The 57,671-nt window shown below is 36.4% G+C and carries 49 protein-coding genes and 1 tRNA gene (2 of these 50 running past the window's edge); 42 read left to right on the forward strand and 8 right to left on the reverse strand.

The features are described 5' to 3' along the window. From SPI61_RS05065 to SPI61_RS05100, 8 genes are all read left to right on the forward strand, one after another. A protein-coding gene (locus tag SPI61_RS05065) for an S-layer homology domain-containing protein (protein ID WP_321137032.1) crosses the window boundary here: on the forward strand, positions 1–759 show its 3' portion. The gene continues 612 nt to the left of window position 1, outside the view; only the last 759 of its 1,371 coding nucleotides appear in the window; the start codon falls outside the window, past its left edge; it ends in the stop codon at positions 757–759. Positions 760–882: 123 nt separating this feature from the next. After that, entirely contained in the window at positions 883–1,848 is a 966-nt protein-coding gene (locus SPI61_RS05070; RefSeq protein ID WP_321137033.1) for a BMP family lipoprotein, read from the forward strand. A gap of 172 nt (positions 1,849–2,020) precedes the next feature. Beyond that, positions 2,021–3,031 carry a type I glyceraldehyde-3-phosphate dehydrogenase gene (gene gap / locus SPI61_RS05075; RefSeq protein ID WP_321137034.1) on the forward strand — a complete coding sequence of 337 codons (1,011 nt, stop codon included), beginning with the start codon at positions 2,021–2,023 and terminating at the stop codon, positions 3,029–3,031. A gap of 1 nt (position 3,032) precedes the next feature. Next, complete coding sequence (locus SPI61_RS05080; protein ID WP_321137035.1) at positions 3,033–4,217, forward strand: phosphoglycerate kinase; 1,185 nt, start codon at positions 3,033–3,035, stop codon at positions 4,215–4,217. Positions 4,218–4,227: 10 nt separating this feature from the next. Beyond that, positions 4,228–4,980 (forward strand): triose-phosphate isomerase, encoded by a 753-nt coding sequence (gene tpiA, locus SPI61_RS05085; protein ID WP_321137036.1) that lies wholly within the window; start codon positions 4,228–4,230, stop codon positions 4,978–4,980. Next, complete coding sequence (gene eno / locus SPI61_RS05090; RefSeq protein ID WP_321137037.1) at positions 4,981–6,270, forward strand: phosphopyruvate hydratase; 1,290 nt, start codon at positions 4,981–4,983, stop codon at positions 6,268–6,270. 94 nt (positions 6,271–6,364) lie between these two features. Continuing rightward, positions 6,365–7,384: a C40 family peptidase gene (locus SPI61_RS05095; RefSeq protein ID WP_321137038.1), complete on the forward strand. Its 1,020-nt coding sequence runs from the start codon at positions 6,365–6,367 to the stop codon at positions 7,382–7,384. Positions 7,385–7,431: 47 nt separating this feature from the next. Further along, positions 7,432–8,283, forward strand: coding sequence for a bifunctional 5,10-methylenetetrahydrofolate dehydrogenase/5,10-methenyltetrahydrofolate cyclohydrolase (locus SPI61_RS05100; RefSeq protein ID WP_321137039.1), 852 nt, complete (start codon positions 7,432–7,434; stop codon positions 8,281–8,283). A gap of 155 nt (positions 8,284–8,438) precedes the next feature. Here SPI61_RS05100 and SPI61_RS05105 read toward each other — a convergent pair whose 3' ends face one another. After that, positions 8,439–9,068 (reverse strand): TetR/AcrR family transcriptional regulator, encoded by a 630-nt coding sequence (locus tag SPI61_RS05105; protein WP_321137040.1) that lies wholly within the window; start codon positions 9,066–9,068, stop codon positions 8,439–8,441. 220 nt (positions 9,069–9,288) lie between these two features. On the opposite strand from SPI61_RS05105, the gene SPI61_RS05110 reads away from it, so the two are divergent. From SPI61_RS05110 to SPI61_RS05175, 14 genes are all read left to right on the forward strand, one after another. After that, complete coding sequence (locus SPI61_RS05110) at positions 9,289–10,656, forward strand: radical SAM protein (RefSeq protein WP_321137041.1); 1,368 nt, start codon at positions 9,289–9,291, stop codon at positions 10,654–10,656. A gap of 128 nt (positions 10,657–10,784) precedes the next feature. Continuing rightward, a complete protein-coding gene (locus tag SPI61_RS05115; protein ID WP_321137042.1) occupies positions 10,785–11,981 on the forward strand; it encodes a copper amine oxidase N-terminal domain-containing protein in 1,197 nt (398 codons plus the stop codon). Between the two features lie 295 nt (positions 11,982–12,276). Further along, on the forward strand, positions 12,277–12,750 hold the full coding sequence (locus SPI61_RS05120; protein WP_321137043.1) for a CtsR family transcriptional regulator: 474 nt from the start codon (positions 12,277–12,279) through the stop codon (positions 12,748–12,750). Then, positions 12,740–13,150, forward strand: coding sequence for a hypothetical protein (locus SPI61_RS05125; RefSeq protein ID WP_321137044.1), 411 nt, complete (start codon positions 12,740–12,742; stop codon positions 13,148–13,150). Before SPI61_RS05120 ends, SPI61_RS05125 begins: the two co-directional genes overlap by 11 nt. Continuing rightward, the gene (locus tag SPI61_RS05130; protein WP_321137045.1) at positions 13,131–14,084 is read left to right on the forward strand and encodes a hypothetical protein; all 954 of its coding nucleotides are present in this window, start codon (positions 13,131–13,133) and stop codon (positions 14,082–14,084) included. Before SPI61_RS05125 ends, SPI61_RS05130 begins: the two co-directional genes overlap by 20 nt. After that, on the forward strand, positions 14,077–16,464 hold the full coding sequence (locus tag SPI61_RS05135) for an ATP-dependent Clp protease ATP-binding subunit (RefSeq protein WP_321137046.1): 2,388 nt from the start codon (positions 14,077–14,079) through the stop codon (positions 16,462–16,464). Before SPI61_RS05130 ends, SPI61_RS05135 begins: the two co-directional genes overlap by 8 nt. A gap of 1 nt (position 16,465) precedes the next feature. Next, positions 16,466–17,836, forward strand: a complete 1,371-nt coding sequence (locus SPI61_RS05140) for a DNA repair protein RadA (protein WP_321137047.1) — start codon at positions 16,466–16,468, stop codon at positions 17,834–17,836. A 102-nt stretch (positions 17,837–17,938) separates the two neighbouring features. Next, complete coding sequence (locus tag SPI61_RS05145) at positions 17,939–18,517, forward strand: ComEA family DNA-binding protein (protein WP_321137048.1); 579 nt, start codon at positions 17,939–17,941, stop codon at positions 18,515–18,517. Further along, entirely contained in the window at positions 18,510–19,547 is a 1,038-nt protein-coding gene (selD, locus tag SPI61_RS05150) for a selenide, water dikinase SelD (protein WP_321137049.1), read from the forward strand. The genes SPI61_RS05145 and selD overlap by 8 nt, the downstream gene beginning before the upstream one ends. 7 nt (positions 19,548–19,554) lie before the next feature. Then, complete coding sequence (selA, locus tag SPI61_RS05155; RefSeq protein ID WP_321137050.1) at positions 19,555–20,934, forward strand: L-seryl-tRNA(Sec) selenium transferase; 1,380 nt, start codon at positions 19,555–19,557, stop codon at positions 20,932–20,934. Next, entirely contained in the window at positions 20,934–22,817 is a 1,884-nt protein-coding gene (gene selB / locus SPI61_RS05160) for a selenocysteine-specific translation elongation factor (RefSeq protein ID WP_321137051.1), read from the forward strand. Before selA ends, selB begins: the two co-directional genes overlap by 1 nt. A gap of 2 nt (positions 22,818–22,819) precedes the next feature. Then, the gene (locus SPI61_RS05165) at positions 22,820–23,509 is read left to right on the forward strand and encodes a response regulator transcription factor (RefSeq protein WP_321137052.1); all 690 of its coding nucleotides are present in this window, start codon (positions 22,820–22,822) and stop codon (positions 23,507–23,509) included. An 82-nt stretch (positions 23,510–23,591) separates the two neighbouring features. Continuing rightward, positions 23,592–23,688, forward strand: a tRNA-Sec gene (locus SPI61_RS05170). A gap of 51 nt (positions 23,689–23,739) precedes the next feature. Beyond that, entirely contained in the window at positions 23,740–25,359 is a 1,620-nt protein-coding gene (locus tag SPI61_RS05175) for a phospho-sugar mutase (RefSeq protein ID WP_321137053.1), read from the forward strand. A gap of 51 nt (positions 25,360–25,410) precedes the next feature. Here the strand turns inward: SPI61_RS05175 and sdaAA are convergent, their stop codons facing one another. Genes sdaAA through SPI61_RS05190 form a run of 3 tightly spaced genes read right to left on the reverse strand, consistent with a single transcriptional unit; the run spans position 25,411 to position 28,809 of the window. Continuing rightward, positions 25,411–26,295, reverse strand: a complete 885-nt coding sequence (sdaAA, locus tag SPI61_RS05180) for an L-serine ammonia-lyase, iron-sulfur-dependent, subunit alpha (RefSeq protein ID WP_321137054.1) — start codon at positions 26,293–26,295, stop codon at positions 25,411–25,413. 1 nt (position 26,296) lies between these two features. After that, a complete protein-coding gene (gene sdaAB / locus SPI61_RS05185; RefSeq protein ID WP_321137055.1) occupies positions 26,297–26,968 on the reverse strand; it encodes an L-serine ammonia-lyase, iron-sulfur-dependent subunit beta in 672 nt (223 codons plus the stop codon). Positions 26,969–26,970: 2 nt separating this feature from the next. Then, on the reverse strand, positions 26,971–28,809 hold the full coding sequence (locus SPI61_RS05190; RefSeq protein ID WP_321137056.1) for a hypothetical protein: 1,839 nt from the start codon (positions 28,807–28,809) through the stop codon (positions 26,971–26,973). Positions 28,810–28,903: 94 nt separating this feature from the next. On the opposite strand from SPI61_RS05190, the gene SPI61_RS05195 reads away from it, so the two are divergent. The 10 genes from SPI61_RS05195 (at position 28,904) to SPI61_RS05240 (ending at position 41,787) form a co-directional block, all read left to right on the forward strand. Continuing rightward, entirely contained in the window at positions 28,904–29,749 is an 846-nt protein-coding gene (locus tag SPI61_RS05195) for a hypothetical protein (RefSeq protein ID WP_321137057.1), read from the forward strand. Next, positions 29,746–30,783 carry a metallophosphoesterase family protein gene (locus tag SPI61_RS05200; protein ID WP_321137058.1) on the forward strand — a complete coding sequence of 346 codons (1,038 nt, stop codon included), beginning with the start codon at positions 29,746–29,748 and terminating at the stop codon, positions 30,781–30,783. The genes SPI61_RS05195 and SPI61_RS05200 overlap by 4 nt, the downstream gene beginning before the upstream one ends. After that, positions 30,780–32,375: an ATP-binding protein gene (locus SPI61_RS05205; protein ID WP_321137059.1), complete on the forward strand. Its 1,596-nt coding sequence runs from the start codon at positions 30,780–30,782 to the stop codon at positions 32,373–32,375. Before SPI61_RS05200 ends, SPI61_RS05205 begins: the two co-directional genes overlap by 4 nt. Beyond that, positions 32,372–33,055 carry a metallophosphoesterase gene (locus SPI61_RS05210; RefSeq protein ID WP_321137060.1) on the forward strand — a complete coding sequence of 228 codons (684 nt, stop codon included), beginning with the start codon at positions 32,372–32,374 and terminating at the stop codon, positions 33,053–33,055. Before SPI61_RS05205 ends, SPI61_RS05210 begins: the two co-directional genes overlap by 4 nt. A gap of 5 nt (positions 33,056–33,060) precedes the next feature. Further along, positions 33,061–33,789, forward strand: coding sequence for a glucosamine-6-phosphate deaminase (nagB, locus tag SPI61_RS05215; protein WP_321137061.1), 729 nt, complete (start codon positions 33,061–33,063; stop codon positions 33,787–33,789). A gap of 5 nt (positions 33,790–33,794) precedes the next feature. Then, the gene (locus tag SPI61_RS05220; RefSeq protein WP_321137062.1) at positions 33,795–34,310 is read left to right on the forward strand and encodes a class IV adenylate cyclase; all 516 of its coding nucleotides are present in this window, start codon (positions 33,795–33,797) and stop codon (positions 34,308–34,310) included. Positions 34,311–34,420: 110 nt separating this feature from the next. Then, on the forward strand, positions 34,421–34,951 hold the full coding sequence (locus SPI61_RS05225) for a hypothetical protein (protein ID WP_321137063.1): 531 nt from the start codon (positions 34,421–34,423) through the stop codon (positions 34,949–34,951). Positions 34,952–34,967: 16 nt separating this feature from the next. After that, a complete protein-coding gene (locus SPI61_RS05230; protein ID WP_321137064.1) occupies positions 34,968–35,831 on the forward strand; it encodes a neutral zinc metallopeptidase in 864 nt (287 codons plus the stop codon). A 35-nt stretch (positions 35,832–35,866) separates the two neighbouring features. Then, on the forward strand, positions 35,867–36,856 hold the full coding sequence (gene trpS / locus SPI61_RS05235) for a tryptophan--tRNA ligase (protein WP_321137065.1): 990 nt from the start codon (positions 35,867–35,869) through the stop codon (positions 36,854–36,856). Further along, positions 36,856–41,787 carry a phosphoribosylformylglycinamidine synthase gene (locus tag SPI61_RS05240; protein WP_321137066.1) on the forward strand — a complete coding sequence of 1,644 codons (4,932 nt, stop codon included), beginning with the start codon at positions 36,856–36,858 and terminating at the stop codon, positions 41,785–41,787. The genes trpS and SPI61_RS05240 overlap by 1 nt, the downstream gene beginning before the upstream one ends. Positions 41,788–41,833: 46 nt before the next feature. On the opposite strand, the gene SPI61_RS05245 is transcribed toward SPI61_RS05240, so the two are convergent. From SPI61_RS05245 to SPI61_RS05260, 4 genes are all read right to left on the reverse strand, one after another. After that, the gene (locus SPI61_RS05245) at positions 41,834–43,543 is read right to left on the reverse strand and encodes a hypothetical protein (protein WP_321137067.1); all 1,710 of its coding nucleotides are present in this window, start codon (positions 43,541–43,543) and stop codon (positions 41,834–41,836) included. Beyond that, entirely contained in the window at positions 43,533–44,258 is a 726-nt protein-coding gene (locus SPI61_RS05250; protein WP_321137068.1) for an ABC transporter ATP-binding protein, read from the reverse strand. The genes SPI61_RS05245 and SPI61_RS05250 overlap by 11 nt, the downstream gene beginning before the upstream one ends. Positions 44,259–44,335: 77 nt before the next feature. Continuing rightward, positions 44,336–46,972 carry a pyruvate, phosphate dikinase gene (ppdK, locus tag SPI61_RS05255; RefSeq protein WP_321137069.1) on the reverse strand — a complete coding sequence of 879 codons (2,637 nt, stop codon included), beginning with the start codon at positions 46,970–46,972 and terminating at the stop codon, positions 44,336–44,338. 9 nt (positions 46,973–46,981) lie between these two features. Beyond that, on the reverse strand, positions 46,982–47,419 hold the full coding sequence (locus SPI61_RS05260) for a kinase/pyrophosphorylase (protein WP_321137070.1): 438 nt from the start codon (positions 47,417–47,419) through the stop codon (positions 46,982–46,984). A gap of 156 nt (positions 47,420–47,575) precedes the next feature. On the opposite strand from SPI61_RS05260, the gene lepB reads away from it, so the two are divergent. The 10 genes from lepB to mtaB all read left to right on the forward strand — a co-directional run. Continuing rightward, the gene (gene lepB / locus SPI61_RS05265) at positions 47,576–48,238 is read left to right on the forward strand and encodes a signal peptidase I (RefSeq protein WP_321137071.1); all 663 of its coding nucleotides are present in this window, start codon (positions 47,576–47,578) and stop codon (positions 48,236–48,238) included. 6 nt (positions 48,239–48,244) lie between these two features. Next, on the forward strand, positions 48,245–50,047 hold the full coding sequence (lepA, locus tag SPI61_RS05270; RefSeq protein WP_321137072.1) for a translation elongation factor 4: 1,803 nt from the start codon (positions 48,245–48,247) through the stop codon (positions 50,045–50,047). After that, positions 50,047–51,177: a radical SAM family heme chaperone HemW gene (gene hemW, locus SPI61_RS05275; protein WP_321137073.1), complete on the forward strand. Its 1,131-nt coding sequence runs from the start codon at positions 50,047–50,049 to the stop codon at positions 51,175–51,177. The genes lepA and hemW overlap by 1 nt, the downstream gene beginning before the upstream one ends. Before the next feature lie 197 nt (positions 51,178–51,374). Next, the gene (gene hrcA / locus SPI61_RS05280; RefSeq protein WP_321137074.1) at positions 51,375–52,394 is read left to right on the forward strand and encodes a heat-inducible transcriptional repressor HrcA; all 1,020 of its coding nucleotides are present in this window, start codon (positions 51,375–51,377) and stop codon (positions 52,392–52,394) included. Continuing rightward, positions 52,395–52,928, forward strand: coding sequence for a nucleotide exchange factor GrpE (gene grpE / locus SPI61_RS05285; protein WP_321137075.1), 534 nt, complete (start codon positions 52,395–52,397; stop codon positions 52,926–52,928). Between the two features lie 25 nt (positions 52,929–52,953). After that, entirely contained in the window at positions 52,954–54,783 is a 1,830-nt protein-coding gene (gene dnaK, locus SPI61_RS05290; RefSeq protein ID WP_321137076.1) for a molecular chaperone DnaK, read from the forward strand. Between the two features lie 83 nt (positions 54,784–54,866). Next, positions 54,867–56,015, forward strand: a complete 1,149-nt coding sequence (locus tag SPI61_RS05295) for a J domain-containing protein (protein WP_321137077.1) — start codon at positions 54,867–54,869, stop codon at positions 56,013–56,015. Then, positions 56,012–56,887, forward strand: coding sequence for a 50S ribosomal protein L11 methyltransferase (prmA, locus tag SPI61_RS05300; RefSeq protein WP_321137078.1), 876 nt, complete (start codon positions 56,012–56,014; stop codon positions 56,885–56,887). The genes SPI61_RS05295 and prmA overlap by 4 nt, the downstream gene beginning before the upstream one ends. Beyond that, positions 56,880–57,605: a 16S rRNA (uracil(1498)-N(3))-methyltransferase gene (locus SPI61_RS05305; protein ID WP_321137079.1), complete on the forward strand. Its 726-nt coding sequence runs from the start codon at positions 56,880–56,882 to the stop codon at positions 57,603–57,605. Before prmA ends, SPI61_RS05305 begins: the two co-directional genes overlap by 8 nt. Continuing rightward, on the forward strand, positions 57,595–57,671 hold the 5' end (the start) of the coding sequence (mtaB, locus tag SPI61_RS05310) for a tRNA (N(6)-L-threonylcarbamoyladenosine(37)-C(2))-methylthiotransferase MtaB (RefSeq protein WP_321137080.1). 1,216 nt of this gene lie beyond the right edge of the window; only the first 77 of its 1,293 coding nucleotides appear in the window; its start codon is at positions 57,595–57,597; its stop codon lies off the right edge, out of view. Before SPI61_RS05305 ends, mtaB begins: the two co-directional genes overlap by 11 nt.

Consider the following 57,671-nt stretch of genomic DNA (forward strand, 5'->3'; position numbering starts at 1 on the left):
ACAAGCCTCGGAAAAACTGAAAATGCTTCCAATGAAAACAATTTAACTGTTGATTTGATTGAGGATAATCATAATAACGAAGTTATTACGAACGGGAATGAATCGATAGAGTCTAAGGCTACGGAAGATATATCGAACAATAATATTACAGATGGCAATCAAACAAATAGTAATAATTTTGTTTATCCTAAAAATTTTACCGAGCTCTTTAATAGCGGCAAAGTTATAGATTTTGATGAGCTAAGAGATGAATTTATGTATTTGTTGAATAAAGAGAGAGAATCGAACGGCGTGGAGCCGCTTACGCTTGGAGAACACCTTAGAAGGGGAGTTGAGACCAGGGCGAGGGAACTTGCTGAAAACGGTTATCATAGAACGGGTAAAAATTACGACCAACCACATAAGAGACTTGACGGGGTAAGAGGATTTAGAACAGCGTTTGATTATTTGCCGTCTTATGATAGGTGTAATGCTTGCTCGCTTGGAGAAAACGTTCTTGTTTACACATATATGCCGGGTAATGAAAGATATTTACCGAATGACCCGAAATACGTCACAGATGTAAAAGCAATTGCAGAGTACATGTTCGATATTTGGAAGGATAGCCCCGGACATTACAAAAATATGATGAGTTCGGATTATAAGACTACATGGATTGATGTTAAGATAAGTGACTTGATTTATCATTATGGGTCAAAACAGTTGGATTATCCGATACATGCAATTCTTGCAGTTCAAGTTTTCGATTCGGAAAGATAAAACAAAAGAAAAAAATAATATGAAATTTCAGAAGACCTGTTTAAAAATAGGTCTCTTTTTGTTTGAAAATATTTGCGGTTTACTATATAATTAGTTTTAGATTATTTTTTCAGGAGAATTTTTATGAAGCAGAAAAATATATTTATATTTATTTTAATTTCACTATTTATTTTCGGTTGTAAAAAGCCACCGGAAGTAGAAGAATCGGAGAATGTTACGCCGATAAAGGTCGGGGTTTTGGATCACGGTTATTATGCTGATAAAGGCTTTGTGGACAGGGTTGTTTCGAGTTTAAATAACAATTTTAATATCGATGCTAAGAAGCTCACAATAGACGAAACGCAGCATTTCAATTTGGAGGATTCGGAGCTTATTTTTGGTATCGGGACTGTTATGAATGAATTTTTTCCGGCGATTTGCGACAAGTATCCGGATAGGACTTTTGTGCTTCTCGATTCTGTTTCAAATGAAAAGCGTGAAAATTTGAAGGAAATTGCAATTAAGCGTGAAGACGCGGCATTTCTTGCCGGTATTATAGCTTCTAAGATTTCTGAAAACAGGAAAGTTTTATTTGTAGGTGGAGAGAAGATTCCTTTAGTTGAGAGCGTCGAGTATGGATTAAAGAGCGGAGTAAATTATCTTGAATCTGAAAATCCTGTTGAGTATAATGTGGATTATTTAAATTCTTTTCATGATGTCGATGCTATGAGTGAGCTTTTAAATCGCTTTAAGAACAGTGGAGCGGATGTTATTTTGAGCGTTTCGGGAGATGCGGATATAAAAGCAGAAGATGCAAGTTATAAATTGATAAAGTTTGATGATTATATGTCGAGTGTATCGGTAAGACCTGATATTTCAATAACTGTGGATTATGCACGTGCGATAAAAAAATTTTTAGAAAATGAAGCTATGGAGTTTTCAGAGTATTCATTAGATGATGATGTAGTTTTTATTGATTCAAAGAATTATTTGAATGAGGAAGATTTGAAAACGATTGAAAATATAAAAGAGGATATAATTAGCAAAAAAATTGTGGTTCCATACGATTCGGAATCATATAAGCTTTATATAAACAAAAAATTAAAATAAATTTGTTAAAAAGAGAGATAAATTAGAACCTAGGTAAATAATTTATCTTTTTTTATTTTTATGCGAACATTAGAAAATTTAATCAATATATGGTATAATATATGTGTGAGAGCACATTTCAGTTTGTGCAAATGATTTCCATGTGGAAATGAATTTTTAAGGAGGAACTTAAATGAAAGTTGGTATTAATGGCTTTGGCCGTATCGGACGCGATGTAGCGAGAATTCTTTTGGAAGGTAGACATCCTGGTTTGGAATTGGTACACATAAATGCAAGCGGCAATCTTGACGATTTGGCTCATTTATTCAAATATGATTCACTTTATGGAAAATTACCTCATGAAATAAAAGCAACGGAAACCGGATTTGTTATTGACGGAAAAAGCATTAATTTCACTCAAGAACGTGACCCTGAGAAGATTGACTGGTCAAAAGACGGAGTTGAAATAGTAATTGACGCAACGGGCGCTTTCAAGGATATGGAAGGTCTTGGAAAGCATCTCCGCGGAACAGTTAAGAAGGTTATTTTGACAGCTCCGGGCAAAAATTTGGACAATACAATTGTTATGGGTGTAAACGATGACACTTATGACAAAAACACACAAAATATAATTTCTAATGCAAGCTGTACAACAAACTGTTTGGCACCGGTTGCAAAGGTTATCGAAGATGTATTCGGTATCGAAAGAGGTCTTATGACAACTGTTCACGCTTACACAGGTGACCAAATGCTTTTGGACAGCAGACATAAAAAAGATAGAAGAAGAGCAAGAGCTGCGGCAATGTCTATGATTCCTACAACTACAGGGGCTGCAAAGGCTGTTGCACTTGTTATTCCGTCACTCGAAGGAAAATTGACAGGTTATGCACTTCGTGTTCCTACACCGACTGTTTCAGTAGTTGACGTTGTTTTGGAACTTAAGAAACCTGCAACGGTTGAAGAGGTTAACAATGCTCTTAAAGAAGCTGCAAACGGCAAGATGAAGGGAATTTTGGGATATACAGAAGAAGAATTGGTTTCAATCGACTTTACAGGAGATGAAAATTCTTCCATTGTTGACTCAAAACTTACACTTCAAATGGGAGACAATATGTTTAAAATAGTCTCATGGTATGATAACGAATGGGGCTATTCAATGCGTGTTGCCGATTTGGCTCAAATGGTTGCGGAAGCGGAAAAATAAAATGAAAAAGATAGTAACGGATTTAAAGGTTGAAGGACGACGGGTTCTAGTAAGAGTCGACTTCAATGTTCCGATGAAAAACGGAGAAATCACAGACGATTTTCGTATACAATCTTCTCTCAAAACTATAAAGTATTTGATTGATCAAAAAGCACGCGTTATTCTTATGAGTCATTTGGGAAGACCGAAGGGCGAATACAAAAAGGAATTTTCGCTTGCACCTGTAAAGACAAGACTTGAGGAACTTTTGGGACAAGATGTTGTCTTCATTGAAGCAACAACTCCGGCAAATGATTTGACAATTGCCGCAAGTGAAAACTTGAAAAACGGGCAAGTTATGCTTCTTGAAAACACAAGATTTTCACCGGGCGAAGAAAAGAATGACCCTGAATTTGCAAAGCTATTAGCAAAACATGCGGATTATTTTGTAAATGATGCTTTCGGTACAGCCCACAGAGCCCATGCTTCAAACGTTGGAGTTTCTGAGCTTCTACCTTCTGCAGCGGGTTTTCTCGTGGCAAAGGAAATTGAGTATATCAAGGATAATCTTGACAATCCGCAAAGACCGTTTGTTGCAATTCTTGGTGGGGCAAAGGTTTCGGACAAAATTGGAGTTATTGAAAATCTTTTAAATAAAGTAAATGCAATTTTGATTGGCGGAGCCATGGCAAATACATTTTTAAAAGCAAATGGATATGACATGGGAAAATCTTTGGTTGAGGACGATAAGCTCGAGCTTGCAAAGTCGCTAATTGAGAAGGCTAAAGAGGCGAGAGTTGACTTGGTGCTTCCTGTCGATGTTGTGGTTTCCGAAAGTTTGGACAAGCCAAAGGGTGTTAAGACAGTTTTGCTTGAAGATTTGCCGAAAGACACTATGGCTCTTGACATTGGAAAAATGACAATAAATCTTTTTGCAGATAAGATAAAGAAAGCTAAACTTGTCATTTGGAACGGTCCTATGGGCGTTTTTGAAAATGAAAAGTTCAGCAAAGGAACTTTTGAAATTGCAAAGGCTGTTGCAGAATCGGATGCAATTTCAATTATCGGCGGTGGAGACAGTGCTCTTGCTGTAAAATTGTCGGGATATGAAGACAAGGTCTCACACGTTTCGACAGGCGGCGGAGCAAGTCTTGAAATGATGGAAGGAAAAGAACTTCCGGGAATTGCCGCAATAAGTGATAAATAAAGGTGATAATTTGAGACGTAAAATTTTAGCTGCGAATTGGAAGATGAATATGAGAAGGGATGAAGCAAAATCCCTTCTTTCGTCTATAAAGAAAATGGAGATTAAAGAGGGAAGAGAAGAGATCGTTTTTGTTCCTTCGGTATATCTTGAAATGTGCGAAAATGCTTTAAAAGATACAAAGGCTCACTATGGGGCTCAAAATGTCTATTCGAAGGAAAAAGGGGCGTTTACGGGCGAAATAAGTGCGCTTCAAGTTAAGGACTTCGGTGCGGAGTATGTTCTTGTAGGACACAGCGAAAGAAGAACTATTTTTAATGAAGACGGAAAGTTTTTAAATGAAAAAATTAAAATGATTCTTTCCGCAGGCTTAACACCTGTTTTATGTGTGGGTGAGCCGCTTTCAGAAAGAGAAAATAAGACTTATGAGGCATATCTTTACAAGGAACTTAAAGAAGCCATGGACGGCGTTTCGATTGAAGATGCGAAAAAAATAATTTATGCATATGAGCCGATTTGGGCAATCGGAACGGGCAAAACGGCAAAAATCGGAGAAATCAAAAAGACTCTTGAGTTTTTAAGAAACACACTTGACTATATGTATGAAGGAGTCAAGGAAGATGTTCATCTTTTATACGGCGGAAGTGTAAACAAGGACAATATAGATGAAATAGTAAATACCGATCATGTGGATGGAGTTTTAGTAGGCGGAGCTTCACTCAAGGCAGATGATTGGGAAAGAATTCTAAATTTTGAGGTGAAATAAATGAGTTATATCTTAGATGTACATGCAAGGGAAGTGTTGGATTCAAGAGGAAATCCGACAGTTGAAGTTGACGTTGTAACTGAAAACGGAATAATCGGTCGTGCAATGGTTCCAAGCGGAGCTTCAACAGGCGTTCATGAAGCTTTGGAACTTCGTGACAAAGACAAATCGCGCTATGGCGGAAAGGGAGTTTTAAAAGCTGTTTCAAATGTAAACGATGTAATTGCACCTGAACTTATTGGTCTTTCAGTATTTGAGCAAACTTTAATCGACAGAGTTTTGATTGAACTTGACGGTACAAAATCAAAGGAAAAACTTGGAGCAAACTCAATTTTGGGTGTAAGTATGGCTGTTGCAAGAGCGGCTGCAAACGAACTCCAAATGCCGCTATATAAATATATCGGCGGAGTTAACGCAAAGACTCTTCCGGTGCCGATGATGAATATTTTAAACGGTGGGGAACACGCAAACAACAATGTTGATATTCAAGAATTTATGATTCTTCCTGTTGGCGCAAAGAGCTTCAATGAAGCTTTGAGAATGGGCGCTGAAATTTATCACGAGCTGAAAAATGTTCTAAAGGACAAGGGACTTCAAACGGGAGTTGGCGATGAAGGGGGTTTTGCACCTGATTTAAAATCGAACGAAGAAGCGCTTGAAGTTATTGTTTCTGCTATTGAAAAAGCAGGATATAAGCCGGGAGAAGACGTATATCTCGGACTTGACGTTGCATCCACAGAATTTTATAATGCCGAAAAGAAAATTTATGAAATGAAGGGTGAAGGAAAATCATACACTGTTTCAGAACTCATTTCATATTATAAAAAGCTTATCGACAAATATCCGCTGATTTCAATCGAAGATGCATTTGCAGAAGACGATTGGGAAGCTTGGGAAGAATTTACAAAAGAAGTTGACGGTAAAATCCAACTTGTCGGTGACGACTTGTTTGTAACAAACACGGAAAGACTTGAAGACGGTATCAAGAAGAATGTTGCAAATTCAATTCTAATCAAGTTAAATCAAATCGGAACTCTTACAGAAACAATCGATGCTGTAAAGATGGCAATGAAAGCGGGATATACCGCTGTTATAAGCCACAGATCCGGAGAAACTGAAGACAGCTTTATTGCGGATTTGGCAGTAGCTTTAAATGCCGGACAAATTAAGAGCGGCGCACCTGCAAGAACTGACAGAGTTGCAAAATATAATGAGCTTTTAAGAATTGAAGAAGAACTCGGCGAAGAAGCTGAATATCTTGGACTCAAGACATTCTATAACATAAAATAATTTAATGCCTTCGGAGTAATTCGAAGGTTTACATAATAAACTTGACAGGATATATTTAGTTATGGTAAAATAAATATATCGCGAAGGAGGAACTATGCACAAAGTTATAAAGAATGTACTAAGAGTAACGAGTGCAGTTGCCGTTCTGGCATTTGCAACGTTTGACACAGGTACTGTCATTAACCCGGTACAAGTAACTACACCGAGCGGAAAACAAGCGTCATTTGTTGACGGTGAAAATGTAGAAATAAAAGAATCGAAACCGGAAGGATATGTTGTTTCGAAAAACAATGAAGACATTCTTGTTACAAGAAATAATATCCTAGTTAAAGAAGTGGTTTCAAATAATATTGTAGTTAAGAGAATCACAGCTCTGAAAAAAGATAAAAACACAGAAGAAGCGATAAGATTTTTGTTGGAAGATGAAGAGCTTAGTGTAATTAAGAACGAAGGACAATATTCTTTGGTTAAAACTGAAGACAATCTTACAGGATATGTTTTATCTGAGGACATCTCCGTTTCAGTTATGCCGAAGATTAACCTTGGATTTATTAAAAATGCGTTTGTGTTTGGCGGACGCCAATACAACAAGGATGATGCATTAATTGTCCGTGATTACGAAAATGGAAATTTTGTTTGTCTTGACAACAGTGGAAATATCATTGCTGTTCAAAAAGACAATATCAGATTTCAAGAAGAAATTTTAAACAGAAGCGATGACGAATTAAATAGAGTAAATTTGGCGGAATCAAATAATATTATTTCGATTGCAAAAGCACAACTTGGAAAACCGTATGTGTATGGTTCATCAGGTCCAAGTTCATTTGATTGCAGCGGTTTTTCATCATTTGTTTTTAGACAATTGGGAATAAAACTTCCAAGAACAAGTGTTTCGCAATCCGGATTCGGAAAACCGGTAGACAAGGCAAATCTTCAACCGGGAGACTTGTTGTTCTTTAATACGTCAGGCGCAGGAGTAAGCCATGTTGGAATTTATATCGGAAACGGTCAATTTATTCACGCTGCTTCAGGGATTAATCCCGGCGTTGTAATTGACAAATTAAATTCGAATTATTATATCAGAACTTATGTTAATGCAAGAAGAGTTCTGTAACTAAAAAAGCGGAGTAGTCCGCTTTTTATTTTTAAACGGAGGTATATATGAAAGAGTTAAGAGGTAAGGTAGTAGCTGATAAAATTAAAGCTGAGCTAAAAAATAGAATTGAAGCATTGGAAAAAAATAATATAAATCCGACACTTGCAATTGTAAGAGTCGGCGAAAACGATTCGGACATTTCATATGAAAGGGCGATTTTAAAAGTTTCGGCATCAATCGGTCTCCACACAAAACCAATTGAGCTTCCGGTTTCAATAACCACAGAAGATTTGATTGCTGAAATTGAAAAACTGAATTCCGACAAAAATGTCCATGGAATTTTGATGTTTAGACCGCTTCCGAAATCAATCGATCAAGAAAGAGTCGTAAATGTTGTTGCACCTGAAAAAGATGTTGACGCGATGAACCCTATAAATCTTGAAAAGATATTTGAAGGCGATAAGACCGGACTTGAACCGGCAACGCCACGTGCTGCAGTTGAAATGATAAAAGGACACGGATATAATCTTGACGGAAAAGAAGTTGTAGTTATAAACCGCTCGATGGTTGTTGGAAAGCCGCTTTCAATGATGCTTCTTTCGGAAAATGCGACTGTTACAATTTGTCACAGCCGAACAAAGGATTTAAAAAATCACACAAGAAGGGCGGACTTTGTAGTTACAGCATTGGGAAGACCGGCAACTATAGACAAATCATATTTTACAAATGACTCGATTGTAATCGACGTTGGAGTTGGAACTACTGAAGACGGAAAACTATCGGGCGACGTGGATTATGAAGAAGTTAAAGACTATGTACAGGCAATCACACCTGTGCCGGGTGGAGTAGGCTCAATTACAACTACGATTGTTCTTTCACAAGTTGTAAAAGCATGCGAACAACAAACAAATAAATAAATTGATTTTTACTCACCGTTCATGCGGTGAGTTTTTATGTATTAAGGTTTGAAACATAGTCTATATTTGTGTATTAAATCTATATGGGAAGAAATATCTACAGCTATTTTTCAAAAAAATAGAGAGTCTAAACTCTCCAATTTTATATAAGTAATTCAGTTTTCATTTTCTACGGAATTTTTTACAATTAATTTTATAGTTTTGTATAGATAGTCTTTGTAATCGTCGAAATGCACCGGCTCATCGTGAAGAATGACATTGTAACATGTAGAATTGACAAGTTCTATAACTGTAAATATCATAAGCATCGGGTCCTTGATTTTAATTTTTTCTTTTGTTTCAATACTGTGAATTAGATTTTTAATCTCTTCGATAACATTGTCATTTTGATTTTGACTTTTTAAATATTTTGTTGAAATGAACCCCCAACTTAGGTTTTTTGCAATAAACTCATGAAGCGAGCGGTCATTTTTGAAATATGTTATGATATAATCCACTATAAATAAAATTTTATCAGACAGTTCTAAAGAAAGATTTTCGTCTTTTATTTTCTCATTTAAAATTTTAATTGCATTTTTTATAAGATGCGAGGACTTTTCAACTATTAAAGCATGTCTTATTTCATCTTTGTTGTTGAAGTATAGATAAAATGTTCCCTTGCCGACATTGGCAGTTGTGGTTATTTTTGAAATGGTTGTGTTTTGAAAACCAATAGTTGTAAAAAGCTCATAGGATGCATTTAATAAATTATTTCTTTTATTAGTTTTATTATCTTCAATAGCCATATCGGTCTCCTTTCAGTTTAATACTATCATTTAAAAAAAATTGTGTCAATATGTTGACAAAAATAAAAATTAGTGATATAATTAAAAGTGACCATTGGTCAGTTTGTATGATTAAAACTTTTTATTCTTAAAGATAAATATTGTTTTACCTATGCAAATTAGGTAAAACAATATGTCTTTAAATACTTATGTGAGTTAAAATGAGAAAAGAGGGAAAAATATGGGATTAAAAGATTTTGCTGAAAGAAAAGCAGTTGATGCTTTTGTAAAGCATGAATTAACCAAACTTGAAAAAGATCCACAAGGCACTTTTATTAACCTTATGGGTTATGCAAAAAAGATGAATGTTTTCGAAGATGAAACATTCAACAAGGCAATAAGGGTAGCGGAAGATGATAACAATGGTTGGACGAAGTACGGAATCGATATCGCAAAGAATATTGACAGAAATATTTTGTACAAGACGCTGATGAACTTCGGTTATGAAGCATCTCTTTACGGTTCAAAGATAAGAGAAAAATATAGAGAAGAATGGGGTACAAACTTACCATGGACGATTTTATTCGACCCGACCAGCGCATGTAATCTTCATTGTATAGGATGTTGGGCAGCTGAATACGGCGACAAGCTCAACCTTTCATTTGAGGAAATGGACAGCATTGTACAGCAAGGTAAAGACATGGGAATTTATTTTTATCTTGTTACAGGCGGAGAACCTCTCGTAAGAAAGGACGATTTGATCAAACTTGCTGACAAGCATAATGACTGTTGTTTCCACATATTCACAAATGGAACTTTAATTGATAAAGCTTTTTGTGAAGAAGTAAAGCGTGTCGGAAATATGAACTTTGCTGTAAGTTTGGAAGGATATGAAGACGACAACGACTTTAGACGTGGAAAGGGCGTTTATAAACGAGTTATAGATGCGATGAAACTGATGAAGGAAGAAGGCATTCTCTTCGGAAATGCGGTCTGCTATACCAGCAAAAATGTTGACACTGTTACAAGTGATGAGTTTTTGAAACTTTTGATTGATAATGGCTCAAAATTGATTTGGTATTTCCACTACATGCCTGTTGGAAAAGACGCGGTCGTGGATTTATTACCAACACCGGAACAAAGAAAATATATGGTTCGTAGGATAGAAGAATTGAGAAGTAAAGATGCCGATCCGGCAATACTTGCTTTTGACTTCCAAAACGACGGAAGATTAATTAACGGATGTATTGCAGGCGGAAAAGATTATATGCACATTAATGCAAACGGAGACGTTGAACCATGCGTATTTATTCACTACTCAAGCGCAAATATCAGAGACACGTCTATAAAAGACGCTCTTGCTCAACCGCTTTTCATGGCATATAAGGAAAATCAACCGTTTAACAACAACCACTTCAGACCTTGTCCGATGCTTGAAAATCCGGAAGTTCTAAGAAAAATGGTCAAGGAAACAGGCGCAAAGTCAACTGACCTTATTGCAGCCGAAGATGTTGAAGAATTATGTTCAAAATGCGATCATTACGCAGAGCATTGGAAACAAACTGCAGACGAACTTTGGGATGAATATAAACCTGTAAAGAAAGCATAAGACTTATAAATTCATATAAAAGCTCATCTAAAGATGGGCTTTTTTGTTGCTCGAAAATAAAATAGATTGCTTTTATTTTTGTTAAGATGTATAATTAAATTATACAAATTATCATATTGGAGGTAAGTATGAAAAAGTTTATTTGCATTTTGGCAGCATGTATTGCCATATTGATTTCAAGCAATTCTTCAAAGGCTGAAGGTTACAACTTGTTTATTGATGGAGAGCAAAAACAGGCTGATGTCATTTTGGAAAATTCAAGAACATTTGTTCCACTTCGTTTTATTTCGGAAAATATGGGCTACAAAGTCGATTATGATGCAAAAACGAAGGGCATCAAAATTACAAACGGCACTCAAACTTTGGAACTCAAAGTCGGTTCAAGCGAATATGTAAAAGACGGTGTGAAAGGTTTTATGGACGTAAAGACCTTTATTAGAAATGACAGAACATTCGTTCCGCTCAGATTCTTCGGTGAAGCGTTTTCTAAGAACGTCGGTTGGGATCAAGCATCGGGCTCTGTTTATATCGGTGTAAAACCTGAAAAATTCCCTATGCAAAAAACAAGTGAATATACAGCAAAAGAATTTCCAAAATTCGGTGTTAAATTAATTTTGCCGCCGAAATTTGACGACAAAATGTTTATTAAGGAATCGGATGATGGTGAGCGTCTTGAAATTCACAGCAAATTTGTTGATGCATATAAAAAAGGTGCAGGATTTGTTCAAGCATATTATCTGAGCAACACATATAATCCTGAATATGAAGATATGGGAATGAAAGTTGAGTTTTATTCGGAAAACAAATATTTGATTAATCAAGGCAGCATGGACTTTTTCACCTCAAGTGGTGTATATTATAACGATATGAGAGAATGCTTTAAAATTGCGGACCAAATTATTATTGTTCCGCTAGCACCGGCTTTACCGGAAGGAAAGAATGTAAGCGCAGATGTTAAAAATGGAAATCTTGTATATAAATTTGGAAATCCGCAAGTAACGGTAGAAGTTCCTCTAAACAATCTTAAGGATATCAAGGTTAAATTGTACGAAATAGGACTTGGTTTTTACGATTTAAAAAATTTCTACGGTGCAGGCGGAAGACTTTTTGATATAGTCCAATTTAAAGGCGAATCGGAATCTCCGAATAATTTGTTGTCAGTTGATAACGGCATGTCGCTTAGAAAAACAGGCCCTAGTGATGTACAATACAGAGACGATGTTCCTGAACTCAAAAAATCTTATTTCGACAAGATGACACTTTTGGAAAATTCTGTTGTTGTTAAAGTCGGAAATAAAACATTGAAACCGAACAAAAGAATATAAATTTTATTCTTTATAGAATTAAATAGGATGATTGAGACAATCGCTCAATAAAAATGCAGGTATTATGCCTGCATTTTTTATTAGAATTTTAAATACGAACATTTTATTTAAATCGGTTATTTCTCAAAATTATATATTTTTTGTGTGATATGAACTTGTATTCTTTTTAAAAATTTAAGAACTTTATTACGTTTTGATTTAACTTTTAAAATAGTGGGTATATAGAAGGTTAGTAAAGGTCAAAAAAACTTTTAAACAGATTTACAGATAAGATGATAGGAAGGGGTTGAAATTTTTGGCAGGGTTATCCAATTCGATTGAAGATTTTTTGAATAAGCTTTTAGATGACAATGAAGGAATTGTTGAGCTTAGAAGAAATGAGCTTGCCAATGACTTTAATTGCAGTCCTTCGCAAATTAATTATGTTTTACAAACCAGATTCCAACCGACAATGGGTTATTATATAGAGTCGAGAAGAGGCGGAGGAGGGTATATAAAAATCGAAAGGGTCGAGATTGAAGTCCACGACGGTTTTCTTGAAGAGTTGTTGGACAGTATCGGCGATTCGATTACTTTAAATGCAAGTGAGCAAATTATAGATATTTTGAGCACATATTCTATTATTGATAAAAAGGAAGAAAATTTACTCAAGGCGGCTATGGAGGAGAGGGCGCTCGATATAAAGGGGCAAGACAGAAATGTTTTGCGCGCGACTTTGCTCAGAAATATGATGCTTGCGGTTTTCAAGGAGATTGATTATGAAGAATAGAAATTTGTACAATGACATAAATAGTGGCGAAAATCAGGACAGAGTAGATGTTAATGTTGTTCTTTCCGATGATATTATGAAGTTTATAAAGGGGCTTGAAAAACTCGCACTGGACGAGGATCAAGATGACAACGAAAAGGAATGTCCGAAGTGCCACAGGAAGTGGATGGATATAAATATTCGAATGGATGTAGGGTGCGAAGTTTGCTATAAAGTTTTTAAAAAGGAAATTTCGGAAGCTATGAAGAAGAGAAATCTATATCCGGTACTTCAAAACAAGGACGAGCTTGCGGGACTAAAAAGAGATCTTGAAGTCGCGATAAGGCTTGAGGAATACGAAAAAGCGGAAGAGATAAAGAAAAAGCTTGAGGAGGCGACTCATGGTAATTCAGGGATATAGTTTTGATTTTTTTAGAAATTTAAGAGGTTATAAATATCCGTCCGAGCTTACTTTGGAGGAAAAAAATGCGGTAAGAAATACTCTTCTTTCTGAGATTTCAAAGCTTCCTGTTCCCTTGAGATACATTCCGTCGTATTTGGCTCAAAAAGACGAGGTGGATGCTTTTATGGAAGGAAATCTACTTTCAATGGGCGTTTCAAATGGGGATGCTAGTGTTTTATATGACGATAAGTCGAAAATATTCATCAATATTAATGACACGGAGCATTTATCATTCAGCGGATATACTTTGGAGAATCCGGTAAAAAAATATGAGGAGTTGAGCGGTTATTTAAAGATTTTATCCGAAGATTTGGCATTTCAAAAAGACAGAAATTTTGGATATTTATCCAGTCAGATTCCTCTTTGCGGAAACGGCTTTATGATTGATTCAATCGTTCATATTCCGGCGCTTATGAATTCGAACAAGGTCATGTATATGGTAAACAAGACCATGCGAAGACCGGGGGCGCTTTTGATTCCATACTCAAACAAGGCGGCGGCGAGTGCATTTTTTATAGTGAGATGTATTTCGAAAACTGAGCCGTACAAGGATATAAAATTTATAGAAAATATTGTTGCTGAAATTGAGGTAAAGGAAAGAGCTGAAGCCTACGAGCTGGGGCAAAACAACACTTTTATGGAATTTTTAACAGAACGTATTGAGACGGCAAGAAACAGTGGCAGAATAAGTTCGAGTGATTTTTTGAGGACTGTGGATGATGTTGTTCTCTTCAGAAAAATTATGGGGGCCGAGATTGAAGGCGAGAAAATTAGAAATGCTCTGATAAAAACTCAAGGAAATTATATTTCAAATATGAATTTAGGACAGGATGAAATGGAAGAGTATTTTTACAGTTTGTTATTTGAAGATAAGGAGGGGTTGAATGCTTGATTATTCAAGATTTGATAGAATTGCGAGAGAGGTAATCGAGTACAGTGAAGAAGAGGCGCGAGCTTTAAAGGCTGATGCCGTCGGTACTCACCACATTCTTCTTGCAGCTCTTAAGAGAACGGATACAGAAATTATAAATGTTTTAGCAAGATACGGTCTTGATTATAATAGATTTTACAATGCCCTTGTGGACATAGTAGGAATTGGAGACAGTGAAAGAGTCAATGGGACGACACCGAGTTTTAGAAGGGTCGTTACAAGAGATGTTAAAAGACTAGCAGCCCTTATGAGGGAAAATATGGTCACTCTCGATGTGCTTGTTACCGCTGCGATAAGCGATAATACCGATATTACAGATATGGTTTTAAGAAGTCTTGACTTTGACAAACGTCTTTTTATAAGAAATATGTTGAATCCGGGCGATGAAGATATGGGACCTGACGGACCGAATATGTCTGACGAAGAAATTTTTGAAAATTATACAACAAATTTAAACGAAAGGGCGAAAAGTGGAGAAATTGACCCTGTAATCGGTCGTGAAAAAGAAATCTCCAGGATGATTGAGATTTTATCCAGAAGAACAAAAAACAATCCGACTCTTATCGGTGAACCGGGCGTCGGCAAGACAGCGGTTGTTGAGGGGCTGGCGGAAAGAATTGTCTCGGGAGATGTGCCGTTTTACCTTAAGGACAAGATTGTTTATAAGGTCGACTTGACGATGCTTGTCGCCGGAACAAAATACAGAGGAGATTTTGAAGACAGAATCAAAAAACTTCTTGAAAGGGCGAAAAGCGACGACACAGTTATTCTCTTTATAGATGAAATTCACAATATTGTTGGCGCCGGCGGCTCCGAGGGAAGCCTTGATGCATCGAATATTTTAAAACCTTATCTCGAAAGAGGAGATATTCAAATTATCGGAGCAACCACTTTTGATGAATACAGAAAATATATTGAGAAGGACTCCGCCCTCGAAAGAAGGCTTCAAACAATAACGGTTGAAGAACCGACTGTTGAGGAAACAATAAAGATTTTAAAAGGCATAAGAAAGAAATTCGAAGAATATCACAGGGTTAAGATTACTGACGAAGCGCTCATTGAGGCTGTAACTCTTTCGGAAAGATATCTCACAGAAAGATTTTTGCCGGACAAGGCAATTGACGTCATGGACGAAGCGATGAGTAAAAAGCGCACAAAAGTAAAGGGCGAAGATTCATCGAAGATTCTTAAAGAACAATTGGAGTCTATAATTGAAGAGAAGAAAGCTGCTGTTTTAAAACAGGACTTTTTGCGCGCAGCTCGATTGAGAGATGAGGAAAGAGTTGTTGAGGACAAGATTTCAAAGGATTCACTTGAAGCCTCAAACAAATATGAGGTGGTGGACAACTCTGTAATCGAAGAAGTTGTGTCAACTTGGAGCGGAGTTCCGGTTTCTCAAATGACTGACAATGAACTTTTAAAATTGAGAAATTTTGAAAAGAATTTAAGCGATAAAGTCATTGGGCAAGGGGAAGCGATTTCCGTAATTGACAGAGCTATAAAGAGGTCAAAAGTTGGACTTAAAGACCCGAATCGTCCGATTGGAAGCTTTTTATTTGTTGGACCGACAGGCGTTGGAAAGACATATCTTGCAAAGAGGATTTCGTTTGAACTCTTTGGCGACGAAAATAAAATGACTGTAGTCGATATGAGTGAATTTATGGAAAAACATAGTGTTTCAAAACTTATCGGTTCGCCTCCGGGATACGTCGGATATGAAGAAGGCGGAAGACTTACCGAATCGGTGAGAAAGAATCCTTATCAAGTTATTTTGTTCGACGAAATTGAAAAAGCACATCCTGATATTTTCAATGCTCTTCTACAAATTTTGGAAGAGGGAAGACTCACGGATAGCAAAGGAAAAGTCGTTGATTTTAAAAACACTGTTATTATCATGACTTCAAACGCAGGGACATCGGATCTAAAGAAAAAGAACACCTATGGATTCGGTGGCGGTGAAGAGACGGAAAATGAAGCGATTAAAGGCAAGGTTGAAAAAGCGCTTAAAGAAATGTTTAAGCCTGAATTTTTGAATCGTGTCGATGAAATTGTTGTCTTTAACACACTCAATCAGGAATCTGTAAAGAAAATTGTAAATCTTGAAATCGAAAAGATAAAATCAAGAATTAAAGATAAATATGAACTTGAAGTCACTGATGATTTCTTGACTCATGTGGCGAAAGAAGGCTATAGCGACACTTACGGTGCAAGACCTATTAAGAGAGTTTTGATGAAGTCGCTTGAAGATGTTATTTCGGAAGAAATTGTACGCGGTCAAATCAAACCGGGGGATAAAGTTGTTCTCGACTTCAAGGACAAAGTTGTGGTAAATAAGGAATAGTATGGCTAAGAATAATTTATTCAGATGTACGGAGTGCGGATACGAATCAATCGGCAGTTTCGGAAAGTGTCCCGGTTGCGGCAAATGGGGAACGATGGTTGAAAAAGAGCCGGAGCCGTCAAAGAGCACAAATGTAAAAGGTAAACGAAATATCGGGAGCGGCGTTGTTTCAAAACTTTCAGAAGTTAAGGGTTTAAATTCGGACCGCGTTATGTCAAATATAAATGAACTCGACAGAGTTATGGGTGGCGGAATCGTTAGAGACTCCGTCACCATATTAACCGCACGACCTGGAGCAGGAAAAAGTACACTCTTACTTCAACTTTCAAACAAACTCGGCGAACTTGGATACAAGGTTTTGTATGCGAGCGGTGAAGAAAGCGAAAGTCAAATAAAAAAGAGAGCGGAAAGAATTTTAGACAAAACTTCGGATAATCTCTATGTTATAAGCAGCAACAGTTTGAATGAAGTTGAACTAAGTGTGAGAAGAATGGCTATTGATGTTTTGATTGTTGACTCTATTCAAACTTTTGTTCTTGATGAATATTTGCCGAGTAGAGCCGGAAGTCCTACGCAAAGCCTTGAATGTGCATATAAATGCGTAGAAATTGCGAAAGACAAAGAGAATCCTAGAATTGTTTTTCTCGTGGGACAAATGAATAAGGAAGATGAATTGTCGGGGCTTCGCTCAATAGAGCATTTGGTCGACACTGTTTTGTATATTGAAGGTGAGAAGGGAGAATCGTTAAGATCTCTTGTCGCAACAAAAAATAGATATGGCTCGACCGGAGAGATGGGTTTTTTCCAAATGGAGGACAAGGGACTTATTTCGATTGATAATCCATCAGAATACTTTATGACTACGAGAGAAAGTCCGGTCAAAGGCTCGGCGCTTGGAGCAATTAAAGAAGGTTCACGTCCGATTGTGCTTGAGGTTGAAAGCCTTATGAGTAAATCTTTTACTCCATATCCGTCGAGGATAACGGACTCAATAAAAAAAGATAGTTTAAACATTTGCATAAGCATTCTTGAAGACACTATGAATTTAAAACTTTTTGACCAAAATGTTGTGCTTAAAGCGGTTGGCGGTTTTAGAACATTTGATCCGTCATTAAACTTTGCAATTATAATGAGCATAGCAAGTTCTTATTATGGAAAACCGCTTAACAAAGACGTCGTTTTCATAGGAGATGTTGCACTCACGGGCGAAATTAGAAAATCTCAAAGTCTGTCGGAGAAAATTAAAGAGGCGGACAGGACCGGAGTAGAGGAAATTGCAATTGGCGATAGGAACGCTGATTTTAAAGCGTCAAATGCAAAAGTTGTAAAATTTAAGAATATATCTGAGGCGATTTCCCATTATTTGAAATAGTTATAGCATTGAAATTTCGATATTTCAATGCTTTTTTTATTGCAAAATATTAATATTTATGTTAAAATAAAAGTATGGAAAGTGTTCTTTCGGGAGGAAATTATGAAGAAAAAATTTATTTATTTAGCTATAATTTTTATATTTTCAATAACCGGATGTAAAGATAACAGTGAGGAATTGCTTAGATTTAAGATGAGCGAAGACGAACTTGAACAAGAGGACACTATAGAAGAAAAAAGCGAGAAAAAAGATGAACTTTTGATTGTTCATGTAAGCGGAAGCGTTAAAAGAGCCGGCGTTTATCAACTTGAAAAGGACAAGCGCATTATCGATGCGATTGAGAAAGCGGGCGGAATGTTGGAAGAAGCGGATTCCGATGTGTTAAATCTCGCGGAAAAGATTAAAGACGGGATGAAGATTTATGTGCCGAAAAAAGGGGAGAAGCCTACGACGAGCACAAATCTGAAATCTCAAAGTTATATAGATTTAAATTTGGCTGAAAAAGAGGAGCTTATGACTCTTCCGGGAGTCGGCGAAAAAACGGCTGACAAAATTATTGCCTATAGAGAGGCGCAGCCATTTGAAAAAGTTGATGATTTACTAAAAGTCTCCGGTTTCGGGAAAAAGAAAATGGAGGCTCTCAAGGGTTTGATTGCTGTTGGAGGGGAAATATATGAGTGATGTAAAATTAACGCAATATGCAAAGACAAGCGGCTGAGCGGCAAAAGTCGGTCCCGACATATTGTCGCAAGTTTTGCGAGGAATAACAAAAAATGTAATTTCAGATGATAAATTATTGGTTGGAATTGAAACGTCGGATGACGCGGCGGTTTATGATTTGGGAAATGATAATTTATTAATAACGACTCTCGATTTTTTCACTCCGATTGTTGACGATCCATATACATTTGGACTCATAGGAGCTGCCAACTCATTGTCTGACGTTTATGCAATGGGCGGATATCCGAAGATGGCTATGAATATCGTTTGTTTCCCGAACTGTTTGGACCCGTCTATTTTGCAGGAAATTTTAAGGGGAGGTTTCGACAAGATGATGGAAGCGGAATGTCTTTGTGTCGGAGGGCACACGGTTCAAGACGATGAGCCGAAGTATGGGCTTTCGGTTTCAGGTTTTTGTCACAAGAAGGACCTTTTAAGAAACAGTTCTGCAAATGAAGGGGATCTCGTCATAATGACAAAGCCGATCGGCACAGGCGTATTGACCACGGCTATAAAAGCGGGTTTTGCAAAACAGGATGAAATCGACGAAGTTGTAAAATCGATGAGTACACTTAATGCATTCGGTTTAAAAGCTATTGAAGAGGGCGGAGGCGCAACGGCGGCAACAGATATTACGGGCTTCGGACTTGCCGGACACCTTATTGAAATGCTTGACGGTGCCGATCTTTCTTGCGATTTATACACAGATAAACTTGTTGCAATAAAGAGTGCACACAACTACGCTGAAATGGGACTGGTTCCAAAGGGAACATATGATAATAAAAAATATTTTTCAAATAGATATGAATCGATGCACAACGATTTTATAGATGACTTGGTTTTTGACCCTCAAACATCAGGCGGCCTTTTAATTACTGCCGATGAAAAGAGGGCGAATAAAATTATGCAAGCCCTTAGAGACTCCGAATATCCGGGAGCTATTATCGGCGAAGTCACAAAGAAAAGAGAAAAACGACTTTATGTAAAGTAGGTGTTGTATGTATAGTAAAATTCCTAAGATGGACGAAATTTTAGGTCGTGATAAAATAAAAGAATTATCCGAATCTGTTGATATTGAAGCGATAAAAGATATTGCAAATGAAATTTTAAACGGATTTAGAAATGATATAAGAAATGGAATAACGGAAGATGAACTCGATAAAAAAATAGAAAGACTTGACGATGACATAGTTTCTTCATTTTCAAGTTTAAGAGAGGACCGCCTGAGACCTCTTGTCAATGCTACGGGAACTGTTATTCACACAAATCTCGGAAGGAGTTTAATCAGCAAGGATATGGTCGCTTCTATTGAAAACATTCTTCTCGGTTACTCGAATCTCGAGTTTGACCTCGAAAGAGGAGTGAGAGGACTTAGATATTCTCACATTGAAAGCCTTATTACAAAAGTTACGGGTGCTGAAGCGGCAATGGTTGTAAATAACAACGCCTCGGCTGTACTTTTGGTTCTTTCGGAGTTTGCGAAGGGAAAAGAAGCTATTATAAGCCGCGGTGAATTGATTGAAATCGGCGGAAGCTTTAGAATCCCTGATGTTATGGAAGCAAGTGGTTGCGAGCTTAGAGAAGTTGGAACTACAAATAAAACGCATCTTTTTGATTATGAAAGAGCAATTAATGAAAATACGGGTGTTATTTTAAAAGTTCACACCTCAAACTATAGAGTTGTCGGTTTTACCGAAGATGTAAAATCGCATGAACTGAAATCTTTGGCAGATGCAAATGGATTGCCGCTCATTGAAGATTTGGGAAGCGGAGTTCTTGTAAATTTGGAAGAATACGGCCTCATGCATGAGCCGACTGTTCAAGAGTCCGTGGAAGCCGGAATCGACATTATAACGTTCAGTGGTGACAAACTTTTGGGCGGACCGCAAGCCGGAATTATTATCGGAAAGAAAAAATATATCGACAGATTGAAGAGAAATCAATTGACGAGAGCCCTCAGAGTCGACAAGATGACGATAAAGCTTTTAGAAGAGATTTTTAAAGTTTATGTTTATGAAAAAAATCCGGTTGAAAAAATTCCAACACTGAATATGATTACAAAGTCTAAAGAAGCTATTCTTGAAGATTCAAAAAAAGTTTCGAAGGGTCTTAAAAAACTGGGATATGAAGTTGAGATTGTGGAGGATTATTCTGAAGTCGGCGGAGGCAGTCTTCCGACGGAAGAGCTTCCGACATATGTAGTCAAGGTTTCCCACGATGAAATTTCGGAAGGTGAGATGGATTACAGACTAAGACATTTGAAATATCCGGTAGTCGGTAGAATCCACAAGGAATATTTTATTATAGACCCGAGAACTTTTATTGATGGTGATGTCAAAAGAGTTATTTCAGCTTTTGAGGAAATTAAGGAGAGTTAATGAAACATTTTATAATTGGAACCGCCGGTCACATTGACCACGGGAAAACATCACTTATAAGAGCTCTTACAGGTAGAAATACGGATAGATTGTCCGAAGAACAAAAAAGAGGCATAACAATAGATTTAGGATTCACATACTATGACGATGAGTCCGGAGTGAGGGTTGGAATCGTCGATGTGCCGGGACATGAAAAGTTTGTAAAAAATATGTTGTCCGGCGTTCACGGAATGGATCTCGTGCTTGTAATTATAGCGGCGGATGAAGGAATTATGCCGCAAACTGTTGAACATCTCAATATTTTAAATTTGCTTGGAGTCGACAAGGGGATAATTGTAATTACAAAGACCGATATGGTCGAAAAGGATTGGATGGAACTTGTTTTAGACGACGTCAAGGACTATATTTCTCATACTTTCTTAAAAGATGCTCCGATTGTACCGGTTAGCTCAAAAACGGGAGAGGGCATTGACGAACTGAAATCAGTAATCTCAAAATTTGTGAGTGAAATGCCTGAAAATGTCAACAAAGGCGAAGGGGTTCTTCCCGTTGACCGCGTATTTACACTAAAAGGCGTGGGAACGGTTGTTACCGGAACACAAACACATGGCGAGTTTAAAATAAATCAGGATATTTTCATTTATCCGGAAATGATTGAAAGTAAAATTCGCTCAATTCAAGTTCACGGTGAGGATATGAATGAAAGTTTCAGCTCGCAACGTGTGGCAATGAATCTTGCAAATGTTAAAAAAGAAGATATAAAAAGAGGCTCCGTCATTTCGGTTAAGGACCACTTACTTGTGTCAAATCTGATTGACGTTAAGCTAAAATGCATTCCTGATGCAAAGTATTCGATAAAAAACAGGTCGCGCGTGAGATTTCATATTGGAAGCGAAGAAACGCTTGCAAGAGTTATTCTTCTTGACAGAGGAGAACTTAAGCCGGGAGAAGAATGCTACGCACAGCTTCTCCTGCAAGATGAAATTGTTGCAATGCGAAAAGATAAATTTATTGTCAGATTTTTCAGTCCGGTCATAACGATTGGCGGCGGAGAAATTTTGGAACTAAAACCGAGCAAGAAAAAGAGATTTAGAGAAGAGTCGATTGAGCTTATTAAAAATAAAGACACGGACGACATTTCCGAGTCAATCGAAGCAATTCTTGCTGACAGAGGAACTGACTTTGTCACAAAGTCTGAGCTTTCAAAGCTCATTTCGCTGCCTGAGGAAGATATTATAGGCGACATTGAAAATCTGGAAGATGAAGGCATTATCGAAACGATTGGAGAGAACTATCTTGTTCTCTCTTCGGAAATAAAGCGCATACAAAACGGAGTTATAGAATATCTCGAAGAATATCATAAAAAATTCCCGCTAAGACTTGGAGTTTCACTTGAAGAAATTAGACAAAAGTTTTTAAGAGGCTTGAATCAAAAGATTCAAGATTCATTTTTAAATCGTATAAGCGCGGACAAGGATATCATAATCGACGACAATTTGGTTCTTTTGAGTACATTCTTTAGAACATATACCGATGCTGAACAAAAGAAAATTGATGAAATTGTGGAATTTATGAAAAAAGAAGATCGACTCTACAAAAAAGATGAATTAGATGGAGCGCCGATTGATTTAATAAATGCAATGATCAAGGATAAAATCTTAATTGAGATGTCAAAAGAAGTTATGCTTTATGAATATTATCTCAAATGCACCGACACGCTTTTTAAGTTGTTCAATGAACATGATTCTATAAATGTTAAGATTTTCAGAGATGAATTGGGAACAAATAGAAAGACGGCGGTAGCGCTTTTGGAATATTATGATGCTAAAAAGATTACCAGAAGACAGGGTGATGAAAGATTTTTGTTTAAGAGGAAGGATTAATTTTGAGATTATTAATTATAGATGAAAATAGATTGTCAGCCGGAAATCTCGCATATTCAATGGAGCAGGATGATTATGAGGTGAAGATTTGCACGGACCCGAAAAATGAACTTCAGGGTGTTTTGGGTGCAAATTATGACATAATTGTTATGGAACTTGACTATTCAAACATAAACGGGCTCACAATAATTCAAAGTATTAGGCGCACGTCGACTATTCCGATTATAGTTACAACTGAGAACGACGATGACATTCAAAAGATTTTGGCGCTTGAATATGGAGCCGATGATTATTTGATTAAGCCTTACAATATACTTGAATTGAAAGTTCGTATAAAGGCGATAATGAGAAGACTTAAGTCCACGTTTAAGGACACGGATGACATAGATATAAAATTTGATGAATATATTATAAAGCCGGTCGGGCGCGTGCTTGTAAAGGACGACAGCGTAGTTTCCCTTACCGGTAAAGAGTTTGACTTGATATATGTTTTGGGCTCCAACCCCGGAAAAGTTTTTTCAAGAGAAGAACTTATGACAAAAGTTTGGGGCTACGATTACTATGGAGACGTCAGAAGCATTGACGTTCACATAAGAAGAATAAGAGAAAAAATTGAAAAAGAGCCGAAAAACCCTAAGTATTTATTGACGAAATGGGGGCAAGGTTACTATTTTTATGATTATAATAAATAAAGCGTGAGGGGTTTATGAATGTAACATAAATCCCTTGAATTTTATTTTTTCTTCGTGTATAATAGAACTTGTTGGAATTTATGGGGGTAGATGGGTCCTGGTGGGCCCTCCGGTCTTCAAAACCGGCGAATGGGGTTCGGAGCCTCATTGGTGTGTTCGATTCGCACGTACTCCCGCCATATATGTAACTGTTCTATTTATTTAGAGCAGTTATTTTTTTGGAGGTTTTTATGAAAAGAAAATGGACAGATGAGAGTATTTATGATAAAAAGACAATTGAGCGCGTTCTCTCTATGAGCGATGAAGAATACGTGGAAGCATTTAGCGGAAATTTGGAGTTTGGAACTGCAGGACTGCGAGGCTATATGGACGCAGGGACAAACAGAATGAATATATACACGGTAAAAAAAGCGGCAATAGCAATTGCAAAATGGATTCTTAAAAATGATGCGAGAGAAAAGGGAATTGCAATCGGATATGACGTTAGACACCATAGTCGTGATTTTGCAAAGATAACGGCATCTGTTATGAAGTATTTTAATATTAAATATTATTTTTTTGATGAAATCGTTGCGACGCCACATCTTTCATATGCCGTGAGACATCTCGAAACATTTTGCGGGGTAATGGTCACTGCAAGTCACAATCCAAAAGACTATAATGGGTACAAGGTTTACAAAAAAACGGGCTCTCAAATTTTGGAAGACGATGCAGAAGTTATCGAGAAATTCATGAATGAAATCACAGAAAAAGAATTCACGGACATACCGGATGTGGAACCTGTCTCATTCGACTTTAAACCCGTTTTTAACGATTACTATAGAGATATAATGTCACTAAGCATGAACGACGACAAAACGCGTTTTAAGATGGTTTACAGTCCGTTTAACGGGTGTGGAGAAAAGACAGCAAAGGCAATTTTAAAAGATAAAAATGTGGATTACTTTATACCGAATGAGCAGGAATATCCGGACCCGGATTTTACAACCATACCTTATCCAAATCCGGAGGTAAAGGAAACTTTTTTGCTTGCAATTGAGCTCGCAAAAAAAGAAAATGCGGATTTAATTGTTGTCAATGACCCTGACGCTGACAGAATGGCTTTTGCTTCAAGAGTCGGAGAGGAGTTTAAGATTTTTTCGGGTAACGAAATCGGAGCGATTCTTATTTATTATATTGTTAATGCGAGGAAAGACTTGGGGCTTGACACGAACGGCAGAGTTGTAAAAACGATTGTGACCGATGATTTGGGAATCGAAATTGCAAAGGATTTCGGATATAAAACATATGAAACACTCACGGGATTTAAAAATATTGCGGTTTTTGCAAATGAACTTGACGGAAAAGATGAGGAGTTTGTATTCGGATATGAGGAGTCGATCGGATACGAAATCGGAAGCGCAGTTCGTGACAAAGACGGATTGAGTGCGCTTTTATATGTAATTGATGCGTATCGATATTTTAAAAATAAAAATATGACTTTCCAAAATGTTTTGGAAGAGATTTATAAAAAATATGGATATCACGTCGAAAATAATTTTTCGATTTATTTCGAAGGAGTCGATTCAAACGAAAAAATGAACGGAGTGATGAAAGAGTTTAGAGAGGATTTTGTGGATCATCTTTTTGATATCGAGGTCGATAAAAGAAAGGATTATCTTTTGGAAACCGGGAATATGAAGACAAACGCACTTATTTATAATCTAAAAAACGGAATAAAAATCTGCATGCGTCCGTCAGGGACAGAGCCGAAACTGAAGATTTATATGTATGGAGTGGGGGATGACAGAGAAAAGATTATGAAAGAGCTCGATATGCTTCGCAAAAAAATAGAACAATTTACAAAATAAAAAAGCTGTATAGGATTTATTTTCATAAGTCTTATACAGCTTTATTTTATTCTAATTTTCGCTATGTGCGTTTTTTTCTTCCATTTCTTCTCCGAGCTTTTCAGCTGTCGGAGTTGCGGCAAGTCCACCCAAAGCGGTTTCTCTTAAAGCTTCAGGGAGGGAGTTTCCGACTTGTCTCATCGAATCGATTGTTTCATCGAGAGGAATTAGGCAAGGGAAGCCTGACATTGCGAGGTCCGCAGAAATTATTGCGTTCACAACGCCACTTGCGTTTCTTAGATTACATGGGTATTCAACAAGTCCAAGAACCGGGTCGCAAACAAGTCCCAAAATATTTTTTATAGCAAATGCGGCACTTGCAAAAATTGTGTCGATGTCAAAATCTCTCAAATAACAGATTGCAGCGGCAGCCATTGCAGCAGCGGACCCGCATTCTGCTTGACATCCTCCTTCCGCACCGGAGATGCTTGCGTTTTGTGCAATAATTTCTCCTATAACTCCGGCAACTATGAGAGCTTCAACAAGTTTGTCATCATCGTAGCCATATTTTTCTTGCATTGTAAAGAGTGCAGCAGGTAAAATTCCACTTGCTCCTGCGGTAGGAGCTGCAACTATTCTTCCCATAGAAGAGTTGACTTCTGAAACGGAAAGAGCCATAGCCATAGCGCGTGTTATTGTTTTGCCGCTGACAGAGTCTTCGGCATATTTATTTGCTTTTACGGCACTTCCTCCGGTGATTTTTGACATTGAATAGACGGCTTGGTCGAGACCTTTGTATGCTGAATCGCGCATAACCTCTAAAGTTTCATGCATAAGTTCAAGCAAATCCGCTTCTTCAATTCCTGTATTTTCAAAATCTTTATCGATTGCTATTTGCCAAATTTCTTTTCCGGTTTTAACGCATAAGTCTTTTAATTCTTTCGCTTTATTATACATATTAGTCATCCTTTCCATGGTCAATGAATTTAACGAAGTCAAAGTCATACAGTCTTACCATATCGTCAATAACAGCAGGGTCTATGTCACTGTCAAACTCACAGATGAGAGTTGCTTGTTTTCCGTTTCTTATAACATTCATATTTGCAATGTTGAATCCGGAAATTGCAAAAAGTGAAGTAATTCTTGAGATGATACCCTTTTTATCGGCATATTTTGCAATGACTGTAGGGCGTTCGCCGGTAAATGTAATGTCAGTACCGTTGATGTCGGTAATGATAATATTTCCGCCGCCGATGGATGAGCCTTGTACATAAAAATCTTCTTTGTCGTTAAAATGGAAAATCATTTTTACTGTGTTCGGATGGCTGTATCCCAAATCCGTTTCGACAAATTCATATTTTAGACCGATTTTGTCAGCAATTTCAAATGAATCCCTTATTCTTTCGTCGCTTGGAGAAAAACCCATTACTCCTGCAAGCAAAGCCTTGTCGGTACCGTGACCGTGGTAAGTTTTTGCAAAAGAGCCGTGAAGTAAAAATGTAACTGCATTAAAATTTGCGCCAACAATGTTTCTCGCAATTTTTCCCAGTCGACATGCGCCGGCAGTGTGGGAACTTGATGGACCTATCATTATAGGCCCCAATATTTCTTTTAAACTGAAATCTCTCATATCTATTCTCCTTTTTTAATTTTTGTTCTCTTTTCTCTGTTGAGCAAGAAAACAAATGAAAATATTAAACCTGCCGCCATTAAATAAGAAATCAAAATACTAACAGGATTTAAATCTACATCAATTGAACTTTCGCCGTCTTCTTTTTTGTCAAGCAGTTTTGACATCTTGTCGTGTGTGAAGTTCAAAGTTTCATCGTTTATTTCAATTTTGAAATAGCTTTCAAATATATCGTCTAAATCATTTATATCAACAACATAACTTCCATCTATGAGTTGGGGAGAGTTTTTTAAACTCAGCTTATTTGTGCCGATTGTAAAATCTTTATTTCCGATTTCGAGCCTTATGAGTCCGCCGAAATAAAAAGTTCCTCCGTTTTCCTCATACTTTATATTTAAATAGTTTGCAAGCTCGTGAGCCCTTATATAATGTTTGCCCTCATAATTTAGAAGTCCAAATTTTTGCTTCTTTTTCCTCTTTGTGGAAACGGTGTATTCCTCGTCTAAAAACGACGGGATTTCATCTTTTAAATAGTAAGCTTTTGGAGCGACAGTGCTGTATTCTCCGGCGTCATAAATTATATATCCGTTTCGTATGACCGTATCTATTCCGGTTGACGGATGTATCTCTTCGGTCATTGATGAGAACTGTGAAATGTTCTCGGTATTTACAATTATCAAATCGGCGTCCGAGCCGGTTTCAATGCTGCCTTTGTTTTGAAGGTAAGAACGATTTCCGAAAACATTCCTTAGTATTGACGTTTGAGAAAAAATGGCATTATAAAAATCTTTTTGCTCCGGCAATTCTATGTCAAAATTTAAAAACAGCCTTCCCATAAATGTGTTTATTCCGGCAGTTGACGGTCTTGACGATTCAAAGTGATTATAGGATTCTGAAACGAATTTTTCACTTTTCAGAACTTTATTAATAATGTTTTCATCGATTAAGCCTATGACCGAAAGTGTATCGGTCATATTTCTGTTTTCAGCTCCCAAACGGAAAATATTAAATTCATTTTGGTTTATTGCAATCTGATTTAAAAGCTTGCCGAATTTTTCGTCGCTTATCTCAGAAGGTATCACATTTGTATAGCTGAATGGATATCCTCCGATATAAACATGTTCTTCGTCGTTCGAGTATCCGATGATATAATCCAACGAACTAAAATGAAAGTTTGAATTTACGATATAAATTTTTCTATCATTTTTCTCTTCGTTTATAAATTTATCGAGCCATGGAATTATCTGCGAGTCATCAAACTCAAAAAAATCGAGATAAATCGGAAAATTCTCCGGAATATTTTTCAAATTCGGAAAGTTCGAGTTCGGCTCCGGTTTGAAATATAAACCCGCATATCCTTCGCTCAGACGGTCATTCAAATCGGACTCGAATTTTTCCTTTTCTTCCTTTGTTGCAGTCGGATTAAAAATCGATGTAAAATCATATATCAAAATTCTATTGATATAGCTGATTTGATTTTCTTCCTGCAGTATATACTTGTCAAAAGGAAGGTTGGATTTGACAATCGTTGATGTAACGCCGTCTTTCACACGTAGTTTGCTGTATTCTTCATTTTTCGCATCCGAAAGCCCGTCTATGAAGCCGGGAAGAACAAGCTTGTCTTTTGCATCGATTACGTTGCTTCCGCTCAGCTCGTCTCGAGTTATTTTTTTTACTTTTCCGGAACTTATCCCGATATTATAATTTTTAAGATAAACTCCCGCAAGCGGATCGTAAATATTTCCGTTTTGAATGACTGTGTCATAAGTCTCCGGTTCCGCCTGTATAATTATACTATTTAACATTAAAAATGCAAATATTATTGTCAATAATTTTTTCATATCTTCACCACATATCATTATATCCTATTTTAAATAGAATTTAAAGAGTAAAAGGGTAAAAATTGGGTAACTATTAATCATGGGGGAGAGAAATATGTCACTTTTGGTAGAACTTAGTCCTAAACTTGTGCTTGAATTCGTTGAAGGCAAAAATTCATGTGAGATTTCATGCGATTTAAGAACAAAAAATCTATATAAACTTTTGAAAAGTTATCAATGCGATTTTAAACTCCTGTCGACACTCGGGGGTAATTTTGGTGAAGAAATTTATGATTATTTCACGAAAAATTCAGTCAAGATCGAAAGAGTAGATGTTCGCGATGACTCGGGCGTAATGGGAATAATGAGAGACGGCTATAGAGTTTTGAGAGGCGGTTCTGAGAGACAAGTTTTTACATTCGACGATAAAAGAGCAATCAAAAGTAAATACATAACGTCTATTTATAACGAAGATGACATAGTTCTTCCTATTTTTGATTCGGAGATGGAATTTGCTCCTGAATTTATAAAAAAGGCAAATGAATATTATAAAAATATTATAATATTTGGACCGAAAGCGCATATGTATATAAAGTTTAATCCTGCAATTGCAATTCTTACAAAAGAAGAAGTTGAGGAACTTTGCCCGTTTAGAATTACGTCGAATTACGAGTTTGTGAATTTTTCGTACAGTCTTGTTGACGATTATAAAACCAGACTTATTATTGTGGACAAGGACTCTCTCTATTTTTACAAAACCGGACTTTGTTATTTGATTGAAAATATAAAAACTGATTTCACAAAAACGCTTTTTGCAACTCTTTTTGCAACTCAAAATAAAATGGACAAAGACGACATAATCCAATTTGTCGCAGCCGCAAATGTTATGCCGACCGAGTCTAAGATTGGCGACATTATTGAAAGGTCAAATAGTATTAAGGTTGGTGTTTACAGAAGATGAAGAAGTTCAGTTTTTTACACATAAGCGATTTGCATCTTTGCGAGCCATTTAAGAACAATTTTTATCTTGATGGCTATTTTTTACGTGAAGAAATGTGGAAAACTTTGCAAAATGCTGTAATATTTGCAAATAAAAAAAACATCGAATTTATTTTTATCACGGGAGACATTTTTAATAAAGAGTATTTTACAAAAGCACATGCTTTGAGATTTATAGAAATCTTGAAAAAATTTAAAGGTGAAAAGATTTTTATAATATTCGGAAACCATGATTTTGTTGGCGGCGATAATGTTCTCTTGGATGTTGATATTCCCGAAAATATAATAGTGAATTTTTCGAATGAAATCGACGAATTTGTTTTGCCGGAGTATAATCTCTCTATTTTTATGCACAGCTGGACAAATGCAGTTGAGAGAGTTCCGGTTATTGATGCGATAAAATTTAAGTCAAAAAGAAATATTTTGCTTTTGCACAGCGGGACGAATGTTGACCCGGGTTATATGCCGGTTGCAATTTCGAGTCTGACGAGATTTGACTATGTGGCACTTGGACATATTCATAAACCAACGACGGTCTCCAAGAACATATGCTATCCGGGAAGTTTGACGCCGCTATCAATTGGAGAAACAGGAGCTCATGGCGGTATGTACGGCATTATTGACGAAAGCTTAAAATTGGAGTTTGTAAGGCTTTCTGAGTTACAATACACGGACGCCGAGATGAATATTGACTGTCTTTCTTATGATGACCTTGTTGAAACATTAAAAATTGAGGGCGGAATAAATATTTTAAGACTTAAAATTAAAGGCTCAAAAAATATTTATATAAATGCCGATGATTTGAAAGCGTCTTTGTCCAACTTTTATAAATTCGTTGAAATTGTCGATGAGAGAATTTATACGGAAGAATTTATGAAAGAGCATTCGGAAATATTTGAAGGAATAGTTAGATTTTTGGATAAAAAGAATTTGGATGATAATTTGAGGCGTGAAGTTATAGAAAATGCGATTAAACATTTGGTAGGAACGAGATGATTATAAAAAATATTAGATTGATTGATTTTGGGGCGTATAGGGACCGAAGTTTTAATTTTGAGCAAGGTTTAAATTTAATATATGGTAAAAACGAAGTCGGTAAAAGCACTTTGAGATCAAGTATTGATGCAGGATTATACGGGTTTTTAGACGGAAAGTCTATAAGGAAATCATACACTGACAGTTTTGAAACATATACAGGCGCTTCGTCGATAATGAACATGAAAATAACTTCAAAAGGCAAAGAATATTTGATAGAAAGAAACATGGGGGCGGAAACTTGCAGAGTTTTCGACGAGGGGAATAATGATATTACAGATAATTTTTCTCTGACAAATAAGATTCCGACTCCGGGAAATGATTTTTTAAATGTAGACAGCGAAACTTTTAGAAGATTTTTCTATATCGACACGACAAAGAAGGATGTGGGCGATTTAGGATTTTTAATTCTAAAAGAAGAGATGGACGGAGATATTGTTTCAAAAGCGATTAAAAATTTAAAAAAGGAAAACGAAGAGCTTGGAAGCGACCGATCGTGGCAAAAGAAAAGACCGAGAATAAAAAATGAGATTGCAAATTTGGAAGAGGAAATAAGGGTCGGTGAAGAAGCACTTATTCAAAGTTCAAAGAAAAAAATCAAAACAGATGAAATTAACGATGAATTAAGAAAACATGACGCAAGACTTTTGAAGCTTTATAGGAGAGAAACGAAACTTGAGACCGTGAAAGATGAAATTTATCAAGATAGTTTAAATAGAAGCTCAAAAAAGAAGCCGACTGAAATTATCTGTCCAATTCTTGCTGCTTTGTTCCTTTTAGGGGCATTTGTATCTAAATATGCATTAAATTTTGACAAATATTTTTGGCATTTAAATATTGTCGGAGTAATTTTTATCGCTCTGTCTATTGTAAGTAGAATAAAAATATCAAGCGGCAATGAAAAGGGTGAAGAAGAAATTCAAGATGTGCTCGGCGAAATTGAAACTGTAAATTCGAAAATTAAAGAGATAAATGATTCGAAAATTGAGCTGCAAAAAGAACTTTCTTTTTTGGAAGGACAGCTTGACAACATAATGAAAGTTTCGGAAAATACATTATATTTAAAGGACAGACTTTCTGTATTAAAGCGGGAAGACGAAATAATGGACAGAGAGTATTTTGTTAATGAGCTTACAATTGAAGCACTTGAGTTTTTAAAAATTGAAAAGAAAAAAGCACCTAAGACTATGATTATTAATAGGGCGGAGGATATTTATTTCAACATTACCGGGAAAAATGATTTACTAATAAGCGACAAGCTGGACTTCTTTTTGGACAGAGAAAGAAGGATGGACGAAAGAAATTTTTCTTCGGGGACTATGGAAGTTGCGATTTTTTCGCTGAAGCTTGCATTTAACGAATTTTTAACGGATGGGGATTTCATAGTTTTGGATGATGCTTTTTTGTTTGTTGACGATGAAAGACTGGAAAAAATTGCGGAGATATTGTATAATATTTCAAGTAAAAAACAGATTTTGTATTTTACATCCAATAAGAGATTACTGGACATAATAAATCGCAAATATTATAATATAAATGAGGTGATTATTTGATTTATGCGCTTTCCGATACACATCTTGACGGCGGGAAAAACAAACCTATGGATGTTTTTTCAGACAGTTGGATTGATCATAAAGAAAAGATTCAATTGAATTGGGAGCGTATAGTCAAAGATGAGGACACTGTTCTTATTGCCGGGGATATAAGCTGGGCTATGAAATTGGAAGAGGCGATTCCGGATTTGGAATTTCTCGATTCGCTACCTGGAAAAAAGATTTTATCAAGGGGCAATCACGACTATTGGTGGTCCGGTTTGAAAAAGATGAATGATTTGAATCTAAAGACAATAAAATTCTTGCAAAATAATTCATACAGCGTCGAAGGTTATGAGGTTGCAGGTTCGAGAATTTGGCTCGATGACACCTCTAAAGAGTACGAAGAAAACGATAAAAAAATTACGGATAGAGAAATTATAAGATTGAAACTCAGTCTTGACACTTGCAAAAGCGGAAGACCGATAATTGCAATGCTTCATTATCCACCGTTCGACAATAATAAAAATCCGAATGTGTATGCAAAAATCCTTGAAGAGTATAATGTTGAAGCCTGTATTTATGGGCATCTCCATGCAAATGGACATCAAAATGCGGTAGAGGGAAAAATTAATGGAGTTGAATATTTTCTAACATCCTGTGATTTTATCGATTTTACACCTGTTATCATAAGGAGGTAACAACTATGAAATTAGTAGTAGGTAAAAACTATGACGATATGTCAAAACTTGCAGCTGAACAAATGATTGAAAACTGGAATGAAATAAAGGTTTTGGGTCTTGCAACCGGAAGCACTCCGCTCGGATTATACAATGAACTTATAAAAGCAAATGAAGAAGGAAGAATTTCTTTTGAGGATAAAATCAGCGTAAACCTCGATGAATACATCGGACTTCCGGATGGGCACAAGGAAAGTTACAGAACATTTATGAACGACAATCTTTTTGACAAAGTTGACATTGACAAGTCAAACACATATGTTCCGAAGGCAAAGGATGAACACGATACGAATGCCGGAGAAGAATATGAAAAGTTGGTGGAAAAATTGGGCGGTCAAGATGTACAAATTTTGGGAATCGGAGAAAACGGACATATTGCTTTCAATGAACCGGCACCTGAGCTAAACGGGAAAACGGGGATTGTGAAACTTACACAATCTACCATTCACGCAAATTCAAGATTCTTCAACAATGAAGATGAAGTGCCTAAATATGCAATATCAATGGGTATGGGAACGATTCTTCAAGCAAAGGAAATTATCCTTTTGGCAAGTGGAAAGAAAAAAGCGGATGCGATTAAAAAACTTTTAAATGATGATAAAATCACGACCGATTGTCCGGTTACATTCCTAAAACTACACAAAAATGTTACAGTTTATATCGACGAAGATATAAAAGAAGAATTGGATAAATAAGTTCAATGCTCGAAAAAGAGATAGAAGTAAAAGTTCTTGGTTTTGAGATTCAAGATTATATAGATATGGTCGAAAAAATCGGAGCAAAGAAAATATCAACGGAAGAGCAAGTCAATCACAGATTTGTGGATGCAAAAACGGAAGGCGACTCATATTTGAGACTTCGAGAAGTTGGCGGCAAAGGATATTTCACTTTGAAAGAGAGAAGTTCCTCCGAAAACGCGAGAGTAAATAGTGAATTAACTACAGAAATTGCAGAGTCTAAAACATTTTTAAAAATTGCCGATAGACTTGGAATAAGATATACTTCGGAGTCAAAGAGAAGAATAAAATATGTCTTGGACGATTTCGTTTTTGACATTGACAAATGGAGCGATGAGGTCTATCCGTATCCATATATGGAGATAGAGGCGAAGACGACGGAAGCGCTTCAAAAAATAATTGCTCGACTCGGGATTTCCGAAGAACATATTTCAACAAAATCAATAAAAGAACTTAAAGATGATTTAAACTCTTTATAAATTCATAAAATAAACCGAAGAAACTTTTTCGGTTTATTTTTTTGCGTTTAGTGACACTAATGACTCGAAAAAAATGTGCATATATGATATAATAATTTATGGAGGTTGCCATGAAAGATTCAGTTTTAAAAGAAAACATTATAGTTTTAATTTTGGGTGTTTTTTTTAGTGCAATCCTCGTGTTTTTGTCAAATAAATTTTTAAACGGTATGGCTGTCAAATTTTTGGGAATCTGTGCAATCTCATATTTGATGGCTTTTCTTGTAGGAAAAACCGCACTTTTGATTCATATTTTATTGTCGAGTGCGTTTTTGGTTTTTCTGAATGGATATAAGCTTGATAGCACAATCGATTATATCCCATTTATTGTGGAGGTTTTTGTTGGGAGTTTTTTAATAAGTTTTATTAAAAATGTTTTTTATAACAACGAGCTTCTATCAAGTTTTTTTGCGGTTGTAATCGGAAGAATTTCGTTTTTTACAGCGGGATTTATACTTTATGATGTGATTTTAAAAAAAGGAATTTTTAATGAATTTTTGCTTAATCACTTGAACAATGAAGTTGTAGGAATGATTTTTTGTGTAATATTTGTGCCGTTTATTTGTTATAGCATTAAGAAAAACACAATCATGTGGAATTAGATACGGAGGTTTTATTATGAAATGGCGTGGAAGAGAAGGTAGCTCTAATATTGAAGATGGAAGAAGAACTTCATTCGGCGGAGGAGGTTTAAGACCGACCGGCGGATTTAGAATGGGTGGACTTGGACTTATTATAGTTGCGGTTTTGTATTTAATTATGGGTGGAAATCCTTTGGATATGATAACCGGTGGTGGGCCAAGTGTTTCCTCAAACTATGAACCGACAGCGGCCGATGAAGAAAAAATGGAATTTTTAAGTGTTGTTTTAAAAGATACGGAAGATGTTTGGAAGAAGATTTTTGAAGACAACGGATTAACTTATGAAGAACCTGTCATGCATATATTTCACGGTGCTGTAAAGAGTGCATGTGGAGTTCAATCTGCACAAGCCGGACCTTTTTACTGTCCGGGAGACCGAAAACTATATATGGACTTGGACTTTTTCGACGAACTCAGTAAAAACTTGGGGGCACAGGGAGATTTTGCAATTGCATATGTAGTTGCGCACGAAGTTGGCCACCATGTTCAAAATATGCTGGGAATAATGAGAGAACAACAATCAAAAAGACAAACTCTTTCAGAAACCGAATATAACAAAATTTCTGTTGCAATAGAGCTCCAAGCTGATTATCTCGCAGGGGTATTCGCCCGTTGGGAAGACGAAGCGGGTTATCTTGAAAAGGGAGATTTTATGGAAGCCATAAATGCAACATCTGCGGTCGGCGACGACACACTTCAAAAGAAATATCAAGGCGCAGTTGTTCCGGACTCATTTACACACGGAACAGCTGAACAAAGGGAAAGATGGTTTAAACGCGGATATGAAGCGGGCGATCTTTCACAAGGAGATACATTCAGTGTGCCTTATGACGAATTATAATTTTTAAAGTTTTAAATAGAGAAAGGAATGAACTTATGAAAACAGTTTATAGTGCTATACAACCGTCAGGAGATTTGACAATAGGAAATTATTTAGGAGCTCTAAGAAACTGGAAAAAATTGGAAGATGATTACAGATGCATTTTCGGAGTCGCTGATCTTCACGCAATCACAGTAAGACAAGACCCTGAAATGTTAAGAGAAAGGTCGAAAAAACTTATTGCAATTTATCTTGCAAACGGACTTGATCCGAAGAAGTCGATCATCTATGTAAACAGCCATGTGCCTGAACATGCTGAACTTGGATGGGCTCTTCACACATATACATCTCTCGGACAGCTGAACAGAATGCATCAGTTCAAGAGTAAAATAAAAGACAATGAAGAAAGGGCTAATGCCGGTCTTTATTGCTATCCGGTTTTGATGGCGGCTGATATTCTTCTTTACGACACGGACCTTGTGCCGGTTGGAGATGACCAAAAGCAACACGTTGAAATCACAAGGGATATTGCGGAAAGATTTAACGGAATATATGGAGAAACTTTTGTTATGCCGGAGCCGCTTATCGGCAAGATGGGAAACAGAATTAAAAGTTTACAAGATCCGACAATCAAGATGAGTAAATCAGACCCGAATCCGGCGGCATATATACTTCTTCTTGAAGAATATAACTCAATTAAAAAGAAAATAAACAGAGCAGTTACAGACTCGGTTGGAGAAATAAATTATTCAAAAGATCAGCCGGGAGTTTCAAACCTTCTTGAAATTTATCAATCTTGCACGGATGAAAAGATGGAAGATATTCTATCAAAATTTGAAGGAAAGGGTTATGGGGAGTTAAAAAAAGCTGTAATTGAAGCTGTCGAAAACTCAATCGGTCCGGTTAGAGACAAGACAAATGAACTCTTACAAAATGAGGACTATCTTATTGAAGTTGCACACGACGGAATGATTAGGGCGAGAGAAATTGCATCAAAAACACTCGAAAGAGTTTATGAAAAAATAGGATTTTTGAGGGGAATGTAATGAAAATATTGATTGTTGGCGGAGGAGCCAGGGAGTATGCTATAGGTGAAAAAATTAAGAGTCAACGCGGAAGTGATGTTGAACTTATCTTCGCACCCGGCAATGGCGGTACACAGCTCATCGGTAAAAATGTAGATATCGGTGACACTGATATTTCAAAACTTTTAGATTTTGCAAAAAATGAAAAAGTTGATTTTACAATTGTCGGTCCGGAAGCACCTCTTTGCGAGGGCATTGTGGATGTTTTTAGTGGAGCAGGACTCAAAATATTCGGGCCTGATAAAAAAGCTTCGAAGCTCGAAGGTTCAAAGGAATTTACAAAAGAAGTTTTAAAACTCGAAAATATTCCTACTGCTGAATATAAAACTTTCACAAACTCAGATGAAGCTATTAAATATGCAAAAGAACTTAGAGATAAAAATTTAAAAAATAAAGTTGTTCTAAAAGCGGACGGACTTGCTTCGGGAAAAGGTGTTATCATAGCAGAACATGACGAAGAAATTGAAGAAGGCATAAGAAATGTTTTGGATAATAAGATTTTCGGAGATCAAAAGATTTTGATTGAAGAATTCCTTTGGGGTTTTGAAACGAGTTTAATCGGATTTTTAGACGGCGAGACAATAAAGCTATTCAATCCGACCAGAGACCACAAGACGATTTTTGAAGGAAATGTCGGAGCAAACACCGGTGGAATGGGAACGTTCACTCCTGACTTTGAAGCTTTGGTTTATAGAGAAGAAATTGATGAAAAAATTATCCAACCGCTTGTTCATGCATTGAAAAAAGCGGAAATTGATTACAAGGGCGTCATTTTCTTGGGACTTATTATTTCGGAAGATGGTCCTAGAGTTCTTGAAATCAACTGCAGATTCGGCGATCCTGAAACACAATGCTTGATGATGAATCTTGAAAGCGATTTGCTTGATTTGATGATAAAGACCACCGAAAAAAATCTAAAGGACGCGGAACTTGTTTTAAACGATAAAAGAATAGTTAATGTCGTTTTAGCAAGTGGAGGATATCCGGGAGATTATAAAAAAGGATTTGAAATAAGTGGTTTAGACTCTCTCAAACATTCTAAAATATATTATGGCGGCGTTAAAGAAAAAGACGATAAAATTTATACGAACGGTGGACGTGTGCTTGGAATTTGTGCATGCGGTGACAGTTTTGATGAAGCGATGGAAAGAGCATATAGTGATGTTCAAAAAGTTCATTTTAATGATGTTTATTACAGAAAGGATATTGCGCCAATGGTAAAGAGAATTTATGTTTGGAAAAAAGACGGATTTGATGTTCCTTCAAATTCCGTGAAAAATTTGGTCAAAGAAGAGTTTGGAAAAACTTTTGAAAATTTGAAATTGTATAGAAGATATGACATTGACGGATTGACAGATGATGAAATTGATGATATAAAAGACACCATTTTAAGAGAACCTCCGGTTGATGAAATTGCGACCGGAAATGAAGCAATTGATTTGCAAACAAAACTCGAAAATTCAATTGTTATAAAATATAAATCGGGACAATTTGACCAAAGAAAGAAAGGGCTTTTGGACACAATAAAAGCGGTTCTTCCTGAATCAAATGTCGATGCTGAAGTTGAAGAGGTAATAACAATTCCGGGCGCAACTGATGAAGAAATCAAAAAGATTAAGGCGATTTTAATAAACCCTGTCGACCAAGAAGAGGGAGAACTTCTTGAAATTCCTGCATCTTTAAGAGATATGTCAAAGAGATCGAATGAAATTTTGACATATGACGGGTTTAAAGATATGAGCGAGAAAGAACTTGAAGAATTTCACGATTCGCATTCACTTGCAATGAGTGTTGCCGATTTAAAAACAATACAGGATTATTGCAAGAAAGAAGATAAAGACCCTACAGACACGGAAATTTCAATTCTCGACACATATTGGAGCGACCACTGTAGACACACAACATTCTTCACAAATCTTGAAGATGTTGAATTTAAGAATACCGATTCAAAACGTGACGAAGCGATAAAAGGAGCATTCAAAAAATATCTCGAAATGAGAGAAAAAGCAAATGCAAAGAAGCCTGTTTCGTTGATGGACATGAGTACGATTCAATCAAAACTCATGAGAAAAGAAGGAAAACTTGACGACGTTGAAGTAAGTGATGAAATAAATGCTTGTACTCTTATTATTCCGGCTGATGTTGACGGAAAAACAGAGGAATATTTGTTATTTTTCAAAAATGAAACACACAACCACCCGACAGAAATTGAACCATTCGGTGGAGCTCAAACATGTTTGGGTGGGGCTATAAGAGACCCGCTTTCAGGTAGAGGATATGTTTATCAAGCAATGAGAATAACAGGTGCGAGCGATCCTATAAACGACTACAAATTGGAAGGAAAGCTTACGCAAAAGAAAATTATTCGCGATGCAATGAAGGGTTACAGCTCATACGGAAATCAAATCGGATTACCGACAGGTTATGTTGAAGAACTTTTCCACCCTGGATATAAGGCAAAGAGAATGGAAGTCGGAGCTGTTATGGGAGCAGCACCGAGAAAGAATGTCATTAGAGAAAAACCACTTCCTGGAGATGTTGTCATCTTACTTGGCGGAAGAACTGGAAGAGACGGAGTCGGCGGAGCAACAGGTTCGTCAAAAGTTCACACAAAGGACAGCGTAAAAAAATCGGGTGCAGAAGTTCAAAAAGGACATGCGCCGACTGAAAGAAAAATTCAAAGACTCATGAGAAGAACCGAAGCGGCATCATTAATTAAGAAATGTAACGACTTTGGCGCCGGTGGAGTTTCAGTTGCAATCGGTGAACTTGCAGACAGTTTGGATATTTATTTGGACAGAGTTCCGCTAAAATACAAAGGTTTAACACCGAGAGAAATTGCAATAAGTGAGTCTCAAGAAAGAATGGCTGTAGTTGTTTCAAAAGAAAATATGGAAGAGTTTTTGAAATATGCAGACGGAGAAAATCTCGAAGCTACTCATGTTGCAGATGTAACCGACACAGGTAGAGTTAAAATGTACTATGATGACAAAATTGCTTGCGACATGAGCCGTGAATTTATGGATTCAACGGGCGCACCGAGAAAGCAAAAAGTTGTTGTCGATTCAAACAATTCGGTAAAATATTTCGATGAAAAGAACGAGAACGATCTAAATAAATATCTCTTAGAAGAGATTAAAGGAATCAACCACGCATCAAAGAAAAATCTATTGGAACATTTCGACTTTTCTGTAGGAAGAGCTACATCAATGATGCCGCTCGGAGGAAAGAATCAAATCACCCCAATCAATTCAATGGTAGCAAAGATTCCTTCAAAAACTGATTTGACAAACACTGTAAGTTATATGAGTTTCGGATTTATTCCGGAACTCAGCGCCGAAGATCCGTTCTTGGGTGGTTATTATGCAGTTTTAATTTCAGTTTTGAAAGCAGTTGCAACAGGGGCGCCTTTAAGTACGATACGCCTTTCATATCAAGAATATTTTGAAAAGCTTGAAGATGCGCCTGAAAAATGGCAAAAACCTTTTATAGCTCTCTTGGGCGCAATGAAAGCATCGAACCTAACACAAACGCCGCCTATCGGAGGTAAAGACTCAATGAGCGGAAGCTTTGAAGATATTCATGTTCCACCGACACTCATAAGTTTTGCAGTCGGCTATGGCGACAAAAATGCTGTGACAACTTCGGAACTTAAAGGTGGATATAAGCTTGGTATTGTTAGAAACGAAATTGAAAACGGACTAATTGACGAAAATCAATTCTTAAAGAATTTAAATCTCATCGAAGCAGAGATAAAGACTGGAAATATCAAAACCGCGTATGTAGTTGACAGAGAAAATATTTTGCTCTCTCTAATGAAGATGAGCTTCGGAAACGATATAGGATTTGAAATTACACTCGATGCAAAAACTCTACTTTCAAACAGACCGCTCGATGTCATTGTTGAATACGAAAATGAATTCGACGGCGTTAAAAATATCGGGTCAACCGGTGGGGAAGAGTTTAAAGTAAATGGAACAACACTTCAATACGAAGCAATTAAGGATTCTTTCGTTCACGGACTCGACGAAGTTTACGGAACACCGATTGAAAAAGAAGCAAAAGATCTAAAATGGAATTCGGCTTCACAAAGAAGAACACATTCAAATAAAAAAGTTGAAACACCGCTTGTAACAATTGCGATATTTGAAGGGACAAACAGTGAATACGATTCAAGAATTGCATTTGAAAGAGCGGGAGCAAAGGTAAATGAAGTTCTTATAAAGAACATCACCCCTGAAAAGCTTGAAAGCTCGATTGCAGAACTTGCAGATTCAATAAGAAAATCTCAAATGTTCTTTATTCCGGGTGGTTTCTCAATGAGTGACGAACCGGATGGAAGTGCAAAGTTCATTGCAAATGTGCTGAGAAATGAAAAAGTTTCAAGCGCAATCGAATATTTGCTTGATGAAAACGGACAAGACGGATTAATTCTTGGTATTTGCAACGGTTTCCAAGCGCTGATTAAAACGGGACTTCTTCCATATGGAAAGATTATGAAGCTTGAAGAAACTTCGCCAACTCTAACATATAACGAAGTCGGTCGCCACATTTCAAAAATAATTCCGACAGTCGGTATTACAAATGACGGTCCATGGCTCAAGTATATAGAAAAGGATGTTTGCTACAATGTTCCGATTTCACACGGAGAAGGAAGATTTGTTGCAGATGACAACTGTATCGAAGAGCTTGTAAAGAACAATCAAATTGCATTTAAATATGTAATCAATCCTAACGGTTCAAAATGTGATATCGAAGGAATTATGGACAAGACAGGAAAGATTTTAGGAAAGATGGGACACTCTGAACGTGTATCGGATGACACTTATAAAAACTTCGGTGAAATAGAAATCGAAGAACTATTTAAATCCGGAGTTGAATACTTTAAATAAAATATGTATGAAAAAAGCAAGATATAAATTCATATCTTGCTTTTATTTATATTTCGTATTCAAGTAAATGTTTCTCAAACGAAGTTACATTCATTGAAAAGAGTAAAAATCCAATGAGAACGAGAATAACAGGAACTGAAAGCAATATATATGGCAATTGGTCTATTTCCACGATTCCGTTTTGTAGAAGTTTTTTAATTACTGAATAGAGTGCAAAGCCGATTGCAAATAATGATAGAGTGAGTTTTAAAACATTCATATTTTGTTTGATTGCCTGTTGCGGCGTGTCCCATTTTAATTTAGGACTTCTTATATCAAAGAAGAGACCCAAGTTTGAAATGAAAAATGAGGCGAATACGAATCCTAATAACCCAAAAAGCATCAGATAAAAATACTTTCCAAGCGCAATCATAAGAATTATAAATATCGGTATCTGTGAAATAGTTTTTAGAAGTGTTGATGCAACGATGCGTCCCTTTATATGATCCTTTGAATTTATTGGAAGTGATTTTAGAAGTCTTATATTTTTACCTTCTCTTGAAATAGAGGTTGCCGACGGATCATTTGTGATTCCTGAAATTAAGGATAGCGCAAATCCTACAAGAAAAATAAGAACTATAGTTAATAAAAATTCCTCCGATATAAATGGATATATTTTTTCATGTAGTTTGGAAATGAGAGAAAGTATTCCGCCGCTTGCGCCCATATCTTCTTTTGCGGCATTGAAAAAACCAATCAGAAAAACAATTATTATGAATACGCCGGTGAACATCGTATTAAAAAGATAAATAGGCGTTCTTATAATTTCATACATTTCTTTTTTTGCAAGAGTGAATGAAACAGGTGTTGATTTAACTTTTGAAAGATTTATTTTTTTCTTTTTACTAGGGCTAACACGGTTTTGTTGGAAGCCTTTTAAAAACGGCTTGACCATAAGGTTCGACGTTAAATAGAAAAGAACAGCACACAATCCGACAAGTATTATGAGCGATAAAATACTGACGCTTTCGCCATTAAGTCCTATTGATTTTTGAAATAAGTTATCGAAAGGGAAGATGTATTTTAGAACGTTCTTAGAATTATTAAAGAAAGCGCTGAACTTTTCTTCGGAGTCGACTTTAGGAATCATTATTTGATAAAATACAAAAAACGCTAAACCGAGTAAAAGAGAAATAAATTGAAATTTGTTTTTAAGGTTTGGAATTTTTGTTATATATTGCATTATAAAAATCGTAAATAGCGAAATAATTGAAGTGACAATTATCGGTATTGCAATGGAACCTATTATAAAGAACAAATAATATAGAATACCTGCATTTTTTAAGATTCCATATTTTAATGCGGCAGGATATGCAATAAAAAGATAAACGATAAAGTTTGTCATACTCATAGAAACTATTTTTGAGGCAATTATATCATTTATCTTTATCGGCAGTCTTGTCAAAATTTTTATGTCATCGCTGAAAAAGAAATTACTCATCGAGGATGAAAGAGTAAAAACTATAGAAAAAAATGTTGCAGCAAGCATAGTTCCCTTGACTATATCTTCAGGCTTAACTCCGGGTGAGTTGAAGGCGGGAAGGACGAGGCTATAATTTATAATACAAGCGTATGCCAAAATTATCAGCAGGGCAATTACGCCTTTTAATCTTTCCTTTAGTGGTTTTTGTGACCTTGATGGATGAATTATATTGTCAATAAAAGAGAACTGCAAATAAAAGTCCTTTTTTATCAGTCGAAAAAGTTTATTTTTCATCGTCCGTCAACTCCAAGAAAATCTTTTCGAGACTTCCGTCTTCGCCCATTTTTTGTTTAATAGAATCGAAAGTGCCGCTAACAACAAGCTTGCCCTTATTTATGATTGCAATTTCGTCACATATATTTTCAGCAACTTCCATAACGTGGGTGGAGAAGAAAACAGTTTTATCATTATCAGCCATCTCTCTCATTATTTCTTTAAGTCTGAAACTGCTTTTTGCATCGAGTCCTACCATCGGTTCATCCAGAATAAAAACTTCCGGATCAGTTATAAGAGCGGAAATAATTATAATTTTTTGTTGCATACCGTGAGAATATGAAGAAATTTCAGCGCCAAGATTGTCGGTCATTTCAAAAAGTTCCGAATATTTTTTTATATTCTCAACTCTTTTATTTTCGTCTATTTCATAAACGTCGGCAATGAAGTTTAAAAATTGTATTCCTGACATCTTGTCGTATGCAGTAGGCGTGTCTGAAACATATGCAAATTGTTTTTTGGATTCATATGGATATTTTTCGACATCAATACCGTTAATAAGGATGGAACCTGATGTAATAGAGAGGGCATTTGTAATCATATTGATGGTTGTTGATTTACCGGCGCCGTTTGGTCCTAAAAATCCGTAAATCTTTCCGCTCGGTATGGTTAGAGTAATGTCATCGACAACTGTATTTTTGCCGAATTTTTTAGTTAGGTTTTTGAGTTCAATCATTTTATCTCCTTAAAAATAAGAAAAAGGATAAATCCTAAAATTTATCCTTTTGTTATAGTTTTTTTGTTTTAATAAACTTATTTATCTCTTTCTTCAAATTTGTGTTCAATTACAGCTTGAGCAGCGGCCAATCTTGCAATTGGAACTCTGTATGGTGAACAACTTACATAGTCAAGATTGATATCATCACAGAATTTAATTGAGTCAGGATCTCCGCCGGCTTCGCCGCAAACGCCGATGTGAATGTTCGGGTTTGATTTTCTTCCAAGCGTTGTAGCCATATCGAGAAGTTTTCCGACACCGCTTGTATCAAGTGATTCAAAAGGAGAGACCTTGAAGATTTTTTTGTCCAAATAATCGTTTATGAACTTTCCGTAGTCGTCTCTTGAATAACCGAAGACCATTTGAGTCATATCGTTGGTTCCGAAACTGAAGAAGTCTGCTTCTGTTGCAATTTCATCAGCAAGAAGGGCTGCACGAGGAACCTCGATCATTGTTCCGATTTCATAGTGAATTTCTTCACCCTTTTCTTCAAAGACTGCATTTATTTCTTCAAGAATTTCAGATTTTACATATTTCAATTCTTTGAGTTCGCCGATTAGCGGAATCATAATTTGCGGTTTAACAGTTTTTCCTTCCGCACTTACTTCAAGAGCAGCTTCAATTATTGCTCTTGCTTGCATTCTGTAAATTTCAGGATAGGTGACAGCAAGTCTACAACCTCTGTGTCCGAGCATCGGGTTGAATTCTTTGAGTTCTTCGATTCTTGTTCTTAAAACTTCTTCATCAACTCCCATATCCTTTGCGATTGATTTAATATCGTCGTCTTTAACCGGCAAGAATTCATGGAGTGGTGGGTCAAGAAGTCTTACGGTTACAGGAAGACCGTCCATTGCTTCAAAAATGCCTTTGAAGTCTTCTTTTTGGTATGGAAGAAGTTTTGCTAAATATTTTTCTCTTTCTTCCTTTGTGTCAGCGAGAATCATCTTGCGAACATTTTTGATTCTGGCTTCATCGAAGAACATATGTTCGGTTCTTGTAAGACCGATTCCTTCTGCACCAAAATCTCTTGCAGTTTTTGCGTCTTTCGGTGTATCGGCGTTTGTAAGAACACCAAGTTTTCTTACTTCATCTGCCCAGGACATAAACTTTCCGAAATTTCCCGTTAGGGAAGGTTCGATCTTTTTAATGTCGCCTAAATATACTGTACCGGTTGTACCGTCTATTGAAATGATATCTCCTTCTTTGAGATCTCCATTTTTACCTTTAATTATTTTTTTGTTTTCTTCAACTCTGAGTTCACTTGTTCCTGCAACGCAGCATTTACCCATACCTCTTGCGACAACAGCTGCGTGAGAAGTCATACCTCCGCGTGCCGTCAAAATACCTTCAGCCAAAACCATTCCATCGATATCTTCAGGAGAAGTTTCTTCTCTTACGAGAATAGTTTTGATTCCTGCTTCGTGTTTTTCTCTCACAGCTTCAGGAGTAAATACGATTTCACCGGATGCAGCTCCAGGACTTGCAGGAAGACCTTTTGCATATGGAACCTTGTCCTTTAATTCATCCGGGTCAAATTGATAGTGCATAAGTTGATTTAAACTGTTCGGCTCAAGCTTCATCAAAGCTTCTTCTTTTGTGATAAGACCTTCTTCATACATATCAACTGCAATATTTAGAGCAGCTCTTGCGGTTCTCTTGCCGTTTCTGCATTGTAGGAAGTATAGCTTGCCGTCTTCAATTGTAAATTCAACGTCTTGCATATCCTTGTAATGCTTTTCAAGATTTTCGATAATGTCGAGGAATTGGTCATATACTTTTTTATTTGTATCTTCAAGTTGTGAAATACTTTGCGGTGTTCTTACACCTGAAACAACGTCTTCACCTTGAGCGTTCATAAGGAATTCGCCAAACAATTTGTTTTCTCCGTCTGACGGGCTTCTTGAGAAACAAACACCTGTTCCTGAATTATCGCCCATATTACCGAAGACCATTGATTGAACATTTACAGCAGTTCCTAGATTGTCGTCAATTTTGTGGAGTCTTCTGTATGTCTTTGCTCTTGGATTCATCCACGAATCAAAAACAGCTTTGATAGCGATTTCAAGTTGTTTTTTCGGGTCAGTAGGGAAGTCTTCTTTGATATATTCCTTATATTTTTCTTTATATCTTCTAACTGTTTCTTTAAGGCCTTCAACTGAAACTTCTTGGTCGCTGTTGACGCCTTCTTTTTTCTTAATATCATTAAATATGTCGTCGAATTCATATTTTGGGATGTTCATAGCAACATCGGAAAACATTTGAATAAATCTTCTGTAGCTGTCCCAAGCAAATCTTTCGTTTGAGGATTTTTTTACGAGGCCTTCAACGGTTTCGTCATTTAAACCTAAATTTAAAATTGTATCCATCATTCCCGGCATAGAAAAAACAGCGCCGCTTCTTACGGAGAATAGGAGTGGATTTTCATTATCCCCGAATTTCTTTTCGATCTTAGTTTCGACTTCAGCGATCCTTTTTGTAACTTCTTCCATCAATCCTTCCGGAAGATTTTCGTCATTATTATAAAATGCTGTGCATGCTTCGGTTGAAATTGTAAATCCCGGGGGTACAGGTATCCCCAAATTTGTCATTTCACATAAATTTGCACCCTTGCCGCCTAGCAATGAGCGCATTTTTGCATTACCTTCTTCGAAACTGTAAGTAAACTTGTTCATGTTTCCTCCTCATTTACTAATTCTTTTAGAAATAAAAACCGTTGCTTCTTCGATTGCCATCTTATCTAAATCTATAACTGGTATTCGAAGCGTTTTATAAATATCATGGGCGTACATAAGTTCGTCAAATATTCTTTCTTCGGTTGCATAATTCGAGCTTATGCCAAGATTCTCTTCGCGAGACAATCTGTGTTTTCTGATTGACTCGACGCTTCTTGTTAAACCGAAAGTTTTTTCCCTTGGAAGAGACTTTAGCATTTCAGTTAAATTTGCTTCCGGCACAAGTGGAATATTGCAAACTTTTAAATCAAAATAGCCCATATAAAATGAAAGTGGTGTTTTACCAACCCTCGATGGACCAAGCAATATTACGTCCGCATCATTTAAATCTGATAGGATTTTTCCGTCATCATAATCATGGCAAAAATCAATATTTTTATAATCCATCGTTTCACCTCTCACTCGTTTTATTATATCACATTTATATTTTTTTTTAAAGATTATAACTCTTTTATTTTTCTTTGGTGAAGTGTTATAAATGTCGTCTTTTCCTTGAAGTTTGAAGAATTAAATGTTATAATTAAACGGATAGAGGTGTAAAATATGTACGATGATAAAAATGAATTAATCGATGAAAACGATGAAAAATTAATAGAAGATAAAGATGTTTCGGAAGAAATTGTTGAACCGCTCGATGATAGCGATGAAGTTTCAGAAGATACTGATAATCAAGATAAAGCAAAGAGGATAAAAAAAGAAGTGATTGAATGGATAAAGAGTTTGGCATCGGCAGCGATCATTGCGATTTTAATTGTAAAATTTGTCTTTGCATTCACAGTTGTTGACGGCAAAAGCATGATGCCTACTTTACACAACAGAGACAGACTTATAGAGCTCAAACTTGATAAGTTGTTTAGAAGTTTTAAACGTGGAGACATTGTTGTTTTAAGAGATGAAGTTAAAACAGACGATAATTATTATGTAAAAAGAGTTGTAGGTCTTCCGGGTGAACATATTGAGATCGAAAACGGAAGCGTGTTTATTGACGGCGAACTAATCGATGAGCCGTATATTGAAACCGGAATTTATACAGAAGGAAATATTTCGATTGATTTATCGGATGAAGAATATTTTGTTTTGGGTGACAATCGTCTTCCGCTTGCAAGTAGAGATTCAAGGTCGTTCGGACCGATTGACAAAAAAAGCATCGGCGGAAGATGCGTCTTTAGAGTTTTTCCATTTGATAGAATCGGAAAGTTGAGGTAGTTATTTATGAAAAAAGAGCATATAAGAAATTTCTCTATCATTGCCCATATTGACCATGGTAAAAGCACTCTCGCAGACAGACTTTTGGAAGCTACCAATACAGTTGAACTAAGAGATATGAGAGAGCAAACCTTGGACAGTATGGACCTGGAAAGAGAAAGAGGCATTACAATAAAGCTTAAAGCTGTCAGACTTTTTTATAAAGCTGACGATGGCAAAACATACACATTAAACTTGATTGACACCCCGGGCCACGTTGACTTCAACTATGAAGTGTCACGTTCACTTGCAGCATGCGAAGGAGCTGTTTTGGTTGTCGACGCAACGCAAGGTGTTGAAGCTCAAACGCTCGGCAATGTTTATCTTGCACTCGACCAAGATTTGGAGATTCTTCCGGTTATAAACAAAATGGATTTACCAAGCGCAATGCCGGACGAAGTTAAACATGAAATTGAAGATGTAATTGGACTTGATGCATCCGAAGCGCCGCTGATTTCAGCAAAGACCGGATTAAATATTAAAGACGTTTTAGAATATATTGTAAAACAGGTTCCGGCTCCTGAAGGAGATGACGATGCACCGCTAAAAGCACTCATATTCGACTCATACTATGACCCGTATTTGGGAGTTGTATGTTATGTAAGAGTCTTTGATGGAAGCATTAAAGCCGGAATGAATATTAAATTTATGTCCACAAACCAAGAGTTCGAAGTTACCGAAGTTGGTGTAAATATAACACACATGCTAAAAGTTGACGAACTTAAAGCAGGAGACGTAGGATATTTTACAGCTTCGGTAAAAGAAGTCAAGGATGCAAGAGTGGGTGACACTGTCACAGATGCTGCAAGACCTACAAAAGAACGTCTTCCGGGCTACAAGGCCGTAGTGCCGATGGTTTATTGCGGAATTTATCCGTCCGAAGGCGAGGACTACAACACGGTGAGAGAAGCACTCGAAAAATTAAAAGTAAACGATGCATCCCTCACATTTGAACCGGAAACATCAAAGGCCTTGGGCTTCGGTTTTAGATGCGGCTTCTTGGGACTTCTACACATGGAAATCATTCAAGAAAGACTCGACAGAGAGTTTGATTTAAATATTATCGCAACTGCACCGTCTGTGATTTATAGAGTTCACAAAACCGACGGGGAAGTGCTTGAAATACAAAATCCGACGAATTTACCGTCGCCGGGCGAAATTGATTTTATTGAAGAACCGATGGTTGATGCAAATATTATGGCACCGAAAGAATATGTCGGAAACATTATGGACATTTGCATCGATAGAAGAGGACAATTTAAAAATATGGAATATCTCGACGAAAGAAGAGTTGTTTTGCATTTTAGAATGCCGTTAAATGAAGTTATATATGATTTCTTCGATGCGCTTAAATCAAATACAAAGGGATATGCGTCGCTCGACTATGAACTTGCAGGATACGAAGAAAGTGATCTTGTTAAACTAGATATTTTAATCAATGGAGAACTTGTTGACGCATTCAGTTTAATCGTTCACGAATCAAAAGCTTACGCAAGGGGACGTGATATCGCCGAAAGACTTAAAGATGTAATTCCAAGACATCAATTTGCGGTTCCTATTCAAGCGGCAATCGGTTCAAAGATTATTGCAAGAGAAACAATTTCCGCTTTAAGAAAAGACGTTCTTGCAAAATGTTACGGCGGAGACATTTCAAGAAAGAAGAAACTACTTGAAAAACAAAAAGAAGGTAAAAAGAGAATGCGCTCTGTAGGAAATGTCGATGTTCCGCAAGAAGCATTTATGGAAGTTTTAAAATATAAGGAAAAGTAATGAATTTAGGAATTTATATACACATACCGTTTTGCAAAAGCAAATGCAGTTATTGCGATTTTTTAAGCTTTGTTCCTAAAAGCGAAGATGAAAAAAATAAATATGTGGATTATATAATAAAGGAAATAAATCTTTATTCAAAACTTTATGGAAAGAGGTGTGTCGACTCAATTTATTTTGGGGGTGGCACGCCTTCTTTAATTGGAACAAAGAATGTAAACAGGATCATGGGTGCAATATATAATGGTTTTAACGTTTCGAATGATTCTGAAAACATTCTTGAGATAAATCCGGGAACAACTGGCGATAATCTATATAAAGAGATTTATAAAACAGGAATAAATAGAGCGAGCCTGGGACTGCAGACGTCTGATGATGAAATTATAAAATCTTTAAATAGAACTTCTTCATTTAATGATTTTTTGAAAGCGGTTGATGAATTAAAAGCAAGCGGTATAAAAAATATTTCAGCCGATTTGATGTTATCTCTTCCAGGAAATACTGAAGAGCAGGAGTTAAAAGATGCAAAGATGCTCAGCGAGTTGGGAATAAATCATATTTCCGCCTATAGTCTTATTGTGCATGAAAATACTCCAATCTATGAAGAAATAAAAAACAAAAAGCTAATTCTTCCAAGCGAAGAGAATGAAAGAAAGAGCTATCACGACCTTTCAAAATATTTAGCCGAACTTGGTTATGAGAGATATGAAATTTCAAATTTTGCAAAGACAGGTTTTGAGTCAAGACACAATAAAAAATACTGGAATCTCGAAGAGTATCTTGCATTTGGTATTGGCGCTGCGGCTTTTATAGAATGCGAAAGGAGAAAGAATTTTTCAAATTTAAAATATTATTACGAAGCGCTTGATAGAAACGCACTTCCATATAGAGTTGAGTACGTGCTTGATTTAAACGATAAGATGAGCGAATATTCATTTCTTAATATAAGGACAAAGGATGGAATTTCTCTCGAGAAATTTAAAGAAAAATTTGATGAAGAATTTTTCAAAGTGTTTGATTTAAAAAAACACTTTGATTCCGGGCTTTTAAAATTGGAGAATGCTCATGTTATCCTGACAGAAAAGGGAATGGATCTTTCGAACCTTGTGGAAGTTGATTTACTTTTATAAAATGTTTTAAAATCATAAATCGGGGTATAAAACTTGTGGTTAGCACTCGAGAGCTATAAGTGCTAACGTTTATCATTTATTGTTAAAATTTTTATAAAATATTACTTTAAATGTGATTAAATGAAAATTATGTGGGTATATATTTATTAGTTAGCACTCACGACTTGAGATTGCTAATAAAAAGTGGGAGGTGTAAAATGTTAAGTCAAAGAGAGCTGAAAATTTTAAACAGTATTATAAACTCTTTCATTGAAACCGGTCAGCCGGTCGGCTCAAGAACTATAGAGAAAAACTATGACATCGGACTTAGCGCCGCCACTATAAGAAATGTAATGAGTGATTTGGAAGAAAAGGGATTTATTTCAAAAACGCATCACTCAAGCGGTAGAATTCCTTCCGGATTTGCTATTGAAAATTATGTGTTGGACTTGATTGATTCTTCAACGAAACAGGAAGACAACCCTCGCAAATTTGTTAAGAGCTTGTTGGAATCTGAGGGGACAAAGCTTGAGAAGATGATGCTTAAAGCGGGTGAAGTTCTTAATTTGATGACAAATTATGCCACTTTAACATTTATTCCTCATTATAACGATGCTGAAATTTCTCAAGTATTTGCAAAACGCATAGACGATATGAACCTCCTATTTGTAATAATGACAAAGGATTTGGATGTTTCTACAAATGTTGTTCATGACGGTGGAGTTATTGATGAAGAGAAATTTAATAATTTTCTTAAGCATTATTTTTATGATAGAAAAGTCAGTTATTTTCTCGAAAATCTTGAAGAACTCTACAAAAAAGAGTTTTTCGGCAAATTGGATGTATTAAAAAACATTTTAAAAGATATAGAGTCGGATGAATCCATGGAAGATGAATTGATTTTAAGTGGAGTGACTAGACTACTCGAACATCCGGATTTTATAGATTCAGAAAATGTTAAAACAGTTGCTATGATTATGGAAGACAGTTCGCAGATAAAAGATTTAATTAAGGAAAGCGATGATAAGCGAATTAGCGTTCATATCGGCGACGAAAACTCAAATTTAAAAAATTTGACAGTAATAACCTCAAACATATTGCTCGACAGCGACCGAACCGCATCGTTTGGAATAATCGCTCCGGTCAGGATGAATTATTCAAATGCTATAAATGCAATTTTGGAGCTTGACAAGACTTTGAGGTTTCTACATGCGAGCTTGAAAGGGGATGAGGGCTAAATGAAAGAGAAAAAAGATTTAAATAATGAAGTCGATGAAAAAGTTACAGAAGAAGTTGCGGAGGAAAGTGTTCAATCGGATATATGCGACGAAGATTTAAATGAGTCGGATAATCTCAGCGGAGAAATTGATTCACTGAAGACACAGCTTATAAGACTTCAAGCGGATTTTACAAACTTTAAAAAGAGAGCTCAAAAGAGAGAGCACGACAGTGTAAATTTGGGAGTTGAAAAATTTGCGGAGGTTTTATTTCCTGTAATTGACAATTTCGATATTGCGCTTTCACATATAGAAGATAAAAATATATATGACGGCGTAAAGATGATATACGATCAAGTAATTGAAGCTTTTAGAAATGTAGATATAAATGTAATGGAAAGCGATGGGGCAGTTTTTGATCCGAATCTGCACTACGCAGTAATGATGGAAGAAAAAGATGGAGTTCAAAGTGGAATTATAATCGAAACTCTAAAAAAAGGATTTACGCTGGGAGATAAAGTTATACGCCCGGCAATGGTAAAAGTAAGTAAGTAATTATAAATTAAGGAGGATTTTTTAAATGAGTAAAATTATTGGTATTGACTTAGGTACAACAAATTCATGTGTCGCAGTTATGGAAGGTGGAGATCCTACTGTTATCCACAATATCGAAGGTAACAGAACTACTCCAAGTATTGTAGCGTTCACAAAAGAAGGCGAAAGATTGGTTGGGGAAACAGCAAAAAGACAAGCTGTTACAAACCCGGAACGTACTATTTCTTCAATTAAAAGAGAAATGGGAACAGATTATAAAATTAGTATTGATGGAAAAGATTATACACCTGAAGAAATTTCAGCAATGATTCTTCAAAAGTTAAAAGCAGATGCTGAAAGCTATCTCGGCGAAACGATTGAAGATGCAGTAATAACAGTTCCTGCATATTTCACAGATGCTCAAAGACAAGCAACAAAGGACGCAGGAAGAATTGCCGGATTAAATGTAAAGAGAATTATTAATGAACCTACAGCTGCTGCACTTGCATATGGAATGGATAAAGAAGAAGGTCAACACAAGATTATGGTTTATGACCTCGGCGGTGGAACATTCGACGTTTCGATTCTTGAAGTTGGCGACGGCGTATTCGAAGTTATGGCTACAAGAGGAAACAATAAACTCGGTGGAGACGACTTCGACAATAAACTTGTTGACTACATTGCAGATGAATTCCAAAAAGAAAACGGCGTTGATTTGAAATCAGACAAGATGAGTCTACAAAGACTTAAAGAAGCCGCAGAAAAAGCAAAGAAAGAGCTATCATCAACGATGACTACAAATATTAACTTGCCGTTTATTACAGCAACACAAAACGGCCCGCTTCACTTGAATATGGACATTACAAGAGCAAAATTCAACGAACTTACAAGTGATTTGGTTGAAAAGACAATTGCACCGGTTAAAGATTGTATCAAGGACGCAGGCATTGATGTTTCAGAACTCGACAAAATTTTGTTGGTTGGAGGTTCAACAAGAATTCCGGCTGTGCAAGAAGAAGTTAAGAAATTGACCGGAAGAGATCCGCAAAAAGACATCAACCCTGATGAATGTGTCGCAATCGGCGCATCAATCCAAGGTGGAGTTTTGACCGGAGAAGTTAAAGACTTATTGCTACTTGACGTAACACCTCTTTCACTTGGACTTGAAACATTGGGCGGAGTAACCACAAAGCTCATTGAAAGAAATACAACAATTCCGGCAAAGAAGAGCCAAGTATTTACAACTGCTGCCGATTCACAAACTTCTGTTGATATTCACGTTCTTCAAGGGGAAAGAGAATTTGCAAAGGACAACACAACTCTAGGCAGATTCCAATTGACAGGTATTGCACCTGCACCAAGAGGAATTCCTCAAATTGAAGTTACATTTGACATCGATGCAAACGGAATTGTAAATGTAAGTGCAAAGGATATGGCAACTGGCAAGCAACAATCTATAACGATCACTGCTTCAAATAAGATGAGCGAAGATGAAATTAACGCTAAAGTTAAAGAAGCGGAAAAATATGCTGCAGAAGATGAAAAGGCAAAAGAAAATATCGAAATCAAAAACAATGCAGACCAAATGGTTTATCAAACAGAAAAGAGCATAAAAGATTTGGGCGAACAATTGTCTGATGAAGATAAAAAAGCATTGGAAGAAAAGAAAGAAGCACTCAAAAAAGCTGCAGAAGGAACAGACTACGAAGATATGAAACAAAAGACAGAAGATTTGACGAATGAGTTCTACAGAATAACTCAAAAAGTTTATGGTCAAGCAGGCGGAAATCCTTCAGAAGGCGGTGCAAATCCTGGAGAAAACAAAAAAGATGACGGAGACGATACAATTGATGGAGACTACGAAGTAGTTGATTAATTTGACAATTTCCGCTAATTATAGGATAATAGAACTGATCCACTCTTAGTGGACAGTTCTTATTTTTTTGAAAGGCTGATTTGATGAAAAATTTGTATGAAGTATTAGAGGTTGAAGAAACTGCTTCAATCGACGAAATAAAGAAAAGTTATAGACGTTTGGCAAAAAAATACCATCCTGATTTGAATCCTGACGACCCGGAGAGTGCAGAAAAATTTAAAGAAGTTACTGCGGCTTATGAGGTCCTTTCAGATCAAGAAAAAAGAACTATGTATGATAATTATGGAACCACAGACGCTCAAGCGGGTGGCGGATTCGGTTATGATGATATATTCAGCGATATATTCGGTGACATTTTCGGTGGAATGGGTTTTGGCGGATTCAGCTCAAACAGAGCTGCAAGCAACCAAAAACCGGGGCAAGATAGAATGGTTTATATAGATTTTGACCTGAAAGAAACGCTTACAGAGCAAACTGTGGACATCGAATATGATAGAGTTGAAGACTGCGAGAAATGTCATGGAACAGGTGCGAAGTCAAAAGACGATGTAGAAGTATGTAAGACTTGCCAAGGTAGAGGTCGTGTAAGACAAGTTAAACAGACTTTATTTGGGCAAATGCAAACTGATACTGTTTGCCCGGACTGTAACGGAACGGGAAAAGTTGTCAAAGAAAAGTGTGATGAATGCGGCGGCTCAGGAAGAAAATCCAAAAAGATTAAAAAGTCGGTTAAAATTCCAAAAGGTGTAACAGACGGCATCGTATTAAACTTGGGGGCTTATGGGGACGACGGCATAAACGGAGGAAGACGTGGAAATTTATATGCTGAGATTCACGTAAGAAATCCTTACGGTTATGAAATTCAAGATACAAATCTTGTGAAGGAATATAAGATTTCATTCTCGGAAGCCGCTTTAGGCACTAGAAAAAAATTCGAAACCCTTGACGGAGAAGAAGAAATCGTTATACCTGAAGGCACACAAAATGGGGATTATATAACAATTTCGAAAAAAGGCTTATATAAATACAATTCAAATACACGCGGCGATATGTATTTGGTTTTTAAAGTTGTTACACCGACAAATTTGTCAAAACGTCAAAAGGAAATTTTAAGGGAGCTTGATGAAGAAAATGAGCTCAATGACCCTCCACCCTTTTCAGGGATAAGGTCAAAGTTTAAGAATATATATTTCAAAATAAAAAATGCTATTAGAAGGATGTTTGCACGATGATAGAAGTTTCATTAAAAGTAAATAGGAGTTTGGAAGAAGAAATCACGACAAAACTTATTATGTTCGGGATAACTTCATTTGAGGTTTTGGATGACAATTTGAGCGACAGTCTTAAACTTTCCGAAAAGAATTGGGACTATATTGATAAAAAAGAAAAAACGGATTTTATTACTTTTAAAGTATATTTGGGAGACGATGAGGTTCAAGAATTTCTTAAAGAAATTGATCTCGAAGGAGAATGTGAGATTTCAAAAAAATCAATCGAAGAAAAAGACTACGAAAATGATTGGAAAAATTATTTTCACACAATAGATGTTTCGAAGGATTTAAAAGTTGTACCGCTTTGGGAAGAACACACCGACGCGGATGTTGTTATAAATCCCGGAATGGCTTTCGGCACAGGAAGTCACGAAACCACTTATATGTGTCTCAAAGAGATTGATAAATATCGTCCGGATGGGAAAATTTTAGACGTAGGAACGGGAAGCGGGATTCTCGCTATTTCTGCTGCAAAGCTTTCAGGCGCCATTGTAGATGCTTATGAAATCGATGCTTTAGCTATAAAATCGGCAAATCAAAATGTGAAGTTTAATAATGTTGAGGAAAAGGTGAATGTAATTCATGGAGATTTCAGGGATTATGATGTCAAGATTTACGATACCATAATTTCAAATATATATGCTGAAACTCTATGTGAAATGATGCCGGAATTTTCTAAGCGTATTAAATCGCAAGGACTAATAATTTTGTCGGGCATAGTCAATGAAAAAGAAGACATGGTTAGAGATGCTTTACAAAAAAATAATTTTGAAATTGTAAGTTCAAACAAACAAAACGGTTGGTCGGAGATTACGGGTAGATTTAATGGATAGGATTTTTATCGAAGACACAGTAATAACAGGAGAAGATTTCAGACATGTTATTAAAAGTCAAAGGCACACGTTAGGTGATACGCTTGAGGTTGTTTTAGATGAAGAACTCTATTTGGCAGAGATTTCTGAAGTTTCAAAGAACAGTTTTTCTGTTAAGCTCTTAGAAGAAATAAAGGAAGACACGAATAAATTAAAAATATATTTGTTTCAAGGATATATTCCGAAGAAAAAAATGGAACACGTTTTTAAAATGAACGGAATGCTTGGTGTCGAAAAATTTATTCCGACTATTACTGAAAGATGTTATGAAAAACGTATTGAGGATTTTTCAAACGAAAGGTGCTATTCTATTTTAAAGGACAGCGCCGAAGTATCAAAGTCTATAAAAATTCCTGAAATTTCAGAGAATATGGAGTTTAAAGAGGCAATAGAATTTTCTAAAACTTTGGACTATTCGCTGATTCTTTATGAAGACGAAAATGTGAATTGCATTTATGACTTTTTAAAAGATGTTGATGTAACTTACCCGAGAGAGAGTTCAATTGGGATTTTTGTTGGACCTGAAGGCGGTTTTTCAGAGGAGGAAGTGTCATTTGCAAAAAACAGAGGAGTAAAATCTATTAGGTTGTTTAGAAATATATTGAGAACAGAATACGCTGCATTCTCCGCTATTTCTTCAATACTCAGCTATTATGAAAGGACTAAATATGAAAGTTAAAATTAAAACTCTGGGTTGCAAAGTGAATTTTGTTGAAAGTCTTGCACTTGAAGAAAGGCTTAGAAA

This window comes from Ezakiella sp., from assembly GCF_034180565.1.
Lineage (GTDB): Bacteria > Bacillota > Clostridia > Tissierellales > Peptoniphilaceae > Ezakiella.

Bases quoted from the DNA above. Each gene is read 5' to 3' on its own strand.
- eno (WP_321137037.1), top strand. From the start codon at position 4,981: ATGAGTTATATCTTAGATGTACATGCAAGGGAAGTGTTGGATTCAAGA.
- gap (WP_321137034.1), top strand. From the start codon at position 2,021: ATGAAAGTTGGTATTAATGGCTTTGGCCGTATCGGACGCGATGTAGCG.
- SPI61_RS05175 (WP_321137053.1), top strand. From the start codon at position 23,740: ATGAAAAGAAAATGGACAGATGAGAGTATTTATGATAAAAAGACAATT.
- SPI61_RS05125 (WP_321137044.1), top strand. From the start codon at position 12,740: ATGAAGAATAGAAATTTGTACAATGACATAAATAGTGGCGAAAATCAG.
- SPI61_RS05305 (WP_321137079.1), top strand. From the start codon at position 56,880: ATGGATAGGATTTTTATCGAAGACACAGTAATAACAGGAGAAGATTTC.
- SPI61_RS05145 (WP_321137048.1), top strand. From the start codon at position 17,939: ATGAAGAAAAAATTTATTTATTTAGCTATAATTTTTATATTTTCAATA.
- SPI61_RS05135 (WP_321137046.1), top strand. From the start codon at position 14,077: ATGCTTGATTATTCAAGATTTGATAGAATTGCGAGAGAGGTAATCGAG.
- sdaAB (WP_321137055.1), bottom strand. From the start codon at position 26,968: ATGAGAGATTTCAGTTTAAAAGAAATATTGGGGCCTATAATGATAGGT.
- ppdK (WP_321137069.1), bottom strand. From the start codon at position 46,972: ATGAACAAGTTTACTTACAGTTTCGAAGAAGGTAATGCAAAAATGCGC.
- SPI61_RS05190 (WP_321137056.1), bottom strand. From the start codon at position 28,809: ATGAAAAAATTATTGACAATAATATTTGCATTTTTAATGTTAAATAGT.
- SPI61_RS05130 (WP_321137045.1), top strand. From the start codon at position 13,131: ATGGTAATTCAGGGATATAGTTTTGATTTTTTTAGAAATTTAAGAGGT.
- prmA (WP_321137078.1), top strand. From the start codon at position 56,012: ATGATAGAAGTTTCATTAAAAGTAAATAGGAGTTTGGAAGAAGAAATC.
- SPI61_RS05295 (WP_321137077.1), top strand. From the start codon at position 54,867: ATGAAAAATTTGTATGAAGTATTAGAGGTTGAAGAAACTGCTTCAATC.
- SPI61_RS05115 (WP_321137042.1), top strand. From the start codon at position 10,785: ATGAAAAAGTTTATTTGCATTTTGGCAGCATGTATTGCCATATTGATT.
- sdaAA (WP_321137054.1), bottom strand. From the start codon at position 26,295: ATGTATAATAAAGCGAAAGAATTAAAAGACTTATGCGTTAAAACCGGA.
- SPI61_RS05245 (WP_321137067.1), bottom strand. From the start codon at position 43,543: ATGAAAAATAAACTTTTTCGACTGATAAAAAAGGACTTTTATTTGCAG.
- SPI61_RS05100 (WP_321137039.1), top strand. From the start codon at position 7,432: ATGAAAGAGTTAAGAGGTAAGGTAGTAGCTGATAAAATTAAAGCTGAG.
- SPI61_RS05195 (WP_321137057.1), top strand. From the start codon at position 28,904: ATGTCACTTTTGGTAGAACTTAGTCCTAAACTTGTGCTTGAATTCGTT.
- grpE (WP_321137075.1), top strand. From the start codon at position 52,395: ATGAAAGAGAAAAAAGATTTAAATAATGAAGTCGATGAAAAAGTTACA.
- SPI61_RS05240 (WP_321137066.1), top strand. From the start codon at position 36,856: ATGAAAATATTGATTGTTGGCGGAGGAGCCAGGGAGTATGCTATAGGT.
- SPI61_RS05140 (WP_321137047.1), top strand. From the start codon at position 16,466: ATGGCTAAGAATAATTTATTCAGATGTACGGAGTGCGGATACGAATCA.
- hemW (WP_321137073.1), top strand. From the start codon at position 50,047: ATGAATTTAGGAATTTATATACACATACCGTTTTGCAAAAGCAAATGC.
- lepB (WP_321137071.1), top strand. From the start codon at position 47,576: ATGTACGATGATAAAAATGAATTAATCGATGAAAACGATGAAAAATTA.
- dnaK (WP_321137076.1), top strand. From the start codon at position 52,954: ATGAGTAAAATTATTGGTATTGACTTAGGTACAACAAATTCATGTGTC.
- hrcA (WP_321137074.1), top strand. From the start codon at position 51,375: ATGTTAAGTCAAAGAGAGCTGAAAATTTTAAACAGTATTATAAACTCT.
- lepA (WP_321137072.1), top strand. From the start codon at position 48,245: ATGAAAAAAGAGCATATAAGAAATTTCTCTATCATTGCCCATATTGAC.
- selB (WP_321137051.1), top strand. From the start codon at position 20,934: ATGAAACATTTTATAATTGGAACCGCCGGTCACATTGACCACGGGAAA.
- SPI61_RS05225 (WP_321137063.1), top strand. From the start codon at position 34,421: ATGAAAGATTCAGTTTTAAAAGAAAACATTATAGTTTTAATTTTGGGT.
- SPI61_RS05110 (WP_321137041.1), top strand. From the start codon at position 9,289: ATGGGATTAAAAGATTTTGCTGAAAGAAAAGCAGTTGATGCTTTTGTA.
- SPI61_RS05205 (WP_321137059.1), top strand. From the start codon at position 30,780: ATGATTATAAAAAATATTAGATTGATTGATTTTGGGGCGTATAGGGAC.
- nagB (WP_321137061.1), top strand. From the start codon at position 33,061: ATGAAATTAGTAGTAGGTAAAAACTATGACGATATGTCAAAACTTGCA.
- SPI61_RS05105 (WP_321137040.1), bottom strand. From the start codon at position 9,068: ATGGCTATTGAAGATAATAAAACTAATAAAAGAAATAATTTATTAAAT.
- trpS (WP_321137065.1), top strand. From the start codon at position 35,867: ATGAAAACAGTTTATAGTGCTATACAACCGTCAGGAGATTTGACAATA.
- SPI61_RS05260 (WP_321137070.1), bottom strand. From the start codon at position 47,419: ATGGATTATAAAAATATTGATTTTTGCCATGATTATGATGACGGAAAA.
- SPI61_RS05220 (WP_321137062.1), top strand. From the start codon at position 33,795: ATGCTCGAAAAAGAGATAGAAGTAAAAGTTCTTGGTTTTGAGATTCAA.
- SPI61_RS05230 (WP_321137064.1), top strand. From the start codon at position 34,968: ATGAAATGGCGTGGAAGAGAAGGTAGCTCTAATATTGAAGATGGAAGA.
- SPI61_RS05095 (WP_321137038.1), top strand. From the start codon at position 6,365: ATGCACAAAGTTATAAAGAATGTACTAAGAGTAACGAGTGCAGTTGCC.
- SPI61_RS05200 (WP_321137058.1), top strand. From the start codon at position 29,746: ATGAAGAAGTTCAGTTTTTTACACATAAGCGATTTGCATCTTTGCGAG.
- SPI61_RS05250 (WP_321137068.1), bottom strand. From the start codon at position 44,258: ATGATTGAACTCAAAAACCTAACTAAAAAATTCGGCAAAAATACAGTT.
- SPI61_RS05080 (WP_321137035.1), top strand. From the start codon at position 3,033: ATGAAAAAGATAGTAACGGATTTAAAGGTTGAAGGACGACGGGTTCTA.
- selA (WP_321137050.1), top strand. From the start codon at position 19,555: ATGTATAGTAAAATTCCTAAGATGGACGAAATTTTAGGTCGTGATAAA.
- SPI61_RS05070 (WP_321137033.1), top strand. From the start codon at position 883: ATGAAGCAGAAAAATATATTTATATTTATTTTAATTTCACTATTTATT.